The organism is Lentzea flava, assembly GCF_014648475.1.
GTDB lineage: Bacteria > Actinomycetota > Actinomycetes > Mycobacteriales > Pseudonocardiaceae > Lentzea > Lentzea flava.
Genome location: NZ_BMRE01000021.1, coordinates 55458 through 112260, shown reverse-complemented (window position 1 = coordinate 112260; position 56803 = coordinate 55458). Strand labels below are relative to the sequence as shown.

General features: G+C 69.3%; 54 protein-coding genes and 1 tRNA gene (2 of these 55 only partly in view). 24 read left to right on the top strand and 31 right to left on the bottom strand.

Features of this window, described 5'->3' with window-relative positions; genetic code table 11:
• On the top strand, positions 1-1050 hold the 3' portion of the coding sequence (locus IEZ09_RS23875; protein WP_229812881.1) for a helix-turn-helix domain-containing protein. 12 nt of this gene lie to the left of the window's left edge; only the last 1050 of its 1062 coding nucleotides appear in the window; its start codon lies off the left edge, out of view; the stop codon is at positions 1048-1050.
• Between the two features lie 264 nt (positions 1051-1314).
• Here the strand turns inward: IEZ09_RS23875 and IEZ09_RS23870 are convergent.
• Positions 1315-1388, bottom strand: a tRNA-Thr gene (locus IEZ09_RS23870).
• 108 nt (positions 1389-1496) lie between these two features.
• Between IEZ09_RS23870 and IEZ09_RS23865 the strand changes: the two genes are divergently transcribed.
• Positions 1497-2864 (top strand): hypothetical protein, encoded by a 1368-nt coding sequence (locus IEZ09_RS23865; RefSeq protein ID WP_189255964.1) that lies wholly within the window; start codon positions 1497-1499, stop codon positions 2862-2864.
• Here the strand turns inward: IEZ09_RS23865 and IEZ09_RS23860 are convergent.
• Both IEZ09_RS23860 and IEZ09_RS23855 read right to left on the bottom strand, forming a co-directional pair.
• Complete coding sequence (locus IEZ09_RS23860; protein WP_189255963.1) at positions 2818-4005, bottom strand: glycoside hydrolase family 88 protein; 1188 nt, start codon at positions 4003-4005, stop codon at positions 2818-2820. The genes IEZ09_RS23865 and IEZ09_RS23860 overlap by 47 nt on opposite strands.
• Positions 4002-5591, bottom strand: a complete 1590-nt coding sequence (locus tag IEZ09_RS23855) for an L-lactate permease (protein ID WP_229812880.1) — start codon at positions 5589-5591, stop codon at positions 4002-4004. The genes IEZ09_RS23860 and IEZ09_RS23855 overlap by 4 nt, the downstream gene beginning before the upstream one ends.
• A 138-nt stretch (positions 5592-5729) precedes the next feature.
• Here IEZ09_RS23855 and kduI point away from each other — a divergent pair, with 138 nt between their 5' ends.
• From kduI to IEZ09_RS23840, 3 genes are read left to right on the top strand one after another with little or no spacing between them, the layout of a single operon-like run.
• Positions 5730-6557, top strand: coding sequence for a 5-dehydro-4-deoxy-D-glucuronate isomerase (kduI, locus tag IEZ09_RS23850; protein ID WP_189255961.1), 828 nt, complete (start codon positions 5730-5732; stop codon positions 6555-6557).
• On the top strand, positions 6554-7279 hold the full coding sequence (locus IEZ09_RS23845) for an SDR family oxidoreductase (protein ID WP_189255960.1): 726 nt from the start codon (positions 6554-6556) through the stop codon (positions 7277-7279). The genes kduI and IEZ09_RS23845 overlap by 4 nt, the downstream gene beginning before the upstream one ends.
• Complete coding sequence (locus IEZ09_RS23840; protein ID WP_189255959.1) at positions 7276-8013, top strand: IclR family transcriptional regulator; 738 nt, start codon at positions 7276-7278, stop codon at positions 8011-8013. The genes IEZ09_RS23845 and IEZ09_RS23840 overlap by 4 nt, the downstream gene beginning before the upstream one ends.
• On the opposite strand, the gene IEZ09_RS23835 is transcribed toward IEZ09_RS23840, so the two are convergent.
• The 12 genes from IEZ09_RS23835 to IEZ09_RS23780 all read right to left on the bottom strand — a co-directional run bounded on the left by IEZ09_RS23835 (position 7990) and on the right by IEZ09_RS23780 (position 21209).
• Entirely contained in the window at positions 7990-8340 is a 351-nt protein-coding gene (locus IEZ09_RS23835; RefSeq protein WP_189255958.1) for a hypothetical protein, read from the bottom strand. The genes IEZ09_RS23840 and IEZ09_RS23835 overlap by 24 nt on opposite strands.
• A 5-nt stretch (positions 8341-8345) precedes the next feature.
• Complete coding sequence (locus tag IEZ09_RS23830) at positions 8346-9542, bottom strand: DNA polymerase III subunit delta' (RefSeq protein ID WP_189255957.1); 1197 nt, start codon at positions 9540-9542, stop codon at positions 8346-8348.
• Between the two features lie 24 nt (positions 9543-9566).
• Positions 9567-11600, bottom strand: coding sequence for a bifunctional MFS transporter/dTMP kinase (locus IEZ09_RS23825; protein WP_189255956.1), 2034 nt, complete (start codon positions 11598-11600; stop codon positions 9567-9569).
• Positions 11601-11669: 69 nt separating this feature from the next.
• The gene (locus IEZ09_RS23820; RefSeq protein WP_189255955.1) at positions 11670-12086 is read right to left on the bottom strand and encodes a hypothetical protein; all 417 of its coding nucleotides are present in this window, start codon (positions 12084-12086) and stop codon (positions 11670-11672) included.
• Positions 12087-12102: 16 nt separating this feature from the next.
• Positions 12103-14859, bottom strand: a complete 2757-nt coding sequence (topA, locus tag IEZ09_RS23815; RefSeq protein ID WP_189255954.1) for a type I DNA topoisomerase — start codon at positions 14857-14859, stop codon at positions 12103-12105.
• Positions 14860-14988: 129 nt separating this feature from the next.
• Positions 14989-15561 carry a hypothetical protein gene (locus IEZ09_RS23810; protein WP_189255953.1) on the bottom strand — a complete coding sequence of 191 codons (573 nt, stop codon included), beginning with the start codon at positions 15559-15561 and terminating at the stop codon, positions 14989-14991.
• Between the two features lie 65 nt (positions 15562-15626).
• Positions 15627-16166, bottom strand: a complete 540-nt coding sequence (locus IEZ09_RS23805) for a hypothetical protein (protein WP_189255952.1) — start codon at positions 16164-16166, stop codon at positions 15627-15629.
• A gap of 189 nt (positions 16167-16355) precedes the next feature.
• Positions 16356-16961: a hypothetical protein gene (locus IEZ09_RS23800; protein ID WP_189255951.1), complete on the bottom strand. Its 606-nt coding sequence runs from the start codon at positions 16959-16961 to the stop codon at positions 16356-16358.
• Positions 16962-17030: 69 nt separating this feature from the next.
• Positions 17031-17570, bottom strand: a complete 540-nt coding sequence (locus IEZ09_RS23795; RefSeq protein WP_189255950.1) for a hypothetical protein — start codon at positions 17568-17570, stop codon at positions 17031-17033.
• A 93-nt stretch (positions 17571-17663) separates the two neighbouring features.
• Positions 17664-18230, bottom strand: coding sequence for a hypothetical protein (locus IEZ09_RS23790; RefSeq protein ID WP_189255949.1), 567 nt, complete (start codon positions 18228-18230; stop codon positions 17664-17666).
• A gap of 29 nt (positions 18231-18259) precedes the next feature.
• Positions 18260-18832, bottom strand: coding sequence for a hypothetical protein (locus IEZ09_RS23785; RefSeq protein ID WP_189255948.1), 573 nt, complete (start codon positions 18830-18832; stop codon positions 18260-18262).
• Between the two features lie 64 nt (positions 18833-18896).
• Entirely contained in the window at positions 18897-21209 is a 2313-nt protein-coding gene (locus IEZ09_RS23780; RefSeq protein WP_189255947.1) for a sodium-translocating pyrophosphatase, read from the bottom strand.
• A 195-nt stretch (positions 21210-21404) separates the two neighbouring features.
• On the opposite strand from IEZ09_RS23780, the gene IEZ09_RS23775 reads away from it, so the two are divergent.
• Together IEZ09_RS23775 and IEZ09_RS23770 are read left to right on the top strand one after the other, a co-directional pair.
• On the top strand, positions 21405-23720 hold the full coding sequence (locus tag IEZ09_RS23775) for a DEAD/DEAH box helicase (RefSeq protein ID WP_370467747.1): 2316 nt from the start codon (positions 21405-21407) through the stop codon (positions 23718-23720).
• A 142-nt stretch (positions 23721-23862) separates the two neighbouring features.
• Entirely contained in the window at positions 23863-24630 is a 768-nt protein-coding gene (locus IEZ09_RS23770; RefSeq protein WP_189255946.1) for an aminoglycoside adenylyltransferase domain-containing protein, read from the top strand.
• A 445-nt stretch (positions 24631-25075) separates the two neighbouring features.
• On the opposite strand, the gene IEZ09_RS23765 is transcribed toward IEZ09_RS23770, so the two are convergent.
• The 8 genes from IEZ09_RS23765 to ssd all read right to left on the bottom strand — a co-directional run bounded on the left by IEZ09_RS23765 (position 25076) and on the right by ssd (position 31406).
• On the bottom strand, positions 25076-25696 hold the full coding sequence (locus tag IEZ09_RS23765; protein ID WP_189255945.1) for a bifunctional DNA primase/polymerase: 621 nt from the start codon (positions 25694-25696) through the stop codon (positions 25076-25078).
• A gap of 196 nt (positions 25697-25892) precedes the next feature.
• Complete coding sequence (locus IEZ09_RS23760) at positions 25893-26318, bottom strand: Rv3654c family TadE-like protein (protein WP_253730407.1); 426 nt, start codon at positions 26316-26318, stop codon at positions 25893-25895.
• Positions 26315-26614: a TadE family type IV pilus minor pilin gene (locus tag IEZ09_RS23755; protein ID WP_189255943.1), complete on the bottom strand. Its 300-nt coding sequence runs from the start codon at positions 26612-26614 to the stop codon at positions 26315-26317. Before IEZ09_RS23755 ends, IEZ09_RS23760 begins: the two co-directional genes overlap by 4 nt.
• Positions 26615-26624: 10 nt before the next feature.
• Positions 26625-26786: a DUF4244 domain-containing protein gene (locus IEZ09_RS23750; protein WP_189255942.1), complete on the bottom strand. Its 162-nt coding sequence runs from the start codon at positions 26784-26786 to the stop codon at positions 26625-26627.
• 15 nt (positions 26787-26801) lie between these two features.
• Positions 26802-27329, bottom strand: a complete 528-nt coding sequence (locus IEZ09_RS23745) for a type II secretion system F family protein (RefSeq protein WP_189255941.1) — start codon at positions 27327-27329, stop codon at positions 26802-26804.
• A complete protein-coding gene (locus tag IEZ09_RS23740; protein ID WP_189255940.1) occupies positions 27326-28093 on the bottom strand; it encodes a type II secretion system F family protein in 768 nt (255 codons plus the stop codon). Before IEZ09_RS23740 ends, IEZ09_RS23745 begins: the two co-directional genes overlap by 4 nt.
• Positions 28090-29205, bottom strand: coding sequence for a TadA family conjugal transfer-associated ATPase (locus IEZ09_RS23735; RefSeq protein WP_189255939.1), 1116 nt, complete (start codon positions 29203-29205; stop codon positions 28090-28092). The genes IEZ09_RS23740 and IEZ09_RS23735 overlap by 4 nt, the downstream gene beginning before the upstream one ends.
• Positions 29206-30371: 1166 nt before the next feature.
• The gene (ssd, locus tag IEZ09_RS23730; protein WP_189255938.1) at positions 30372-31406 is read right to left on the bottom strand and encodes a septum site-determining protein Ssd; all 1035 of its coding nucleotides are present in this window, start codon (positions 31404-31406) and stop codon (positions 30372-30374) included.
• A 447-nt stretch (positions 31407-31853) separates the two neighbouring features.
• Here ssd and IEZ09_RS23725 point away from each other — a divergent pair, with 447 nt between their 5' ends.
• The 4 genes from IEZ09_RS23725 to IEZ09_RS23710 all read left to right on the top strand — a co-directional run bounded on the left by IEZ09_RS23725 (position 31854) and on the right by IEZ09_RS23710 (position 37670).
• Positions 31854-32648, top strand: a complete 795-nt coding sequence (locus IEZ09_RS23725; protein ID WP_189255937.1) for an HAD-IB family hydrolase — start codon at positions 31854-31856, stop codon at positions 32646-32648.
• A 630-nt stretch (positions 32649-33278) separates the two neighbouring features.
• The gene (locus IEZ09_RS23720) at positions 33279-34937 is read left to right on the top strand and encodes a glycoside hydrolase family 3 protein (protein ID WP_189255998.1); all 1659 of its coding nucleotides are present in this window, start codon (positions 33279-33281) and stop codon (positions 34935-34937) included.
• On the top strand, positions 34934-36139 hold the full coding sequence (locus IEZ09_RS23715) for an exo-beta-N-acetylmuramidase NamZ family protein (protein ID WP_189255936.1): 1206 nt from the start codon (positions 34934-34936) through the stop codon (positions 36137-36139). The genes IEZ09_RS23720 and IEZ09_RS23715 overlap by 4 nt, the downstream gene beginning before the upstream one ends.
• 7 nt (positions 36140-36146) lie before the next feature.
• On the top strand, positions 36147-37670 hold the full coding sequence (locus tag IEZ09_RS23710; protein ID WP_189255935.1) for a serine hydrolase domain-containing protein: 1524 nt from the start codon (positions 36147-36149) through the stop codon (positions 37668-37670).
• Here the strand turns inward: IEZ09_RS23710 and pdxR are convergent.
• Positions 37653-38990, bottom strand: coding sequence for a MocR-like pyridoxine biosynthesis transcription factor PdxR (gene pdxR / locus IEZ09_RS23705; protein ID WP_229812877.1), 1338 nt, complete (start codon positions 38988-38990; stop codon positions 37653-37655). The genes IEZ09_RS23710 and pdxR overlap by 18 nt on opposite strands.
• Positions 38991-39040: 50 nt before the next feature.
• On the opposite strand from pdxR, the gene IEZ09_RS23700 reads away from it, so the two are divergent.
• The 3 genes from IEZ09_RS23700 (at position 39041) to IEZ09_RS23690 (ending at position 41422) form a co-directional block, all read left to right on the top strand.
• Positions 39041-39487 carry a carboxymuconolactone decarboxylase family protein gene (locus IEZ09_RS23700; RefSeq protein WP_189255934.1) on the top strand — a complete coding sequence of 149 codons (447 nt, stop codon included), beginning with the start codon at positions 39041-39043 and terminating at the stop codon, positions 39485-39487.
• Positions 39488-39593: 106 nt separating this feature from the next.
• Positions 39594-40514, top strand: coding sequence for a MurR/RpiR family transcriptional regulator (locus IEZ09_RS23695; RefSeq protein ID WP_189255933.1), 921 nt, complete (start codon positions 39594-39596; stop codon positions 40512-40514).
• Entirely contained in the window at positions 40511-41422 is a 912-nt protein-coding gene (locus IEZ09_RS23690; RefSeq protein WP_189255932.1) for an N-acetylmuramic acid 6-phosphate etherase, read from the top strand. Before IEZ09_RS23695 ends, IEZ09_RS23690 begins: the two co-directional genes overlap by 4 nt.
• Here IEZ09_RS23690 and IEZ09_RS23685 read toward each other — a convergent pair.
• The gene (locus IEZ09_RS23685; RefSeq protein ID WP_229812876.1) at positions 41411-41851 is read right to left on the bottom strand and encodes an Lrp/AsnC family transcriptional regulator; all 441 of its coding nucleotides are present in this window, start codon (positions 41849-41851) and stop codon (positions 41411-41413) included. The two genes, IEZ09_RS23690 and IEZ09_RS23685, sit on opposite strands and share 12 nt — an antisense overlap.
• A gap of 106 nt (positions 41852-41957) precedes the next feature.
• On the opposite strand from IEZ09_RS23685, the gene IEZ09_RS23680 reads away from it, so the two are divergent.
• On the top strand, positions 41958-42773 hold the full coding sequence (locus IEZ09_RS23680) for a tryptophan 2,3-dioxygenase (RefSeq protein WP_189255931.1): 816 nt from the start codon (positions 41958-41960) through the stop codon (positions 42771-42773).
• On the top strand, positions 42770-43870 hold the full coding sequence (gene kynU, locus IEZ09_RS23675; protein ID WP_229812875.1) for a kynureninase: 1101 nt from the start codon (positions 42770-42772) through the stop codon (positions 43868-43870). The genes IEZ09_RS23680 and kynU overlap by 4 nt, the downstream gene beginning before the upstream one ends.
• Here kynU and IEZ09_RS23670 read toward each other — a convergent pair.
• Positions 43860-44588, bottom strand: a complete 729-nt coding sequence (locus IEZ09_RS23670; protein ID WP_189255929.1) for an oxidoreductase — start codon at positions 44586-44588, stop codon at positions 43860-43862. The genes kynU and IEZ09_RS23670 overlap by 11 nt on opposite strands.
• Before the next feature lie 259 nt (positions 44589-44847).
• Here IEZ09_RS23670 and acs point away from each other — a divergent pair, with 259 nt between their 5' ends.
• The 4 genes from acs to IEZ09_RS23650 all read left to right on the top strand — a co-directional run bounded on the left by acs (position 44848) and on the right by IEZ09_RS23650 (position 49473).
• Positions 44848-46830, top strand: a complete 1983-nt coding sequence (acs, locus tag IEZ09_RS23665) for an acetate--CoA ligase (RefSeq protein WP_189255928.1) — start codon at positions 44848-44850, stop codon at positions 46828-46830.
• A gap of 125 nt (positions 46831-46955) precedes the next feature.
• On the top strand, positions 46956-48122 hold the full coding sequence (gene nhaA, locus IEZ09_RS23660; RefSeq protein WP_189255927.1) for a Na+/H+ antiporter NhaA: 1167 nt from the start codon (positions 46956-46958) through the stop codon (positions 48120-48122).
• Positions 48119-48559, top strand: a complete 441-nt coding sequence (locus tag IEZ09_RS23655; RefSeq protein ID WP_229812874.1) for a phage holin family protein — start codon at positions 48119-48121, stop codon at positions 48557-48559. Before nhaA ends, IEZ09_RS23655 begins: the two co-directional genes overlap by 4 nt.
• On the top strand, positions 48556-49473 hold the full coding sequence (locus IEZ09_RS23650; RefSeq protein ID WP_189255994.1) for an alpha/beta fold hydrolase: 918 nt from the start codon (positions 48556-48558) through the stop codon (positions 49471-49473). Before IEZ09_RS23655 ends, IEZ09_RS23650 begins: the two co-directional genes overlap by 4 nt.
• Here IEZ09_RS23650 and IEZ09_RS23645 read toward each other — a convergent pair.
• The gene (locus IEZ09_RS23645) at positions 49445-50929 is read right to left on the bottom strand and encodes an FAD-dependent oxidoreductase (RefSeq protein WP_189255926.1); all 1485 of its coding nucleotides are present in this window, start codon (positions 50927-50929) and stop codon (positions 49445-49447) included. The genes IEZ09_RS23650 and IEZ09_RS23645 overlap by 29 nt on opposite strands.
• 71 nt (positions 50930-51000) lie before the next feature.
• Here IEZ09_RS23645 and IEZ09_RS23640 point away from each other — a divergent pair, with 71 nt between their 5' ends.
• On the top strand, positions 51001-51714 hold the full coding sequence (locus IEZ09_RS23640) for a TetR/AcrR family transcriptional regulator (RefSeq protein WP_189255925.1): 714 nt from the start codon (positions 51001-51003) through the stop codon (positions 51712-51714).
• Here IEZ09_RS23640 and IEZ09_RS23635 read toward each other — a convergent pair.
• Genes IEZ09_RS23635 through nth form a run of 4 tightly spaced genes read right to left on the bottom strand, consistent with a single transcriptional unit; the run spans position 51677 to position 54803 of the window.
• Positions 51677-52864 (bottom strand): MarP family serine protease, encoded by a 1188-nt coding sequence (locus IEZ09_RS23635; RefSeq protein ID WP_189255924.1) that lies wholly within the window; start codon positions 52862-52864, stop codon positions 51677-51679. The genes IEZ09_RS23640 and IEZ09_RS23635 overlap by 38 nt on opposite strands.
• A 15-nt stretch (positions 52865-52879) precedes the next feature.
• Complete coding sequence (locus tag IEZ09_RS23630) at positions 52880-53539, bottom strand: NUDIX hydrolase (RefSeq protein ID WP_189255923.1); 660 nt, start codon at positions 53537-53539, stop codon at positions 52880-52882.
• A complete protein-coding gene (locus IEZ09_RS23625) occupies positions 53536-54099 on the bottom strand; it encodes a TlpA family protein disulfide reductase (RefSeq protein WP_189255922.1) in 564 nt (187 codons plus the stop codon). Before IEZ09_RS23625 ends, IEZ09_RS23630 begins: the two co-directional genes overlap by 4 nt.
• Positions 54096-54803, bottom strand: a complete 708-nt coding sequence (gene nth / locus IEZ09_RS23620; RefSeq protein WP_229812886.1) for an endonuclease III — start codon at positions 54801-54803, stop codon at positions 54096-54098. The genes IEZ09_RS23625 and nth overlap by 4 nt, the downstream gene beginning before the upstream one ends.
• A 136-nt stretch (positions 54804-54939) precedes the next feature.
• Between nth and IEZ09_RS23615 the strand changes: the two genes are divergently transcribed.
• The 3 genes from IEZ09_RS23615 to IEZ09_RS23605 form a co-directional block, all read left to right on the top strand.
• Positions 54940-55179, top strand: a complete 240-nt coding sequence (locus IEZ09_RS23615) for a hypothetical protein (protein WP_109630982.1) — start codon at positions 54940-54942, stop codon at positions 55177-55179.
• Between the two features lie 209 nt (positions 55180-55388).
• Entirely contained in the window at positions 55389-56063 is a 675-nt protein-coding gene (locus tag IEZ09_RS23610; protein ID WP_030469453.1) for a Crp/Fnr family transcriptional regulator, read from the top strand.
• Between the two features lie 348 nt (positions 56064-56411).
• Positions 56412-56803 carry the 5' portion of an MFS transporter gene (locus tag IEZ09_RS23605; protein ID WP_189255921.1) on the top strand. Its footprint extends 865 nt past the window's final position, so 392 of the gene's 1257 nt are visible here — the first part of the coding sequence; it begins with the start codon at positions 56412-56414; the stop codon falls past the right edge of the window.

Sequence of the window (56803 nt, the reverse complement as noted above, 5' to 3'; positions counted from 1 at the left end):
CTGAACAAGCTCAGTCAGGAACGGCTCGCCGCGCTACTCGGCTACGACAAGACCTACGTGTCGATGATCGAGACCGGTCGCCGGAACATCAGCGATGTCGCCACACGCCGGCACATCGCGCGGACGCTCGGACTGCCGATGCACGCACTCGGCGTGACCGACAACGACGACGCCGACTTCGCGGCGATGATCCAGTTCGGTGACTCGACCATCCGCCTTGCTGAGATCGCACGCCAGTCCGGCAGGGCCGTCGATGCGGTCAACGAGCTGTGGCCGCTGGTCGCTCGGCTTGAGGCACGAGCCGCCGAGGGACGGGCCGAACGGGACACGATGATCCTGCTCGGGCAGGGCCGTGCCGCACTCGGCGTCTCACTCGGCACGGTGCTGCCCGAGGAGCGGCTGACGGCTGCCGCCCGCTGGACGGGCAAGGCACTCATGATCGCTGAACGCCTTGGCGACCGGACGTTCCTCGCTCACGCGCTCCGGATGCACGGGAACGAGCTGCGTAAAGCTGACCACGTCGGCGCAGCTATCGCCCGGCTCAGCCGGGCTGTTGCCGTGTCCGAGGATCGTGAGGGGCAGGGAGCCGCGTTCGCGCTACTCGCTCGTGCCGCAGGAGAACACGGCGACCCGGACCTGTTTGACCTCGCGATCAACGGGTACCGCGAACGGCTCGACGACGGTGGCGGCCGAAGCATGCTGTTCAACCCGTTCACGCTCCGGGAGATCGAGCTACGCGGACTGGTCGCAACCGGCCGAGCCGCCCACGCGGTCCGGATCATGCAGACGAACATGCCGGATGCAGCGCCGGTCGCGCCGCAATGGCACATCATCGAGCGAGTCACTGCCGGGCAGGTTCTGCTTGCAGCCCGACAACGAGACGGCGCAGCGGACGCCTTGCGCACAGCACTCCTTGCGGCGGAGACGCACCGCCTGCCGCATCAGATACAGCGAACAATCCGCGCTGCCGACGATGGCGGACTCATCGAAATCAGCACGGGTGGGCACCTGGCACTACAACGCCTCAACGCCCTTCTGACACCGGGCTGATGAGCATCGACTGAGTCGATCTCAGCGGACGACGCCGGAGCAGACCGGCGAATTCCTCGACCTCGTGCACGAGCGTCCTCCCCGAGGTCGCTCACCGGGCCGCCGAAGCGGCGGCCAAGCTCGTCCCGCGCAAGTCCACCGGAACCGATGGGCACACTTCGGGCACACACGAGGCCCAGAGCAGCGCGGCTCTACAACTCGTCACGAACCTGGGAACAAAGAAAGACCCAGGTCAGGAAGCCTGACCTGGGTCTTATCTCACCGAGCCGCCTGTCGGAATCGAACCGACGACCTGCTCATTACGAGTGAGCCGCTCTGGCCGACTGAGCTAAGGCGGCGAGACGCGATAACTATAGCGGGTCCGAAGACCCGTCACTCACGGGGGTCGGCTTCGTTGTACGGACCGTGACCGATGTCACCACCTTCTCACCGCCGAGGAGTGGTTCATGCGCCGATCGTTGTCCGTGCCGCTGGCCGGGGTGCTGCTCGCGCTCGTCGCGGCGCCCGCGCTCGCGCAGCCTCCCACCACGCCGGTGCCGGGGCCGCGTGATCCGAACCAGCCGCCCGCATCGGCGCCCAACGGGCCGCAATCGCTTGCGCACGCTGTCGGGGATGCGGGGACGGGGTTGACCGTCGTGCGTCTTGGGCCTCAGGGGGTGCCCACGAACACGATCCTGCCCGGGCTCGGCGACCAGCTGCCGAAGCAGTCGGTCACCGAGTTCGGGCTGGGGCTCGCCAGTGCGCAGGTCAACACCGAGGCGTACCTGAGCACCGAGCGGGTGGTCACGCAGGCCAACCCGTTCGGGTTCGCGGTGGCGGGGCGGTCGCCGCAGGCGCCGGGGACGCTCGTGCAGACGGCGATTCCGGACAACCCCGAGCCGACGAGCGGCGGGCTGCCGATTCCCGAGACGCCGCTCGGGAAGCTGCGGGTGCTCAACGGCAGCGTGCACGCGCGGTGGGACGAGAAGCTCGGGCCGTGCATCAGCCCGCTGGCGACCGCTCGCACCTCCCTCGCCGGGCTCGAGGTGCTGAGCGCGTTGCCGGCCGAGGTGCCGTTGCCCGCCAAGAGCAGCCTGGTCAGCGTCCCGGACACGTTCGAGGCGAACTCGCAGGTGAGGCTGGTCGACCTGCCGGGGAGCAAGAACAAGGCCGTCGAGTCGACCTCGACGATGCGTGCGGTCAGCGTGGAGATCGCGGGCGGGGTCAAGATCGATGTCGTGAGCCCGCCGACGCTCACGGCCACGGCTACCGGGGACGAGAAGACGTCGAAGATCACCTACACGGCGCCGGTGCTGAAGGTCAGCCAGAACGGCAAGGAGCTCGGCACGCTCGATGCCGCGCACCCGGTGCTGGACGTGCCGCTGCTGCTCGACCTGGTCGTCATCAAGTTGCAGATCGCCGGGCTCAACGAGAAGAAGGCGAGCTTCACGGGCAACGGGTTCAGCGGCTTCCAGCTCGGTGCCACGGCTCGGATGCTCGACGTGCAGCTGCTGCCGACGGACAAGCTGAAGCTGCCGAACCTGCCGACGGCGCTCGCGCAGATCTCGCTCGGCGAGCAGATCGTGCGGGCAGCGGCGCCGCAGGGTGGCGTGGTCTGCGGGACCGCGCAGCCACCCCAGACCCCGCAACCGGGCGGCGGGGCGGCGCCTCCGGAGCAGAAGACGCCGCCGCTCGCCTACACCAACGCCGCGTACCAGTCGATCCCGCTGTTCTGGACCGGCACGGGACTGCTGCTCGCGGGCGTGGTCCTGGTCGCCGCGCTGCCGGTCAGAGGCCGATCGCGCGTGCGAGCTCCCGAGGTTTCAGAACCCTGAGCAACGCCTCCATGAGGTAGTAGTCGCCGTAGGGCAGGGACACCTCGATGCCGACCTCGATCCGCCGGTTGCGGGTGCCGCGCGCCAGGATCGCCTCGTGCCGTTCGGAACGGGTCGTCAGACACGTGCGGCACAACGCGTCCAGGATGCGCAGCGCTGCCAGCCGGTAGCCGATGCGTCCCGAGGCGGCGGCGAGGTCGATCAGGCCGCACGCCATGATGGCGCCCGCCGACGAGTCCTTGACGTCGTTGGGCGCCAACGGTGAGCGGTAGTCCCACACCGGAATGTGGTCCGGGGTGAGGGCGTCCAGCGCGAAGTCCGCGAGTTTTCGCGCGGCCTCCAGGAACTCACGACGCCGCGTGCGCCGGTACATCGTCGTGAAGCCGTAGATGCCCCACGCCTGACCGCGCGACCAGCACGACGTCGGGCTGTAGCCCTGGTTCGTGTTGGGGCCGATGTCCGCGCCGGTCTCCGGATCGAAGTCGAAGACGTGCGGCGTCGAACCGTCCGGCCTGATGAACTTCGCTCGGGTCGTCAAAGCGTGTGCCACGGCGACGTCCAGGTACCGCGGATCCCCTGTCTGCTCCGACGCGAACGTCAGCAGGTCGAGGTTCATCATCGTGTCCATGATCGCGCGGCCCGCGTTGTTCGGCGTGCCGAGCGCTCCCCACGCCCTGATGAAGCGGCCCTTGTCGTTGTACCGCTGGATCAACGACGACGCCGCCTGCACCGCGCCGTCACGCCAGGAGGCGTCACCGGTGAGCCGGTACGCGGTCACCCACGACGGGTAAAACAGGAAGCCCAGGTCGTGGATCGACGTGTCGGTGCGCCGCGGGGACAGCCTCAGCGCCGACTCCACGGCCCACTTCCTGAACTGCTCGTCGCCGCTGTCGAGGAACGCGAGCCAGTGCATGCCGGGCCAGAACCCGCCGACCCAGCCGCCGGAGTTGACGTAGACCCACTTCTCGAACTTCGTCTCCTCGGGGAACGAGGTGACGTTCGGGGCTACCTGCCTCAGCTTCCCGAGCGCGTAGTCCAACGACTCGCGGAACAACGACGAGGACGCTTCCGCCGGCGCGGCCGACAGAGCGACGGGACTCGCGGCGGCCGCGCCGAGCAGAGTTCGACGACTGAACGTCATGGCACCATCCATCCGAGCACCGGTGTGGCCTGCAGGTACGCGATCACGCACATCGCCAGCAGCAGCAACAGACTCCAGCCGAACACCTTGCGGAACAGGTCGCCCTCGCGTCCCACGAGACCAGCCGCCGCGGTGCCGATGGCGAGGTTCTGCGGCGAGATCATCTTCGCCATCACGCCACCCGAGCTGTTCGAGGCGCCGAACAGGAACGGCGACGTGCCGAGCTGCTGGGCCGCGGTGACCTGCAGGCCGCCGAACAACGCGTTGGAGCCCGCGTCCGTGCCGGTGATCGCGACGCCGAACCAGCCCACGACCGGCGACAGGAACGCGAAGAACGCGCCGGTCCCCGCGAGCCACAGGCCCAGCGTCGTGATCTGGCCCGAGTAGTTCATGACGTACGACAGCGAGAACACCGCGAGGATCGCCAGGATCGCCCAGCTGAACTGCCTGATCGTCTGGCCGTAGATCTCCAGTCCCTTGCGAGCGCCGATCCCCAGCACCACCAGCGTGATCAGGCCGGAGAGGAACAGCAGCGAGCCCGTCGCGGACGCCCAGTTGAACGCGTACTCGACCTTGATCGGCTTGCCGTTCGGCGCGACGAGGTGCATGCCGGGCCACGCGAACTTGTACGTCAGCGAGTCGAGGAACTTCTTCACCGGCAGGATCTGCGCGATCGAGAAGATCGCCACGATGATCGCGTACGGGGTGAACGCCACGATCACGTCGCGCCGGGAGTCCGTCGCCGCACCACCCGCGATGACCGGCGGGATCGACCGTTCCGGCTGCCACACCCGTGCCAGCACGATCACCGCGAGCACCGAGACGACGGCCGCGATGATGTCGCACAGCTTGTAGGACCAGAAGTTCGAGACCAGGTACTGCGTGATCGCGAACGAGCCGCCCGCCACGAGCGCCGCGGGCCACGCCTGCTTGAAGCCGCGCTTGCCGTCCACCACGAAGATCAGCACGAACGGCACGAGCATCGCCAGGAACGGCACCTGACGGCCGGTCATCGCGCCGAACGTGTCAGCGGGCAGCCCGGTGACCGTGTTGAGGACCGTGATCGGGTTGCCCATGCCGCCGAACGCCACCGGCGAGGTGTCGGCGATCAGCGACAACGCCACCGCCTTCATCGGGTCGACGCCCAAGGCGATCAACATGACCGAGCAGATCGCGACCGGACCGCCGCCGCCGGCCAGAGCTTCGAGCAGCGCGCCGAACGAGAACGCGATGACGATCGCCTGCACGCGCTGGTCGTCCGAGATCGAGCTGAACGACCTGCGCAGCACGGCGAAGTGTCCGCTGTGGACGGTGAGGTTGTAGATCCAGATGGCGTTGAACGTGATCCACAGGACCACGAGCACGCTGGTCGCCGCGCCGAACGCCGCCGAGTTGAGCGCCTGCCCGAGCGGCATCGAGTAGCCGAGGATCGCGACGCCGATCGCGAGCACGAGGGCGGTCAACCCCGCCCAGTGAGCCTTCCACTTGAAACCGCCGAGCAGCACGAGCACGGCAACGAGCGGTATCAACGCGAGCAGAGCCGACAGGAACAACGATCCTGTCGGATTCGGGTTCTGCTGGTACACCAAGGCCGCCTTTCCTAAGCCTGAACAGGTCTCCGGCGGCGTGGAGACGGGAGGCTTGTTCCAGTCCACGGAACGTAGTTCCATGTTGGTCGGCGCACATCGTGTCACTCCGCCGCCCCGATCGGAAGGCATCCCCAGATGCAAATCAGGCACTCGACCCATCCGGCGCAGTTGCCGGGATTCGACACGGACGGGCTGCGGCAGCACTACCTCGTGGACGACCTCTTCGTACCGGGCAAGATCCGCACGGTCTACACGCACGAGGACCGCATCGTGCTGGGCGGCGCGACCCCGTCACCAGGCCGTCCGCTTAAGCTCGACAGCGCTCCCCCGCTGCGATCGGCGCACTTCTGCGAACGCCGCGAGCTCGCCGTGCTCGCGATCCGCGGTTCCGGAACGGTGACCGTGGACGGAACCGAGCACAAACTCGGTACGCGCGACTGCCTCTACGTGGGCCAGGGCGCCGTCGACGTCGAGTTCCACGCCGCCGACGAGGACACCCGCTTCTACCTCTTCTCCACCCCGTCGCACGCCTCGTTCCCCACCGCCGTCGCGCGCTTCGACGAGGTCGACGTGCTGAAGATGGGCGCGCAGGAGACGGCCAACGTCCGCGAGATCCGCAAGTTCGTGCACGCGGACGGCATCCGCTCGTCGCAGCTCGTGCTGGGCGTGACGTCGCTGGCGCCGGGCAGCGTCTGGAACACCATGCCGCCGCACACCCACGACCGCCGCACCGAGTGCTACCTGTACTTCGACCTCCCGGAGGACCACCGGGTCATCCACCTCTGCGGCGAGCCCCAGAACACCCGCAACATCGTGGTGCGCAACGAAGAAGCCGTGATCTCCCCGTCCTGGTCTGTCCACAGTGGAGCAGGCACGCACTCGTACACCTTCGTCTGGGCCATGGGCGGCGAGAACCAGGCCTACGACGACATGGACCAGGTCGCCGTGACGGAGCTGCGGTGAGCTTCTCCCTCGAAGGCAAAACGGCGCTGGTGACCGGCGCCCGCACGGGCATCGGCCGAGCGATCGCACGCGGCCTGCACGAGGCTGGCGCACAGTTGATCCTCGTGGGCCGCGGCGACCTGTCCGACGTGGCCCCCGCCGTCGCCACGGTGTCGATCGACCTGTCGGATCCGGCGTCGGTCGAGCCCGCGCTGGCACCGGTGCTGCGCGATCACGAGGTCGACGTGCTGGTCAACAACGCCGGAACGATCCACCGCGGCCCGGCCGTCGACGTGTCGTTGTCGGACTGGCAGCGGGTGATGGCCGTGAACCTCGACTCGGCGTTCGAGATCTCGAAGCTGTGCGGCCGTCAGATGGTGGCGCGCGGCAGCGGCAAGGTCGTGAACATCGCGTCGCTGCTGTCCTTTCAGGGCGGGATTCTCGTCTCGGCCTACACCGCGTCCAAGCACGCGCTCGTCGGCATGACGAAGCTCCTCGCCAACGAGTGGGCCGCGTCGAACGTGCAGGTCAACGCCATCGCGCCGGGCTACATCGAAACCAACAACACGGCCCCGCTGCGCGCCGACCCCGACCGCGAACCCGCGATCAGGGGCCGCATCCCGGCCGGCCGCTGGGGCACCCCGGAAGATCTGGTGGGCCCGGCGGTGTTCCTTTCGTCCACGGCGTCCGATTATGTGACCGGACACGTGCTCGTGGTCGATGGAGGCTGGCTGGCGAGATGACCGATACCGCCGTCGAAAAAACGCTCGCCGTGCTGGAGGCCCTGGCCGACCACACGCGCATCACGGACATCGCGCGGGTGACCGGCCTGCCGAAGTCCACGGTCCACCGCCTGCTGCAGACGATGGTGGACAGGGGCTTCGCCACCCTCGGCTCGGACGGCTACCTGACCGGTCCGCGGGTGCTCGCCCTGGCGGGCAAGGTCCTCCGGCCGCTGGACGCGGTGGAGCGGGCCCGGCCGTTCCTGCGCTCGTTGCAGGAGTCGACGGGCTGCACGGTGCACCTGGCCGTGCTCTTCGGCGACGAACTGGTCTACGTGGACAAGATCGAGGCCAACAAGCCGTACCGCATGGCGTCCCGGCTGGGCATGTCGCTGCCCGCGCACGGGACGGCCATCGGCAAGGCCGTGCTGGCCTCGATGTCCGCCTCCGAGCTGGACGCGTACATCGAACGGGTGGGGCTGCCGGGCCGCACCCCGCGCACGATCACCTCGTCCTCCCGGCTGAAGTCGCAGCTGACGCGGGTGCGGCGGTCGCGGTTCGCGCTGGACGACGAGGAGAACGAGATCGGTGTGCGGTGTGTGGGCGCCGCGATCCGCGACCACACGGGCGTGGTGATCGGCGGGCTTTCGGCGTCCTCGCTGGCGATGGAGCACTCGCTGCCCGAGCTGATCGCGCTCGGGCCGCGGGTGCTGCGGGCGGCGGACGAGGTGTCAGCGGCTCTCGGCTGGGTCTGATCGGCGGCTCAGCGCGTCGAACCACGGCCACCCGTCGAGCTCCCAGTGGGCGTCGGGCTGCCAGCCGCGGTCGATCGCCTCGTCGAGCACGGCGCGGATCACCCGTGGCAGGTTGAAGTTCAGGACTCGTCCGTCGGGGTGCTGCACCGCGCCCGCGTGCGCGTAAACGCCGTCACCGGACCGGAACACCAGCACGAGCTGCCCCGGCGCACCGTCACGGGTCAGCCGGACGAACTCACGACAGACACCGTCGTCGTGAGCGTGCCGGACAGACCAGACGTACTGATCGGCACCGACGCGCAGCCACCTGACCCGGCGGCGGCCCACCGGACTCAGCCCCGGTGCAGCGTCGTCACCATCGCCTCGATCGCGATGCGCGGCTTCACGTTGACCTCGATCGCCTCGCGGCAGGCCAGCACCGCCTCCAGCCGCCGCAGGATCGACTCCTGCGACCACTGGGCGGCCGCCGTCTTCGAGTCCCCGGCACGGTCCGGGTGCATCAACGCGGCCTCGGACCCGGTCTTCGTCACCAGCGCGTCCCGGTAGAACCCGGCGAGGTCCACCAGCGCCATGTCCAGCGAGTCGCGCTGGGTCCGGGTGGCACGCGACTTCTGCCGCTTCTCCAGATCCTTCAACGCACCCTTGGCGCCACGGGTGGCGGCAGCGGTGCCCTTGCCGGTGCCACCCGCGCCCATCGCGGTCTCCAACGCGGCCCGCTCGGCCTCGTTGCGGGCCTCGTTGGCCGTGGTGGCGTCCTCCTCCGCGGCCTTGATCAGCTCGTCGGCGCAGGTGAACACGTCGGCGGGTTTCCGCAGCGCCAACGGGATCCGCAGCACCGCCTCGCGCCGGGACCGGGCCTCCTCGTCGACCGCCAGGCGACGCGCACGACCGACGTGCCCGCCGCAGACGGAAGCCGCCCACTGAGCCATCTCGGGCGCGACGCCGTCCACCGACTCCAACGCCGCGGCGATGGCAGCCGGCCGCGGCGAGCCCAGCGACACCAGGCGGCAGCGCGAACGGATGGTCACCGACACGTCGTCGGGGTGGTCGGAAGGCGCGCACAGCAGGAACACCGTCCGCTCCGGCGGCTCTTCGACGGCCTTCAGCAGGGCGTTGGCCGCGCCCTCCGTCAACCGGTCGGCGTCCTCGATGATCACGACCTGCCACCGTCCCGAGGTGGGCCGGCGAGCGGAGATCTGCACGAGGGCACGCATCTCGGCCACCGAGATCGACAGTCCCTCCGGAGTCACGACCCGCACGTCGGCGTGGGTGCCGTGCAACGCCGTCCGGCAGCCGGTGCACTGACCACAGCCCGGACGATCATCCGTCACCACGCACTGCAGGGCACCGGCGAAGGCACGCGCGGTGGACGAACGACCGGATCCGGGCGGTCCGGTGAACAGCCAGGCGTGCGTCATCACGCCGGGCGCCGGCGTCCCACCCGCCACGATCGTGGCCGCGGCCTCGGCAGCCGCGGACAAAGTCGCCACCGCGTCAGGCTGCCCGACCACCTCGTCCCACACGCTCATGGCTGCAAGTCTTCCAGCGAACGCTCAGACCGCGGCTTCGGGGACCGCCCGCTTGCGGGTGGCCAGCAGCGGCACGACAGCGGACCGGACGCGCTCGGCCACCACGTCCGCGTCGCCGTCGGCCTCGACCACGACGTAGCGGTCCGGGTCGGCGGCGGCCATCTCGCTCAGCAGCCGCTGCACGCGCCAGTGGTGTTCCAGGGCGATCGACTTGCCGTCGGTGACCGGCCGGTCCAGCAGGATCGTCAGGTCGGGGCGCAGGCGGCCGGTGGCCCAGTCGACCAGGCCTTCCAGCTCCTGGTGCTCCAGCGAGCTGGTGGCGGTGAAGTGCGCGAGCGGTGAGTCGACGTAGCGCTCCATCACCACGACGGAGCCCTCGTCCAGAGCAGGGCGCACCTGCCGTTCGACGACATCGGCCCGCACGGCGGCGGCGACCAGGGCCTGAGCGCGTACGCCGGCCAGCTCGGCCGAGGACAGCATCGTGCGCAGACGGCGTTCGTCGTGTTCGGGATCGGCGGCGAGCAGCACGTCGAGACCCTCGGCACGCAGGGCGGCGGCCAGGCGCCTGGCCTGCACCGAGGTGTCCTCGCGGGTGTCGCCCTCGACCGCGATCAGCAGGCCCTTGGTGTTGCGGCGGCCGCGAATGGCGGCGAAGAGCGACGACAGCACCGGCTCCTCGCGGCGGTCGTCCATCTGCCGGTACGCGACGAGGCCGAGGATGATCGCGATCACGGCGCCGCCGAGCATCACCGGACGGGTCGCGTCGACCTCCATCGGGTGGCCGAACACGCTGACCTGGCGCTTCTGCAGCAGGGCGACCAGCAGCGGCGCGCCTGCCGACGCGCCGAACAGGACGATCTTGAGCAGCGACTGGATCAACGCGACCGTGCGGCCGCGCATCTCGTCCTCGACCTGCGAGCCGACGATCGTCAGGCCGGTCAGGAACGCGACGCCGGCGCACGCGCCGACCAGGGCCACGGTCAGCAGCGCGATCCACAGGTGCGGCGCCAGGGCGACCACGACCAGCGTGATGCCGGCCGCCACGATCGTCACGCCGAACAGGCGGTTGTAGGCGAGGCGCTGGGCCAGCCGGGGCGCGGTCGCCATGCCGATCGCCAGGCCGACGAACACGGCCACGAAGAGCAGGCCGAACGTCGAGGCGCCACCGAGCAGCGACTGCGCGTAGAGCTTCGCCGTGGCGATCACGACACCGGCCGCGGCGAACGCGCCGATCATGCCTATCACCAGGCCGCGGACCAGCGGCGTCGCGGCGGCGAACCGCAGGCCGTCGCGGAACATCGCGACGAAGCCCGGCTTGTCGGCCTCCTTCTTGCGGGTCGACGAGACGCGGCCGGACAGCTCCGGCAACCGGGTCGCGACCAGGATCGCCGAGGTGAAGTACAGCAGGCCGTTGATCATCACGGCGATCGTCGCGATGCGGAACTCGAGGTTCCCGCCCTGCAGGTTCAGGTAGCCGGGGATGCCCGCGATCAGCGAGTACAGGCCGAAACCGCTGATCGTGGAGATGCCGTAGGTCATCACCAGGCCGAGCTGGTTCGCCGACTCCACCTGGTCGGGACGGCGCAGCAGGTTCGGGACCGCCGACTCCTTGGCCGGGATCCACAGCATCGCGCAGCAGCCGACCAGGAAGTTCGCGACGAAGAGCCAGATCGGCGACCCGACCAGTGCGATCGAGATGAACAGCGACCCGCGCAGGACGTCGCAGGCCACCATCACCTTGCGGCGGTCGAACCGGTCCGCGAGCACACCGCCGAGCGGCGCGAAGAGGATGCCGGGCAGCAGCTGTGTGAGCACGACCAGCGACAGCGCGAACGACTGCCACTGGTAGCTGTTCATCATCTCGGAGACCAGACCGGTCAACGCGAGCAGCGACAGCCAGTCACCGACGCTGCACAGGTAGGTGACCAGCCACAGCCTCCGGAACGGCCTGATGGCCAGCACCGAGCGCAGCCGGTGGACCGTGGACACGCTGGACTGGGCCTGCCCCGTCCGGCCTGCCTCGGTCACTCCTGTGTCCGCGTCCTGAATGTCAGTCACCCCAAATCGACCTGCTCCGTTCGGTCAGCGTAACCGGAGCGGGCGCGCGAGGTCGCCGGACTCTCAGCCTCAGCCGCTGAAGATCGCCCCGAGGATGTTGACGACCACGAGCACGAAGAAGCCGATCACGATCAGACAGCCGATGAACGCCGCCACGCCACCCGACTGCTTGGCGGGCTGTTGTTGTTGCACCACAGGCATTTGCGCGGGCATCTGCGGAACCGCCACGCCCTGCTCCTGGGGTGCGCGCTGACGGCGGCCGCGCGGCCGCCGGTGCTCCTGCTCCATCGCGGTCCAGATCGCCTGGCGCATCTCCTCGGTCGGCGTCGGCGGTGTCGGCACCGACACACGTGACGTGGAGTACCCGGAAGTCCACTGAGGAGCGATCCACGTGTCGGCCGTCACCAGTCCCGCGAGGGGATCGGGGAACAGCCGGGGAGGCGGCGGGGCCTGGGTCCCGTCCGGACCGAAGTCGGAATTCGGCACCGCCACCTCCTCTGGTTCAGCTCTTCGACTTGGCAGGAGCCTTCTTGGTCGCCGCGGGCTTCTTCGCGGCGGGCTTCTTGGCAGGAGCCTTCTTCTTGACCGGCCCCTTGGCGCGCTTCTCCGCCAGCAGCTCGGCCGCGCGCTCGTCGGTGATCGTCTCGACGCTGTCCGTCTTGCGCAACGACGCGTTCGACTCGCCGTCGGTGACGTACGGGCCGAACCGGCCGTCCTTGATCACCATCGGCTTGCCGGACACCGGGTCGTTGCCCAGCTCGCGCAACGGCGGCGCCGCGGCGGCGGAACGGCCGCGCTTCTTCGGCTCGGCGTAGATCTTCAGGGCCTCGTCCAGCGTCACCGTGAAGATCTGGTCCTCGCTGGCGAGCGACCGCGAGTCCGTGCCCTTCTTCAGGTACGGGCCGTAGCGGCCGTTCTGCGCGGTGATCTCGGCGCCCGTCTCCGGGTCCTTGCCGACCACGCGCGGCAGCGAGAGCAGCTTCAACGCGTCTTCCAGCGTCACGGTGTCCAGCGACATCGACTTGAACAGCGAGCCGGTGCGCGGCTTCGGCGCCTTCTTGCCGTTGTCCGACGACTCCGGCAGCACCTCGGTCACGTACGGGCCGAAGCGGCCTTCCTTGGCCACGATCTCGTTGCCGGAGACCGGGTCGGTGCCGAGCGAACGGCCCTCCTGCGGCGTCGAGAACAGCTTCTCGGCGATCTCCGCGGTCAGCTCGTCCGGCGGCAGGTCGTCCGGCAGGTTGGCGCGCTGCGCGGCACCGTCGACCTCGCGCTCCAGGTACGGCCCGAACCGCCCGACGCGCACCACGACCGTGCGGCCCTCGGCGTCGCTGAACAGCGGGATCGAGTTGACCTCGCGCGGGTCGATGTCCTCGACACCGGTGCCGACCAGCTTCTTCAGGCCACCGGAGCGGCCGATCGAGCCGTCGGGGCCGACCGAACCGCCGAAGTAGAACCCGGAGAGCCACGTCGTGCGCTGCTGGCGACCGGCGGCGATGCCGTCCAGCTCGTCCTCCAGCGCTGCGGTGAAGTCGTAGTCGACGAGCCGGCCGAAGTGGTTCTCCATCAGCCCGACCACGGCGAACGCCACCCACGACGGGACCAGCGCCGCGCCCTTCTTCCACACGTAGCCGCGGTCCTGGATGGTGCTGATGATCGACGAGTACGTGGAGGGACGGCCGATGCCGAGCTCCTCCATCGTCTTGATCAGCGACGGCTCGGTGTAGCGCGAGGGCGGCGAGGTGGTGTGGCCGTCAGCGGACAGCTCCGCGATCGTCAGGTCCTGGTCCTTGACGAGCTGCGGCAGGCGTGACTCCGCGTCGTCCGACTCGCCACCGGCCTCGGCGTCGATGCTCTCGACGTAGGCCTTGAGGAAGCCGGCGAACGTGATCGTGCGGCCGGACGCGGCGAACGTGACCTCCTGGCCGGTCGCGGCCTTGCCGACGATCCGGACGCTGGTCGTGTTGCCGCGCGCGTCGGCCATCTGGGACGCGATCGTGCGCTGCCAGATCATCTCGTAGAGCTTGAACTCGTCCGCGTCGAGCTCGGCGGCCACCTGACCGGGCGTGCGGAAGACCTCTCCCGCCGGCCTGATCGCCTCGTGCGCCTCCTGCGCGTTCTTGACCTTGCGGTTGTACTGGCGCGGCTGCGGCGAGACGTACTGCGCGCCGTAGAGGTCCGTCGCCTGCGTGCGGGCCGCGTTGATCGCCGTCTCCGACAGCGTGGTGCTGTCGGTACGCATGTAGGTGATGTAGCCGTTCTCGTACAGCTTCTGCGCCGTGCGCATCGTGCGGTCGGCGGAGAAGCGCAGCTTGCGGCCGGCCTCCTGCTGCAGCGTCGAGGTCATGAACGGCGCGTACGGCTTGCGCGAGTACGGCTTCTCCTCGACGGAGGCGACCTTGACCGGCGCGTTCTCCAGCCCGGCCGCGATGGCGCGTGCCTGTGCCTCGTCCAGCACGACGACGTCGGCCTTGCCGGTGAGCTTGCCGTCCGAGCCGAAGTCACGGCCCGTGGCGAGACGCGTGCCGTCGACGGCCACGAGACGTGCGCCGAACTGCCGCGGCGTGGCCTCGGCACCGGCGTCCATCTGCGCGGAGATGTCCCAGTAGCTCGCGCTCACGAACTTCATGCGCTCGCGTTCGCGCTCCACGACCAGACGCGTCGCCACGGACTGCACGCGGCCTGCCGAGAGCTTCGGCATGACCTTCTTCCACAGCACCGGGCTGACCTCGTAGCCGTAGAGGCGGTCGAGGATGCGGCGGGTCTCCTGGGCGTCGACCAGGTCCTGGTCGAGGTCACGGGGGTTGGCGGCGGCGGCCTGGATCGCGGACTCGGTGATCTCGTGGAACACCATCCGGCGAACCGGGACCTTGGGCTTGAGCGTCTCCAGCAGGTGCCACGCGATGGCCTCGCCCTCGCGGTCACCGTCTGTCGCGAGGTAGAGCTCGTCGACGTCCTTCAACGCTTCCTTGAGCTCGGTGACCAGCGACTTCTTGTCGGCGGAGACCACGTAGAGGGGCTCGAAGTCGTGGTCGACGTCCACGCCGAGCCTGGCCCACGCCTGGCCCTTGTACTTCGCGGGAACGTCGGCGGCACCGCGCGGCAGGTCCCGGATGTGTCCCCTGGAGGACTCCACGACGAAGTTGGAGCCGAGGTAGGAGGCGATCTTGCGCGCCTTCGTGGGCGACTCGACGATCACAAGTCGTCGGGTGCTGCCCGCTCCTCCGCTGCTCTTTCTCGTCCGTGTCGATCCAGCCACTCGCCGTCCCGCTCTCTTCCAAACCCGGTTCCCAGGCCCGCCAGTGTTGCCCAGCGTCGGCCGAAAAGCACACCATCCGCGACGCCTGTACGACGAGACAGAGTGACACAACCTTGCCGGACCGCCCGCTCAGGCCGCCGGCCAGGTGCTGCACGCCACCCCGTGCGGGGGGCTTCCGACCAGCTCAGCGAGCCGTGCCAGCCTTCGTCGGCCGGTTACCCGCAACGCCGGAGCTCCTACCAGGGTGCACGGAAGTCCGGATGCGAGCAGGGCATTTTGCAACGGTTCGTGTGTCTGGGGTGCGTTGGGGTCCAAACCGAGCAGGTACGCCGACTCCATCCAGCTGCCAGCGGCCAGCGCCCAGACCCGCAGCACTGCTCCGTTCAGCTCGAAGTCGGCCGGCACCTTCTTGACGGATCCGTCCAGCCAGCGGGCGGCCAGTCCGGTGAGATCGGTGCGGAACGGCGTGCGGACGAACCGCGTGCCCTCCTCGTTCACGCAGAGCTCGGTCGTGACGCCGCGCTCGGCGCACGCCTGCCTGAGGGGCTGGAGGCGCCACTCGTCCTTGAGCTCGACGTACACGCGAGCCGCCGTGCCGCGCGCGAAGCTGACGGCCTGGCCCGGCCCGCAGAGGAAGCCGGCGAGGTCCGCCTTGGCCGGCGTGCGCGCCTCGGCCGAGAAGAAGGACAGCTGCCCAACCACGGCCCACAGAGTAGAACAGGCGTTCGACTGTGACCAGTGGGACGCCTGTGAATGCGCCGGTCGAGTTACCGGACGGTCCTCAGCCCGGAGCAGGGCCCGGCCTTGTCCAGCGCCGCCGCGTACTTGGGCGACCTCTCCAGCGCGTCGAAGGTCGCCCGCAGGTCTTCCGGGCTGCTGACCTGCGAGGTCTCGGTCAGGACCTGCTCGGCGTTCTCCCAGAACCCTGCGTTCGGTTCGAGCTTCTCGACCGGGCCCCGCGCGGCGGCGTACGACCTGGCCGACTCGGCGAAGTACTTCGTCAGCCGATCGTGCACGTCCTTCAGCTCGTCGGAGGGCGGGCCGAGCTCCGTCAGCTTCTTCTCGGCGTCGGTGAACGCGGTCGTGTTGGCCGAGATGAGGTTCAGGTAGGCGGTCTTGATCCCGGCCGGGTCGGCGGGATCCTTGCCCTTCAGCTCCTGGCCCGCCTTCATGCCGGGCAGCAGGCCGCCGCAGAACGCGTCCACCCACTGGCCCTGCGCGTCGGTGAGCGGCTTGTCCTCGTCGGATCCGCAGGCGGTCAGCACGACGGCACCGGTCAGCACGGCAGCGAGCAGAGGCGTCCTCATTCCGGCTATTTTCCTCTGGCCGGCGCCTGCCAGTCCGAGCACACCTTGTTCGCGCGGAACGCCTCGGCGTACCTCGGCGTCCTTGACGGCGGCCCTGCCCTGCTCAGCCTTGCTGGACCGGAGCGGGCGGCGAGCTGCACGACGCGATCGCGGCCGCGCTCAGCACGGCCGCGATCAGGCGAAACGTCGTCACTGGCCGATCAGCTTGCCGAGCTTCTGCCGCATCTCGGTGCACTCCGGCGCCTTCGCGATGGCGTCCTTGTACTTCGGGTCGGAGTCGAGCTTCTTGATCTGCTCGGACAGCTTCGACGGGTCGGCCGACTCACCGCCGAGCTTCTCGACCTGACCCAGGAAGTCGGGCGCGTTCGCGTCGATCTTCTTGACCTGCTCGGCGACCGTCACGTACTCCTTGGCGCCGTCGCCGAACATCTTCACCATCTCGTCGTGCAGGGCCTTGGCCTCCGGGCCGGGCGCGCCGACCTCCTTGAGCTTCTTCTCGGCCTCGGCCAGCGACTTCGAGCCGGCGTCGAGGACCTTGAGCATGCCCTCCTTGAGCGCGGCCGGGTTGTCGGAGTTGGCCGCGGCGATGGTGACGAGCTCGACCGCACCGGTCAGCACCGGCGTGGTGCCGCTGCAGAACGCGCCGGCCCACTTGACCGGGTCACCTGCCGGCTGGGTCGTGGTGGTGGTCGTGGGTGCCGCGGTCTGCGTGGACGGCGCGGCACCACCGGAGCAGCCGGTGACGGCGAGCGCGGCACCCGCGCAGGCAGCGATGATCGACAAACGTGCGTTCACGGTGAATCCCCCAGAAAAGGTCGAACCAGACCGCTGCACGGTACACGTTCGGGCGAACCCGTCCGCATCTCATTTGCCCTGCATGTATCGCACTCCGGCGCACACGCGGTCCTGGTCGAGCGCCCTGCCGTACGCGGGCTCCCTGCCGAGGGCCTCGAACAGCTCCTCGACGTCGTCCTCGCTCGATCCGACCTGCTCCGCGAGCACGTCCCGGAAGGCGGCGCCGAACCCGGCGTCCGCCGCCAGGCCCTCGATGGGCCCCGCAGAGGCGGCGTAGCCGTCGGCGACAGCGCGCAGCGACCCGACCAGCCGCTCGTGGGTGTCCTTCGCCTCGGGGGTGAGGACCCCGAGATCCTCCGTCGCGTCGGCGATGTCGTGCAGGGAGTTCATCGCCGTGAACGTCAGCTTGAGCGCCGCGGCCTTGGCCGCCTTCGGATCGGACGTGTCCCGCAGCTTCGGGTCCTGCCTGGCGCTGACGAACAACCCGTACTCGGTGCAGTAGGTCCGAGCCCACTTCGCCGTGTCGGTGGGAACGCGCGTGGTCTGCGGGCTCGGCGCGGACCTGTTGTTGCCGCAGCCGCCGAGCAGGACGAGGAGTGCGCAGGCCAACGCCACACCGCACGAGCGTGCAACCACCGAAACCCCCAGCCGAGCCACGAATCGCCCGAACAGTACGCGTTCGGGCGACTCGCGGAGCAGGAATTACGAAGTGGGCGTGGCACTCGGCGCGATCTGCAGGTCCTTGCAGTTCGGCGCCTTCTGGGCGGCAGGGGCGAGACCCGTCTCGTCGAACTTCTTCTGCACGTCGGCGCCGGTCTTCTCGAGCGTGGCCGCCTTGCTGACCATCTCGGTGAACGCGGCGACGACCTGCGTGGCGTCGGTGGACGAGTCCAGCTTCGACTTGGTGTCGGTGAGCAGGGTCTTGACCTGGCCCATGCCCTCCTCCGCGGTCGAGACCAGCTCCTTGGACTTCGGGTGCGGGCCGTTCTCCAGCCCCTTGAGGTCCGAGATCGACTTGTCGACCGCGGCGATCTTGCTGCCGAGCCAGTCCGAGAGGCCCGTCTTGAGCTTCGACGGGTCGCTCATGTCGATGTTCGGCTCGTCCGACATGGCCTTCACGGTGCCGTCGACGGCACCGCAGACCTTGTCCATCCACGCCACGACGTCGGCCTCGTTCGGGGTGGCCGACGTCGACGTGGAGGAGCCTCCGCTGCTGCACGCGGTGAGCGCGAGCAGGCTCGTCAGAAGTGCGATGACTGTGCGACGCATGGGGCGGAAGCTACTCCGAACGGCCTCGCTCAGCTCGTCGGCGTGACGTTGAGGCGCTGCATGTCCTGGCACTTCTGCGCGCTCTGCGTCGCCTTCTGCAGCTCGGGAACACCCTTGAGGTCGCGCAGCGGGTCGGCGAGCTCCGAGAGCTTGGCGATGGCCTCGCCCGCGGCCTGGAGGCCTCCGGTGGCGTTGTTCGCGTCGGCCTGCTCGACCTTGGTCTTGGCGTCGGCGAAGACGGTGCCCAGGGAGGTGAAGGCCTCCGCCATCTTGTTGACGGCCTCCTCGCCGCCCGCGACGGGCGACGGGCCGACGTTCTTGAGACCGTTCGCCGACTTGGTGAACGCGTCGGCGAGCTGACCCATGTAGGCGGCCATCTCGGCCTTGAGCTTGGCGGAGTCGCCGGCGTCGAGCTTCGGGGCGGTCTTCTCGACCTTGGCGAACTCGGACGCGGCGCCGCACACCTTGTCCATGTAGGCGACGGCCTCGGGGCTGGCCGCGTCGCTGGTGGGCGTCGATGAAGTGCCGGAGTTGCCGCCGATGGTGCAGCCGGCGAGCGCGCAGGCGGTGACAGCGGCAGTGGCGATGAGGCGGAGCCTCATGTCGTAACTCCTCGGTCGGGGTACGTCGGGGGGATACCCGAACGTACCCCGACCGGGGCCGGAACTACGCGGCGCCGTTGCTCACGGTCTCCGCGGGCGCGTCGGCGATCGCGGTGCCGCGACGCTTCGACACGACGATCGCACCGACGATGATCAGCGCTGCGACCACGGCGATCGCGATGCGGATCGGGTCGGACGCGGAGTCACCGATGGAGAAGGTGACGATGGCGGGCGCGATCAGCACCGAGACCAGGTTCATGACCTTGATCAGCGGGTTGATGGCGGGGCCGGCGGTGTCCTTGAACGGGTCGCCGACGGTGTCGCCGATGACCGTCGCGGCGTGGGCGTCGGAGCCCTTGCCGCCGTGGTTGCCGTCCTCGACCAGCTTCTTGGCGTTGTCCCAGGCACCACCGGAGTTGGCCAGGAAGACCGCCATGAGCGTGCCGGTCGCGATCGCACCGGCCAGGTAACCGGCCAGCGGGCCGACGCCGAGGCCGAAGCCGACGGCGATCGGGGCGAGCACGGCCATCAGACCCGGCGTCGCGAGCTCGCGCAGCGAGTCCTTGGTGCAGATGTCGACGACCTTGCCGTACTCCGGCTTGACCGAGTAGTCCATGATCCCGGGGTTGTCGCGGAACTGACGGCGCACCTCGAACACGATGGCACCGGCGGCGCGCGTCACGGCGTTGACCGCGAGACCCGAGAACATGAAGACGACGGCCGCACCGATGGCGACACCGACGAGGACGTTCGGGCTGAACACCAGGTTGGTGAACGACACGGGCAGGTCGCCCGCGACGTTGCCGACCTTGACGATGGCCTGCTCGATCGCGTCGCGGTAGGAGCCGAACAGCGCCGTCGCGGCGAGCACGGCGGTCGCGATCGCGATGCCCTTGGTGATGGCCTTGGTGGTGTTGCCGACCGCGTCGAGCTCGGTGAGGATCTGCGCGCCCTCGCCGTGCACGTCACCGGACATCTCGGCGATGCCCTGCGCGTTGTCGGAAACCGGGCCGAAGGTGTCCATCGCGACGATGACGCCGACGGTCGTGAGCAGACCACAACCGGCCAGAGCGATCGCGAACAGCGCGACGACGACCGAACCGGAGAGCAGGAACGCGCCGTAGACGGCCGCACCGATGACCAGCGCGGTGTAGACGGCCGACTCGAAACCGACCGAGATACCGGACAGGATCACCGTGGCCGCGCCGGTCAGCGAGGTCTGGCCGACCTCCTTGACCGGCTTGTGCTCGGTGCCGGTGTAGTAGCCGGTCAGCCAGAGGATGACGCCGGCCAGCACGATGCCGATGATCACCGCGACGGACGCGATCAGCGCCGGGTTGCCGCTGGTGGCCTTGATCGAGTCGCTGATGCCGTTGAGGTCGGCGAAGGAGCTCGGCAGGAACGCGAACGCCGCGATCGTGCACAGCACCGCGGAGATGACCGCGGAGATGTAGAAGGAGCGGTTGATGGCCGTGAGGCCGCTCTCGCCCGTCTTCGCGCTCGTCGTGTACACACCGATGACCGCGGTCAGCACGCCGATCGCGGGCACGATCAGCGGGAACAGCAGGCCCTGCGCACCGAACGCGGCGGTGCCGAGGATCAGCGACGCGACCAGCGTCACGGCGTAGGACTCGAAGAGGTCCGCGGCCATGCCGGCGCAGTCACCGACGTTGTCGCCCACGTTGTCCGCGATGGTGGCGGCGTTGCGGGGGTCGTCCTCCGGGATGTTCTGCTCGACCTTGCCGACGAGGTCGGCGCCGACGTCGGCGGCCTTGGTGAAGATGCCGCCGCCGACACGCATGAACATCGCGAGCAGCGCGGCACCGAAACCGAAGCCCTCCAGGACCTTCGGGGCCTGACCGGCGTACACGAGCACGACCAGCGCGGCGCCGAAGAGGCCGAGGCCGACCGTGGTCATGCCGACCACGCCACCGGTGCGGAACGCGACGCGCATCGCCTTTTCGCGACCGCCTTCACCTTCGTTCGCGGCGGCGGCAACACGCACGTTGGCGCGCGTGGACAACCACATGCCCAGGTAGCCGATCGTCGCCGAGAACGCGGCACCGACGACGAAGAACAACGACCGCCCGATTCGTTCGGCGAGATCGTCGGCCGGTAGCGCGAACAGCAGCACGAACACGATCACGACGAAAATGCCGAGCGTGCGGAACTGCCGGTTGAGGTAGGCCGCTGCGCCCTCCTGAACCGCCTTGGCGATGTCCTGCATCTTCGGGGTGCCCTGGCCCGCGGCCAGCACCTCCCTGAGCAGCACGTACCCGACGGCGAGAGCAGCCAGGGCGACCACGGCGACCACGGCTACGACGCCGCGATCACCTCCGGAGAGCTCGAGGCTCTCCGCGAGGAATTGCCGGGACATCCGTCCTCCTGGTGAGTTGCCATGTGCAGCGCCAAGGCAGACCAGCCGCCCTCGCGCGACGTGACGCATCCCTCATTGGATGCGATGAGCGGGGAGTCTAGGGGTTGCTTGCAACGAGGCAACGAAGTGTCCCGATCCGTGCACACACCGTTATCTGCGCAGGAAGTCCACCACGCGGGCAGAAGTGTCGGTGTGGTGTGCAAAGCTCGCCTCGTGGTGGATCAGGGACGGCGGTTGCTGGACCGCGTGCTGGCGGGAGTACCCGCCGGGGAGTCACCTCTCACACACGCACGTGATCTGCCGTTGCGGCAGGCTGATCACGTCGAATGGCCCTCGTGGGCCGCTGCGGCGGTGGTCGCCGCCTTCACCGAGACCGGCGTGCGCGAGCCGTGGCGGCACCAGGTGGAGGCCGCCGAGCTGGCGTGGTCCGGGCAGCACGTGGTGCTCGCGACGGGCACGGCGTCTGGCAAGTCGCTTGCCTACCAATTGCCCGTGCTTTCCACTCTTTTGGCGGACACGAAGGCCACTGCGCTGTACCTTTCACCGACCAAAGCCCTTGGGGCGGACCAGCTCCGCGCGCTCGACGAGCTCGGCATCAAGGGCGTCCGCGCGGCGGCCTACGACGGCGACACCCCGATGGCGGAGCGCGACTGGGTCAAGGCGCACGCGAACTGGGTCTTCACCAACCCGGACATGCTGCACCGCGGAATCCTGCCGCAGCACCCGAAATGGCTGCGGTTCTTCCGCAGGCTGAAGTACGTTGTGATCGACGAGTGCCATTCCTACCGCGGTGTTTTCGGTTCGCACGTGGCGTTGTTGATGCGGCGGCTGCGGAGGGTCGCCAGGAAATACGGCGCGAATCCGATCTTCGTTCTGGCATCGGCCACTGTGGCTGATCCTTCTTCGTCGGCGGAAAGGCTGCTCGGAGTTCCGGTTTCCGCTGTCGTGGACGACTTCTCGCCGCGCGCCTCGCGGACCGTGGCGTTGTGGGAGCCTCCGCTCACCTCGCTGGAGGGTGAGAACGGCGCGCCCGTTCGGCGTTCGGCCGGTGCGGAGACGTCGCGGATCCTGGCCGACCTCGTGGTGGAGGGCGCACGGTCGCTCGCCTTCGTGCGCTCCCGGCGCGGTGCGGAGCTGACCGCTCTTGGCGCCCAGCGGATTCTGTCCGAAGTGGACAGTGAGCTGCCCTCCAGGGTGGCCGCGTACCGGGGCGGGTTCCTGCCGGAGGAGCGCCGCGCGCTGGAGAAGGCGCTGTCCACGGGCGATCTGCTGGGCGTGGCGACCACGAACGCGTTGGAGCTGGGCGTCGACATCGCCGGGCTGGACGCCGTGGTGGTGGCCGGTTTCCCCGGCACCCTGGCGTCGTTCTGGCAGCAGGCCGGCCGGGCCGGCCGGTCCGGCGACAGCGCTCTGGTCGTGTTCGTGGCGCGCGACGACCCGTTGGACACGTACCTGGTGCACAACCCGGCCGCGGTGCTCGACCGGCCGGTCGAGGCGACCGTGCTGGACCCGTTGAACCCCTACGTGCTGGGGCCACAGCTGGCGTGCGCCGCGGCCGAGATGCCGTTGACGCCGGCGTGTCTCGACGACTTCGGCGGACCGCTGGCCGAGGCGGTGCTCGCCGACCTGGTGGCGGAGAAGCTGCTGCGCAAGCGGCCTGCCGGGTGGTATTGGGCCTCGCACGACAGACCGCACGCCGGGGTCGACATCCGCGGCTCCGGCGGCGATCAGGTGGCCGTGGTGGAGGCCGACTCCGGCCGGATGCTCGGCACGGTCGACCCTGGATCCGCCTGCTGGCAGGTGCATCCGGGTGCCGTCTACCTGCACCAGGGCCGGGCGTACGTGGTCGACGAGCTCGACCTGGAGACAGGTCTCGCGATGGTGCACCGCGAAGACCCGGAGTGGACGACGCAGCCGCGCGATTGCGTCGACATCACGGTGGTGCGCGAGATCGAACGCGCCGACTTCGGCGGCGTGTCGGTGTGCCTGGGCGAGGTGGAGGTGACCACGCAGGTCGTCGGCTACCTGCGGCGACTGCCTTCCGGCGTGGTGCTCGACCAGATCCCGCTCGACCTGCCGGAGCAGACGCTGCAGACCCGCGCCGTCTGGTACACCGTCGACGAGTCGCTGCTCTTCGACGCGGGCGTGGAGGCCAAGCGGATCCCCGGCGCGCTGCACGCCGCCGAACACGCGGCGATCGGTCTGCTACCGCTCTTCGCGACGTGCGACAGGTGGGACATAGGCGGCGTGTCGACCGCCGTGCACCCGGACACCGGGATGCCCACGGTGTTCGTGCACGACGGCCACCCCGGCGGCGCGGGCTTCGCGGACCGCGGCCACTCGGCGTTGCGCGCGTGGCTGTCGGCGACGCGGTCGGCGATCAGTTCGTGCTCGTGCCCGATGGGCTGCCCGTCGTGCGTGCAGTCGCCCAAGTGCGGCAACGGCAACGAACCGCTGGACAAGGCCGGTGCCGTGCTGGTGCTTGACGTCGTGCTGGGCAAAATTTCCTGACCGGGTCACCGCTGCCTGGTTATGGTGGCCGCGTGAACGCGTGCTGCTGCAACGCCACCCGGACCCGTCGCGCCTAGGCGCGGCCGAGTCCGATGCTCCGCCGCGCCCGTCCCTTCCGGCCACGGGTTCATTGGAGTTTGCCTTGTTCACGCCCTTTGCTGATCTGAACGCACTGCTCGCCGACCTCGTCTCGGCGGTCCGCGAGATCCTCGGTCCCACCTACGTGGGGACGTACGTCCAGGGCTCGTTCGCCCTGGGTGCCGGCGACATCCACAGCGACTGCGACTTCATCGTCGCCTGCACGGAGCTGCCGTCCGGCGAGCGCGAGGCCGGGTTGCGCGCGTTGCACGACGAGATTCCCCTGCGGCCGGGCCACTGGTCGACCGAGATCGAGGGCTCGTACGCCGACGTCGAGTCACTGCGCTCGGTGGCGGGCCTCGGGGTTCCGTGGCTGTTCAACGACCACGGCACGCGGACTTTGGTGTGGGACACCCACTGCAACAGCCCGCACGCCCGGTGGATCCTGCGCAACCACGGCATCGTCCTGGACGGCCCGCCGATCACCTCGCTGGTCGACGAGGTTCCCGCTTCCGTTCTGCGATCGTCGATGCGTGCCGAGCTGCCAAACGTGTTGGAAGGCATCAGGGAGTGGGCGCCGATGGAGGTGGCCTGGACCCAGCGCTACATCGTCGCGGCCTACTGCCGGACGCTCTACACGATCCACACGGGAGAGGTCGCTTCGAAGCGCGGCGCGCTGGAGTGGGCGTTGAAAATGCTCGATCAGCGGTGGCACCCGCTGATCGAGCAGGTCATTGAGGACCGGGACCTAGGCTGGGACGCCGACGCGGCACCGCGTCCGGGAAGCATGGAGCAGACCTTCGCTTTCGTGGCCCACTGCGAGCTTCTCTAGCTTTCGTGGGCGCGCGCCGCGGGCTCACGGGTACCCGCGGCGCGCGCTCTCCACGTGCCGAACACTGTTTTCCCGCCTGCTACCGCTTCGCGACCGGATCCCGTGGAACATCGGCGGAATCTGGTTGTCCGTCTCGACAGGACACGCGGGAGGCGACGGTGTCGACTGTCTTCGAGACGAACTCCGGGGAGGAGCCGGCTTCGCCGATCGCAGCAGAGCAGTTGCCCTGCCACTAACGTCCTCGGTCCGGTCGTTACTTGCGGGAGGCTGTCCTTCGGGGTGCGTGTTCGGCTTTTCGCCCGTTCCTCGCCGGCCCCCGAAGTGCGGGGTACGGAGGCCGATCACGGATCGGGCTGGGGTGGAACGGCCGCGCAGGGCATCGCCTTCGGGGTTGTCGGGGAGAGTCCACGACGACACCCAGCGCGGCCGGGCTTGTGCAGTTGTGTCAGACGGTTTCGAGCTGGAGACCGGCCGGGGCGTGCAGCGCCTCGACCAGTGCGTCCTGCACGACGTGCGCGTCCGGCAGGTTCCAGCCGCAGATCGACGGCTTGACCCGCCAGTGCACGACGCCGTGCGCCATCGGGGTGGGCGGCAGCGGGATGTACTCGCCCTCGGCGTACTGGTGCACGTCCGGGTTGCCGGCCAGCTCGGCGGTGAGCTTCGAGCCGGACTTCACCAGGAACATCCAGCGGCCGGACGGGGTCGCGGCGATCGGCACGGGAACGCCGATCGACCGCAGTGCCGTGGCCGCGCGGCGGCCGAGGCCGGTGCCGACCTCGATCGCGTCCACCACGTGACCGGTGGCGACGAGAAGGCTGTAGGAGCGGCCTGCCCACCAGGTGGCGACCTGGTCGGCACGCGTACCGATGCGGTCGACCCAGTCGCGGTGCACGGGGATGGGCCCGTGCAGCTCGAGCCCGCTGCGGCCCGCCCACTGGGTGACGCCCTGCTCCGAACCGGCCGGATACGTGCCGGGCAGTACGGGCCAACCGCGGTACGCGAGGCTCACGGCCTCGGCACGCAGTTCGATGCGGAAGGCCCCGCGCCAGCTATCCGACCAATCCATCTTCCTTCGCCTTCTTCCTAGGCTCTGACTCGACATCGACGTGGTGTCGGTTTCTCGGGACACCGCGTCGGTGCCGCCACTACAACTAACGACACCGGCCCTGGGCTTGGTAACCCCCGTCGCGACAACTGGTAGCTACGAGACGGCGAACGCCATCGGCGAGAAAGAGCCACTGAACTCCGCGCGTTTGGTTCGATCACCGTTCAGCATGTCCGGGCACCCGTGTGAGTCCGCTCACCGCCCGGAGGCGACCGCTCGTCGCGCTCCAAACGCTTCGATCTTCGGCCGGACCTGCTCTCGACCGTGCGCTCACCGGGCCGAACGGCGTAACAGCCGACACCTCCACCACCACCTCCCAACCGCTCGTCGAGCAGCTCTCGAGCACGGCCCCGTTGCTCTGCGCCACCCGTTTTGCCTGCTCACAAGCTCTTTCGTCACCGTCGACGAGACTCGCCGCACCGGCGAGCGCCGCCAGATCGGCCGCACCTGTCACCCGGTGCCGCACGACGACCGCCGCACCGACCTGTGCACCGGTGATCGTGACGATGATCAGCAACAACATCGCCACCACACCGCTCACCGCAGCCGAACCGCGTTCGCCATCAGGCACTTCACCGTTCATCGCGGCTCCAGCACGGCGAACGCCTCCGCGCCGAGCGGCACGCCCAAGGGCCCGCGTTTGGTCACGACGACCCGCACGGCGTCGCCTTCCGCCCGGAACACGACGCTCGCTCCGGGCGCGATCTGCCCGACCGCCTCCTCGCCGCGCTGCCGTTCACCGCGCGCCGTGAGCCGCGCCGCCTCTCTCGCCGCGTCGGTGCACCGCATCTGCTCGATGACCGCCGTCAGCCCAGCAGCCGCCAACGCCATGACCACCAGCAGCGCAAATACGGCAATCGCCGCCTCCACCGTGACCATGCCCCGGTCATCAGACAGACGACAGCGCACGCTGTATCAGTCCTTGCAACAGGTTCTGCATCCAGTCGCTGGAGAGAACCGCGTACAGCACCCCGGCGAGCGCGGCCACCGCCAGCGTCCCGATCGCGTACTCGACCGTGCTCATGCCGCTGTCGTCCTTCAGCAGTTCCATCGGATTCACCTTTCATCACTTGAGGAATTGGTCCGCCAGCCCCAGCACCACCGGCACCACGCCGAGGCACAGGAAGGCGGGCAGAAAACACAGCGCCAGCGGTGCCGCCACCGCGACCGCGGCGCGTTGCGCCTCGGCCTCGGCCCGGTCCCTGGCCTCGGCCCTGGTCCGCTCGGCGAGCTCGGCGGCCTGCCTGGCGAGCGCCGCACCCGAACGCGCGGTCCTCCGCGCCGCCCTCGCCAGCGCGGCGGTCGCGGGCTGACCCAGCGCCGGCGCCCACGCCGTTTCCGGGTCCGCGCCGAGAGCAAGGAGTTCGGCCGTGCGACTCAGTTCCGCGACGCCGACAGCGCGAATCGCCGTGGGCACCGGCAACCCGGCCTTGAGACAGGCGGCCAGGAGGTCCAGCGCCGCCGCCCGTTCGAACGGACCGTCGGGCTTGGCGCTCCGTTTCGGCGGATCGTGCGCCTTGGGTCGCAGCCGCTCGACCGCCCTGCGCGGCGCCGGTGCGACGAGGATCGCCAGTGCCAGGAGGAAGAACGTCACGGCTTCCCCTCCGTGATCCGCTTCGTCCACCACAGACCGACCGCCAGGAACACCGCTCCCAGCACCAGCAGGAACTGGCCCGCCGCGGTGGCGACGAGGGTGTGCACCGGTCCGGCCCCGCTGAGTTCGCCCAGCAGCACCCCGAAGACCGGCAGCCCGGCGAGCACCGCCGCACTCGCCCGCGGCCCAGCCATCCGAGCGTGAACCTGCCGCGCGAACGCCGAGCGCTGATCCAGATCGCGCCTGGTGGCGTCCAGCACGTCGGCCAGCGCCACACCGTGCTTCGCCGACACGTGCCACGCCCTGGCCAGCTGATCCACGGCCGTCCTGAGGAGCGGCTGCCGGAGATCGCGGAGCGTCCGTTCCACATCACCGCCCAGCCGTGCGGTGGCCGCAGCCGCCCTCAGCACCTCGTCGGCAGGGCCCGGCGTGTCCTTCGCAGCGCTTTCGGCCGCGGTCGCCGCGTGCGCTCCTGCACGCAGCTCGTCGACGACGCCGCCCAGTCCGTTGCTGAGCGCTTCGGTAGCCGCCCTCAGCGCACGGTTCCGCCTGCCCTGCTTGACGATCCGGTAGACCACCACTCCGAGGACCGCCCCCGCGACCAGACCGCCGAAGCCTGCCACGAGGTAGGTGACGGCGACGGCGGCGACGACGTACAGCCACTGCGGCACAACGATTTCCCGTTTGCCCGCCGGCCTGAGCCGACGGAGCGGTTTGACCTGCGGCCACACCAGCAGGGCCGCCGCGAGTAGCAAAAGACTCACCACGGCAGCTCCTTCTCGTGCCAGCCGCCCGCCCGCGTCCAGATCGGACGGACCTGTAGCCCGCTTCCCGTGCGCGCAAACGCTCCGATCTCGTCGAGGTACCTCGCGCCGTCGGCCGCCCGCCGCATGTGCAGCACGAGCCGGACGGCCGCGGCCACCTGACTGTGCAGCGCCCGCGAGTCGAGCCCGGCCAACGCCCCCAACGCCTCCAGCCGCGCCGGAACCTCGGCCGGCGAGTTGGCGTGGAGTGTCCCGGCACCACCTTCGTGCCCGGTGTTCAACGAGGCGAGCAGCTCCCGAACCTCGGCACCCCGAACCTCCCCGACGACGATCCGGTCGGGCCGCATCCGCAACGCCTCCCGCACCAGCGCCCGCACGGTGATCTCGCCGGCCCCCTCGACGTTCGGCGCCCGCGCCACCAACCGCACGAACTGCGGGTGGTCGGGGTGCAACTCCCCCGCGTCCTCCACGCACACGATCCGCTCGTTCGCCGGCACACACCCGAGCAGCGCCGACAACAGGGACGTCTTGCCCGACCCGGTCCCACCGATCACCAGAAACGCCAGGCGCTTGCGAACGATCTCCCGAAGCGCCTCGGCGATCTCGGCGTCGAACGTGCCAAGCCCCTGCAACGCCGCGAGGTCGTGCGACGCCGGCCGCAGCACGCGCAGCGACAGACACGTCCGATCCGCGATGGGCGGCAACACCGCGTGCAGCCGAACCCCACTGCCCGGCAACCAGCCGTCGACACACGGCGAGGCATCGTCGAGCCGCCGCCCCGCCGCCACCGCCAGCCGCTGGGCAAGGCGACGGACGGCGTCCTCGTCCGGAAACGTGACGGCGGTGCGCCGCAAGCCTCCCGAGCCGTCGACCCATACCTGGTCCGGCGCGGTGACGAGGACGTCGGTGGTGCCGGGATCGGCGAGCAACGGGTCGAGCGGCCCCGTGCCGCTGAACTCCTGACGAAGGACTTGGAGTGCTTCCAAGACGTCGGAGTCGGCCAGCACCCCGCCCGCCTCGGAGCGAACGGCGTCGGCGACCACGGCGGCCGTCATCTCGATGTCCGCGCCCGCCAGGCGATGCCGGACCCGGTCGATCAGGGCAGCGGTCATGTGGCGACCTCTGGGCGTCGAGCGTGACGGCCGTAGGTGATCTCGCGGCCGGTCAGGCGGAGCCAGGTCTCGTGGCACCAGATGAGGAAGCGGTTCATTCCGGCGGCTCCCGGAAGACGAAGGGAGGTGGGATCGGGCGGCCGTAGACGACGAGGTTGCGCAGCATCCGCAACCAGATGCGGAGGCGGGTCACGGCTGGGGTTCCTTTCGTGGCAACGGAATCTCGGTCCGAGGGGAGGGCGTGAGCACGCCGGTATCGGGCGTGGTCTCGTGCCGCGGCGGAGGAGACTGGGCTCGGTGGCGGTCGGGACGGCGCATCGCCGCACTTCCTTTTCGCGGCAACGGAACCTCGGCCCCAGGGGAGAACGCGAGCAGGCCAGTCTCGTTCCGCAGCGGAGGAGACTTAGCCCGGCCGCGATCAGGACGGCGCATGACCGCATCTCCTTTTCGCGGCAACGGAACCTCGGCCCCAGGGGAGAACGCGAGCAGGCCAGTCTCGTTCCGCAGCGGAGGAGACTTAGCCCGGCCGCGATCAGGACGGCGCATGACCGCATCTCCTTTTCGCGGCAACGGAACCTCGGTCCGTGCGTGGGCGCCACCGTTCAACTGCGTGAGCTCGCCGGTGTCGGCGGGCCCGGTCGCAGCCCGCAGCGGCGACCCGGTTTGACTGGGATCGGCACGGCTCATGGCCGCAACTCCTTTCGCGGCAACGAAAACTCGGTCCGACGAGGGATGGCGCTGCGCGACGGCGGCTCCGGCTCGGCGGATCCGATGACATTCAGCGGTTGGGCAGAAGCGGAGCTCCTGCCCAACCGCGGCCCGAGCTGGCCGGGCCCGGCCAGCTCGCACACAGGGGAAGACCAGGTCTCACTGGGATCGGCACTGCTCATGGCCGCACCTCCGTTCGCCGCAACGAAAACGCTGGTCGCACACAGGTGGTGGCGGGTCCGATTTGGCCGGGATCGCGGCACGCAGCAGAGGCGGTGCTCCAGCCCGACGGCAGCCTGGGCCGGCTGGCCTCGGCGAGGCCAACGGCCTGGGGCAGAGGAGAAGACGCGGCTTGGGCGCGACCAGGAGGGCTCATCGGGGCCGCCCTTCTCGCGGCAGAGGGGCCTCGCTTTGGGTGGGCTGCGGCCGCTGGCGGGGGCGGGCGTGGTGGCGGCGGGTCACGGGTGCAGCTCCTTCAGCACCAGGCGGGCTGCGGCGGCCAGCGGGCCCTTGGGGTTGCGCGGGAAGTGGCCGCGTTCCAGGGCTTCGGGCAGGCCCGGTTCTGGGCGCATCTGGGTCAGCAGCGGGATGCCGATGACGTCGGCCATTTCGGCGGCTTTCAGGTTGCCGGGGGACGGGCCGCGGACCACCAGGCGGAGGTTGCGACCCTGGGTCAGCAGGTGGGAGGCGACTCGGCTTGCCGCGGCGGTTGCTCGCACCTCGGCCGGCACGACCAGGACCGTCAGGTCCGTGCGGTCCAGGGCTGCGGAGGCGGCGGATGTCGGGTGGCGTGGGAGGTCGCACACGACGGTGCAGCCGGAGCGGCGGCCCGCGTCCAGCACTGCGGCCACTGCCGCGGGTTCCGGGTCTGGGCCCGCTCGGTCGCACGCCAGGATGCTCAGGCTGCCCGAGGTGGGGAGGGCGGAGCGGAGGGCTGACATCGGGACTCGGCCGCCGCTGCAGTGCACGCCCGGCCAGCGGGCGCCCTCGGCGGACTCGGTGCCCAGGGCCAGGTCCAGGCCGCCGCCCAGCGGGTCGCAGTCGACGAGCATCGCCTCGCCACCTGCGGCCACGGCCTCGCGGCCGCAGGCGATGGCCAGGATCGAGGCGCCCGAGCCGCCGCGGCCGCCCACGAAGGACACCACGCGGCCTCGGTCGGACGGCGGGCCTTCGCCCACGTCCGTGAGAGCGCTGACCAGGGCGCGGCCCTCCACCGGCAGTTCCAGGACGCCGTCGGCGCCCAGGGCCACGGCCGGGGCCCAGGGCGGGTCGCCTCCGTGCACGACCAGGACGCCGGAGCGGCGCGGGAGGTTCGCGTCCAGGCAGGCGGACACCGCTGCCGGGTCGAGCAGGACCAGGGGCGCGCTGTGCCATTGCGAGCGCAGCGACGTCACGTCGGAGGCGCAGACGAGTTCGCAGTTGGCGGCAGCGGCCATGCGGAGGACCTCGTCCAGGAGGTCCGGGTCTGTGAGCAGGGCGGTGGGGTGGGTCATGGGGTCCACCGTGCTGAGTCGTGATGAACGACACAACGAGCGAAGATCCAGATGTGGACAAATCGCCGGGTGTGGACAAGTCGCGATCTTGGACCTCTTGGGACACGGGAAGTGTCGGACCCTTGTGCGACGCTGAGGGGTTGGGGGCCGGAACCCTCGGAAAGGGCGGCAGAGGTCCAGTCGCGGTCACCGGGAAACCGGACGTGGATATGGGACGACCCCCGCCAGGGGGGAGGGACGGGGGTCGTCAATGGTTCAGTCCCGGGGGTCGGACTGAACCCGTCCGTCGAACCGGACTCTCCTACTGTATCCCCATGCGCCAGTGCCGCGCGCAACTTCGGCAACAGCTGCGGGCCAAGTTTCGGTAACCGTGGGGCACAACGGTTTCGTACACGAACGAAATGCCGCCCGAACGGCCTACTGACGAGTACACCTAAGCTGAGGTACATGAGTCGGATCGCCGCCTTCTTCGACCTCGACAAGACCGTGATCGCGAAGTCGAGCACGCTGGCGTTCAGCCGTCCCTTCTTCCAGGAGGGGCTGATCAACCGCCGCGCGGTGCTGAAGAGCGCATATGCCCAGTTCGTGTTCATGCTCGCCGGTGCGGACGCGGACCAGATGGACCGCATGCGCGCACACATCACGGCACTGGCCGCGGGGTGGGACGTCGAGCAGATCCGCAGCATCGTCAACGAGACGTTGCACGACATCGTCGACCCGCTGGTTTACAAAGAGGCGACGCAGTTGATCGCCGATCACAAGGCGGAGGGTCACGACGTCGTCATCGTGAGTGCGTCCGGCGAAGAACTCGTCGCTCCCATTGCCCAGATGATCGGCGCCGATTACAGCGTCGGAACGAAGATGGTCGTGAACGACGGCCGCTACACCGGTGATGTCGAGTTCTACTGCGCGGCCGACAACAAGGCGGTCGCGATCAAGCAGCTCGCCGCAGAGCACGGTTACGACCTCTCCCGCAGCTACGCCTACTCGGACTCCGTCACGGACCTGCCGATGCTCGAGGTCGTCGGCCATCCGACCGTGGTGAACCCGGACAGGGGCCTGCGCCGCACCGCCGCGCAGAAGGACTGGCCGGTGCTGCAGTTCTCGGATCCGGTGAGCCTGCGTTCCCGCATCCCCACGCCATCGGGCAAGGCGGTCGCGGTCACGGCCATCAGCCTCGGCGCGGTGGCCGCCGCCGGCGCGGCCTGGTACGGCCTGCGGCGCAGGCGCAACCGCGACTGAAGTCAAGCCCTCCACGGCCAGGAGAGCCCTTCGTGAGGGGTACCGGCGAGTAGCGGCGACACCGCGCACACGTGGTGCCCGCGTGAGTGCACGCCACCGCCCTGTCAGCGGTACCGGAACATGTACAAAACCTCACAAACGCTGAAACCGCAGTACTTTCACTACTGAACGTGGCTTGAACGGTGCACCCTTCCGAGCCCTTGCTGTGACCGGCCACACGCACTTAAATGGTGGTGCGGACCTCGGGTCGGCCAGGGACCTGGCGAAGAGAAGCCAGACTCCACCCCGACAGGGCTCCGTGCGCGGACTTCGAGTACCCACGCGCAGCACGCCGCGGGAGGCTTGTCGTCTAGGGCCTGCGTACCGGGACGCCGGACGCCGAGGCCAGGGTTGTACGACACGAGTTGCACGCTTGGTAACTCGCAAGCCCGCGCTGTCGACGGGGCACCCTTTCGAGGGTGCCCCGTCTGCTTGTGCGCTGAAGAAAATGCCGCCGAACGGCAGAATGTGCGCCCGTTGACCCACCTCGCAGCCGTGAGTAACTTGCGAAATACGCCAGTTACCTGTGGGAACATCACCGGGAGGCACGGACAAGTGCGGAAGATTACCGCGTTGACGCTGGTCACAGCCATGGTCGCCCTCACGCCGGTGGCGAGAGCGGACGCCTCTGTGACGACGCTGCGCGGGATGTCGCTGGAAGAGAAGGTGGGCCAGCTCTTCGTCACGTACGTCAACGGCCAGGCCGCCGACGTCCCGCACCCCAAGAACCAGACCGACTTCGGAGTGGCCACCGCCGCGGAGATGGTGCGCAAGTACCGCCCAGGCGGGGTCATCTACTTCAACAACTCGACGCGCGACAACATCGACACCCCGAAGCAGATCGCGCAGCTCTCCAACGGCCTGCAGAAGGCCAGCAAGATCCCGTTGCTCATCTCGATCGACCAGGAGATGGGCCAGGTCACGCGCATCGGCCCGCCAGCCACGCAGCTGCCGGGCAACATGGCCCTCGGCGCCGGCCGCAGCACGCAGGACGCGGAACAGGCCGCCCGCATCACCGCGCAGGAACTCCGCGCGATGGGCATCAACCAGAACTTCGCGCCGGACGCGGACGTCAACTCCAACCCGGCGAACCCGATCATCGGCGTGCGCAGCTTCTCCAGCGACCCGAAGCTCGCGGCCGACATGACGAAGGCCCAGGTCACCGGCTACGAGGGGCGCCGCTGGTTCGACAACGACTCGGTCACCTCGACCGCCAAGCACTTCCCCGGCCACGGCGACACGTCCGAGGACAGCCACACCAGCCTGCCGGTCTCGAACCGCAGCCTCGACCAGTGGCGCCAGATAGACGCGCCGCCGTTCAAGGCCGCCATCGCCGCGAAGATCGACTCGATCATGACCGCGCACATCCAGGTCCCGCAGATCGACCCGTCCGGCGAGCCGGCCACGCTCTCCCACAAGGTCATCACCGGCCTGCTGAGGGAGGAGCTCGGCTACGACGGCGTCGTCGTGACCGACTCGCTGGAGATGGCCGGCGTCCGCAAACTGCACCCGAACGACGCGGAGATCCCGGTCCTCGCCCTCAAAGCAGGCGTCGACCAGCTGCTCATGCCGCCGAACCTCGGCCTCGCGATCGACAGCGTCGTCAAGGCCGTCCGCAGCGGCGAGATCTCCGAGCAGCGCATCGACCAGAGCGTCCTGCGCATCCTCAAGATGAAGCTCCTGCGCGGGGTCATGCTCAACGCCGAGGTCGACGTCAACAAGGTCGACCAGATCGTCGGTTCCAACACCCAGGCCGCCCAGCGCATCGCCGACCGCACCATCACCGCCGTCCGCAACGACGGCCAGGCGATCCCGCTCAACGCCCAGGCTCCTCTCGTCGTCGGCACCGGCGACGCCCCGGCCACTGCCCTCGCGACCAGGCTCAAGGCGACGAAGGTCGTCACCGCGACCAGCCCCACCCCCGCGCAGGTCCAGCAGGCGCTGGCAGCGGCGGCGAACGCAGACAAGATCGTCGTGCTGACCAACGGCCTGAGCACCAGGCCGGCGCAGCTCGACCTGCTCAACCAGCTGATCGCCACGGGCAAGCCGGTCATCGCGGTCGCCACGGGCGTGCCCTACGACGTCGCGTACAGCAACGCCAAGACGTGGCTCGCCACCTACTCGACGACGACCGTCTCCATGGAGGCACTGGCCAAGGTGCTGCTCGGCGAGACCAAGCCGCAGGGCAAGCTCCCGGTCGGCGTGCCAGGCCCGACGCCCTACCCGTTCGGACACGGAGTGACCTGGTGAGAAGGCGGCAGTTCCTCGCAGCAAGCGCACTGTCCGTCCCGCTCGCCACCGCAGGAACCGCCACCGCGGCCCCGAGGCTCGCCACCGGAGCACAACAGCTCGCCCAGGACGGCTGGCGCAGGCTCAAGGGCCGCAAGGTCGGCGTGCTCACGAACCCGACCGGCGTCCTCACCGACCAGACCCACATCGTCGACTCGATGGTCGCCCACGGCGCCACACCGGCAGCGGTGTTCGGCCCGGAACACGGTTTCCGCGGCACGGCACAGGCCGGTGGCTCCGAGGGCGACTATCAGGACCCACGCACCGGCATCCCGGTGTACGACGCGTACGGCGCCAACGCCACCAAGCTCCAGGCGATGTTCACCAAGGCGGGCATCGACACCGTCGTCTTCGACATCGCCGACGTGGGCGCGCGGTTCTACACCTACATCTGGTCGATGTACACGGCGATGCAGGCCGCCGCGAACCTGGACTTCCTCGTCCTCGACCGCCCGAACCCCGTCGGCGGCAAGGCGAACGGTCCGCAACTCGACCCCGCCTACGCCACCGGCGTGGGTCTCAAGCCGATCGTCCAGCAGCACGGCATGACCGTCGGCGAACTGGCCCGCTTCTTCCAGGGCGAGTTCGACGTCAAAACCAACCTCGAAGTGGCCAACGTGAAGGGCTGGCGCAGAGACCAGCTCGACACCGGCCTGCCGTGGGTGCCACCGAGCCCGAACATGCCGACGCAGGACACCGCGCTGGTCTACCCCGGCACGTGCCTGTTCGAGGGCACCGTGCTGTCGGAGGGCCGCGGCACCACCCGCCCGTTCGAAACCGTCGGCGCTCCCGGCATCGACTGGCGCTGGGCCGAAACGCTGAACGCGGCGAACCTCAGGGGAGTCCGGTTCCGCGAGACGTACTTCGCGCCGACGTTCAACAAGTTCCAGGGCAAGGCCTGCGGCGGTGTCACCCTGCACGTCACCGATCCGCGCGAGTTCGACGCGATCAAGACGGCCGTCGCCATGCTGATCACCGCGAAGTCGTTGTACCCCACCGTGTTCGCGTGGCGTCCCGACAACTGGATCGACAAGCTCAGCGGCTCCGACCGGCTGCGCAGGATGATCGACGCCCAGGCACCCCTGGACGAGGTCGTCGGCGCGTGGCAGCAGGAGCTGCAGCAGTTCCGCCGCACCCGCCTGCCCTACCTGCGCTACCGGTGAGGACGCCATGCTCATCCCCGCACTGGCCGTCGCCGTCGTGACGGCCGCGGTCCCCGGCCACTTCGACCAGCCCCAGGACGGTTTCGCGCACCCCTGGACGACCCTGCGCGAGTCCAACCCGTACTGGGCGAACCTCGACCCGGAGCCGATCAACGCGGCCCTGCGCCAGCTCCGCGACTTCACCAAGCCCCAGGCCAACGGCAAACCGCTCTTCGCCGGTGCCGTCACCATGTACGTGCACGACGGCAAGATCGTCACGCACGACCGCCTCGGATACGCCGTCCTCTACTCCGACCAGCAAACCCAGCTGCCGGAAGAAGAACGCGTCCCGATGCAGAAGGACACGATCTTCGACTTCGCCTCGATCTCCAAGCTCTTCACGTCGATCGCCGTGATCCAGCAGGTAGAGAACAACAAGATCGACATCGACGAGAAGGTCGCCAGCTACCTGCCCGAGTTCGGCGTGAACGGCAAGGAGAACATCACCGTCAAGCAGCTCCTCACCCACACGAGCGGCCTCGAACCGTTCATCCCGTTGTGGAAGCTGTACCCGGACGTCCCGTCGCGCATCAAAGCCGTGATGGACGTGAAGCCGAAGTCGACGCCCGGCACCACCTACGTGTACTCCGACCTCAACCTGATCACGCTCGGCGAGCTCGTCCACAGGGTGAGCGGGAAGCGCCTCGACGAGGCCGTGCGCGACGGCATCACCAAGCCGCTCGGCATGAAGGACACCGGCTACAACCCGAAGGCCAAGAGCCGCACCGCGGCAACGGAGTTCCAGTCCGCACCACCACGCGGCATGGTCCGCGGCGAGGTGCACGACGAGAACGCGTGGTCCCTCGGAGGAGTCGCCGGCCACGCGGGCGTGTTCGGCACGGCCAGGGACCTCGCCGTCCTCGGCCAGACGATCCTCAACGGCGGCACCTACCAGGGCCGCCGGATCCTCTCCGAGCGCTCCGTCGAGCTGATGCTCACGAACTTCAACCAGCAGTTCCCTGACAACGCCCACGGGCTCGGCTTCGAGCTGGACCAGCGCTGGTACATGGGCGCGTTGAGCAGCAAGGGCACCGCGGGTCACACCGGCTACACCGGCACGTCGTTCGTCATCGACAGGGCCTCGCGGTCGATCGCGATCCTGCTGTCCAACCGCGTGCACCCGTCCCGCGACTGGGGCAGCGTGAACCCCGCCCGCCGGGTCGTCGCCGACGGTCTGGCCAACGCGCTCGCGGTCAAGTCGCACGGAAAGCAGTGGCGCGCAACGACCTCCGGCGGCACTCTCACCGCCGAACGCCCGGTCGAGGTCTTCGTCGACGTCGACAAGGGCGACAAGCTGACCATCCAGCACTGGGACGGCACGCAGTGGCAGGACGTCCGCACGATCACCACCACTGAACGCCGATGGGTCGCCACCGAACCGAAGAAGTCCCGGTTCATCTACACCAAGGCAGGTCAGTACAACGGCCGTGGCGTCTACGTGCACGCACGCGGCGACGTCACGGCCGAGGGCTGGTCACCGGCACGCCGCTAGCACCTCGGTGAACGCGGGGAGCGCTCGTGGAAACGCGGGCGCCCCGAAGCTCACCACGATCCCCGTGCGGTCGTCGTCGCTGAGTTCGTGCCGGAACGCCGAGAGCGGGCTGATCTCGATCCCACGTTCGCGCGCCGCCCGCACGATGGCGGTTTCGTGTGGGGTGTCGAGCACGGCGTGCATTCCTGCCGCGATGCCGGAGATCTCCGCGTACGGCGAGACAGCTTCCACGAGCCGGTCGCGCCGTCGTTGGTACTTCAACCGCATCCGCCGCACGTGGCTGTCATACGCACCGCACGCGAGGAAGTCCGCCAACGTCAGCTGGTCGAGCATGCTGATGTACTGCTCGCGATCGGTCTTCAACGCGAGGATCGGGTCGACGAACCGGTCCGGCAGCACCATCCACGCGATCCGCAACGCCGGGGACAACGCCTTGCTCGACGTGCCCAGATACGCCACGTGCTCCGGGTCCAGGCCCTGCACCGCTCCGACGGGCTGCCGGTCGTAGCGGAACTCACCGTCGTAGTCGTCTTCCAGCACAAGGCCGCCCACGCGCCGTGCCCACTCCACCGCCGACGCGCGCCGCCGTGGGTGCAGAGGACCGCCCAACGGGAACTGGTGCGCCGGTGTCAGCACGCAGGCACGTCGGTCATCGGGCAACTGTTCGGTGTTCGCGCCGTGGTCGTCCACGGGCAACGGCACGGTGGACTTCCACAACGACCGGTGGAAGCCCAGCCCGTACTCCTCGACGACGATCGGCGGCTTCAGGAGCCGGTTGAACATCCGGATGGCGTCCGCGAAGCCGGAACACACCACGATCCGCTCGGGATCGGCCCGCACGCCACGCGCCCGCGCCAGGTACTCGGCCAGCGCCGTCCGCAGCTCGATCCGTCCCTGCGGATCGCCCGGTCCGAACGCCTCCGACGGCGCCGCCATCAACGCCCGTCGCGTCGAGCGGACCCACTCCGTCCGCGGGAACTCGGTGATGTCCGGCGTCGACACCGTGAGGTCGAATCGCACGTCCGAGCCGGGCAGCTGGCGCTTCACCGGCGGCGGAGGCGCCACCCGTTGCGCGACAACGGTTCCAGAGCCCTGTCGCGCGGTCAGCCAGCCCTCGGCGACCAGTTCCGCGTACGCCTCGGCGACGGTGTTCCGCGCGATCCCGAGATCGGCGGCCAACGACCGCGAGGCTGGCAACCGGGTACCGGGAGGCAGACGCGCCGAACGGACCGCTTCCCGCAGCGACGCCGTCAACCGGTGCCGCAGCCCACCCGGACCGGACAGGTCGAGGTGGAAGTCAAGATTGGCCCACGATTCCACGATCGAATTGCACCACGTCCAGGGCCAATCAGCGCCATAGGTTTGTTGCCATGACGAACCGCATCGACCTCGCCAAGAAGGCCCCGAAGGTCTACCGCGCCATGATCGCCCTCGACGCCGCCGCCAGCGAGGGCATCGACCCGCAGCTGGCCGAGCTGGTCAAGATCCGCGCCTCCCAGCTGAACCACTGCGCCTACTGCCTCAACATGCACACGGTCGACGCACGAAAGGGTGGCGAGACCGAGGCGCGCATCTACCTGCTCAACGCGTGGCAGGAGGCGGGCGACCTGTACACCGAGAAGGAGCAGGCCGCACTGCTGCTGACCGAGGCCATCACGGTTCTGAGCAGCCACGAGTACGTCAGCGACGAGGTCTACGAGCGGGCCGCGAAGCACTTCGACTCCGAGGAGCTGGCCCAGCTCATCTCGCTGATCTTCACCATCAACTCGTGGAACCGGATCGCCGTGTCCACGCGAAAGGCGCCCGACGTTCGGTGACATGCCACGCCGGATTCGCCCTCATCGGGTGACTTTCGGACACACTTGGGGTGAGTTGACCGTACACTCCGTTGACCCTCGCAGTGGCGGTTAGTAAGTTTCCCACGTGTCCACTGAGAGCAGTGCCGAGTCCAGTCCGCTGGTGAAGATCCGGTCGTTGCTGCCGGGTCTCGCGCGCGCCGAGCAGCGCGTCGCGAAGGTGGTGCTGGAGAACCCGGCGTCGGTCGCGCACCGCAGCATCACCGAGGTCGCCGAGCAGGCGGGCACGAGTGAGACGACGGTGACGCGGTTCTGCAAGGCCATCGGCGTCGGCGGGTACCCGGAGCTGCGCATCGCGCTCGCCGCCGACACCGCCCGCACCGCCGCCCGTGCCAACCCGGACATGGGCGGCGACATCGGGCCGGGCGACGACCTGCGCCAGGTCGTCGGCAAGGTCGCGTTCGCCGACGCCCGCGCCGTCGAGGAGACCGCCGAGCAGCTCGACATCGAGTCACTCGATCGTGTGGTTCAGGCCGTGGCGGGCGCCCGCCGCGTCGACGTCTACGGCTTCGGCGCCTCCGCGTTCGTCGCGTTCGACCTGCAGCAGAAGCTGCACCGCATCGGCCGCACCTGCTTCGCGTGGAACGACACGCACATCGCGCTGACCTCCGCCGCCGTGCTGACCGGCGAGGACGTCGCCGTCGGCATCTCGCACACCGGCTCGACGGTGGAGACCGTCGAAGCCCTGCGCGTGGCCAAGGAGGCGGGCGCCACGACCGTCGCGCTGACGAACTTCCCGCGCTCTCCGATCACCGAGGTCGCCGACCTGGTGCTGACCACGGCCGCGCGCGAGACCACGTTCCGCTCCGGCGCCATGGCGAGCCGCATCGCCCAGCTCACCGTGATCGACTGTCTGTTCATCGGCGTCGCCCAGCACCACGTGGACACGGCGAAGACGGCGCTGGAGGCGACCTACGAAGCGGTGTCCGGCCACCGGCTCGGTGCGAGACCAGACGGCCGCCGGCGGCCTCGGGAGACGACTAAATGATCTCCCCCCGGAACGGTGTGGTGGTGCGCGTGGAATCTCCGACCGAGCAGCGGAACCCTCGCACGACGGACATCGACCGGGTCCCCACGATCGACGTGCTGCGGATGATCAACGACGAGGACCGCACGGTCCCGTCCGCCGTCGCCGAGGCACTGCCGGAGCTGGCCCGCGCGGTCGACCTCGGCGTCACCGCGATCATGTCGGGCGGCCGCGTCCACTACGTCGGCGCGGGCACTTCGGGACGTCTGGCGACGCTGGACGCCGCCGAGCTCGTCCCGACGTTCAACGCCCCCGCCGACTGGTTCGTCGCCCACCACGCCGGCGGCTCCGAGGCCCTCGTCCGCGCGGTCGAGGAGGTCGAGGACCACTCCGGCGCCGCGCAGATCCGCCGCTCGGCCACCGCGAAAGACGTGGTCGTCGGCATCACGGCGTCAGGGCGCACGCCGTTCGTGATCGGCGCGCTGGAAGAGGCGCAAGCGCTTGGCGCCCAGACGGTGCTGGTGTCGAACAACGCGTCGGTGCCGTTCACACCGGACGTCCTGGTCGCGCTGAACACGGGCCCGGAAGCCATCGCCGGCTCGACCAGGATGAAGGCGGGCTCGGCGCAGAAGCTGGTGCTGACGTCGTTCTCGACCGCGGTGATGATCAAACTCGGCCGCACCTACTCGAACCTGATGGTCAGCATGCGGGCGACCAACGCCAAGCTGCGCGGCCGGACGATCCAGATCCTGCAAGAAGCCACCGGCCTGCCCGCGGGCGACTGCGAACAGGCGCTGGCGGACGCGTCCGGCGATCTCAAGGTGGCGCTGGTGCATCTGCTGTCGGGCGTGCCGACCGAACGCGCGGCCGCCGCACTGGCGGACACGAAGGGGCACGTCCGCAACGCGCTGGACCGGCTAGCCGGGTAGGACGGGACGCCACGGGATGGGCGTCGACAGCACCATCGCGCTGGACGTCTCGCCGTGGCTCGCCAGACGGACCAGGAGGCGTTCCAGCTCCTGGATGGACGTGGTGACGACCTTCACCACCGAGCAGATCTCCCCCGTCAGCCGCACGACCTCGACGACCTCCGGCACGTCGTCGAGCAGTTCGGGATGCACGGTGATGCACCTCGGGCCGTAGCACTTCATGCGCACCAACGCGACGACCGGGCGGCCGACGACGGTGGGGTCGACCACGGCGCGGTAGCCGGTGATCGCGCCCATGTTCTCCAGGCGGCGGACCCGTTGGGCGACCGTCGGCGGTGAGACGTGCACGCGGCGTGCGAGCTCGTTGTACGACAGGCGCGCGTCCTCTTGGAGGGCCTCCAACAGGGCCTTGTCCACCTCGTCCAACATGAACGCAAAGCTACCCCGCGTTCCGTTTTGCGTTTGAAAGAAGTTCGGGCCGAACGCCTTTCGTCATCCATTCAGGTGAGCGGCCGTTCCGGCGAGGATTGGAGGCATGAGCTGCCCCGTGTCCCCCAAGCTGGATTTCGGCGGCACCACGCCGTACGAGGACTACGTGCACGCGTCGGTGCTGCACACCCTTCAACAGCAGTGGTCCAAAGATCCGCGTGAGATGTCGTTCCTGGTCATCACGCAGGTGATGGAGCTGTACTTCGGCCTGCTCTGCTTCGAGTGGCGGCAGGCCCAGACCGAACTCCGCGCCGACGACCTCCGCGCGGCCGTCCGCACGCTGCGCAGGTCCGATCTGCACCTGCAGGCGCTCTCCGCGGCGTGGCGGCCGATCGCGCGCATGACGCCGACCGAGTTCAACTCGTTCCGCGACGCGCTCGGCGAGGGCTCCGGCTTCCAGTCGGGCATGTACCGCGAGATGGAGTTCCTGCTCGGCGAGAAGTCCGCGTCGATGCTCGTGCCGCACCGGGCGGTGCCGGCGATGCACGCGCAGCTGGAGAAGTCGCTGAGCGAGCCGTCGCTCTACGACGACGTGCTGGCCGCGTTGAAGCGCCGCGGTTTCGACATTCCGCAGAGCGTCCTCGACCGCGACCTGACGAAGGCCTATGAGCCGTCGCCCGAGGTCGAGCAGGTGTGGGCGCAGATCTACCGCGGCGACGACCGCGACCTGCTGGAGCTGGGCGAGGCGCTGACCGACATCGCGGAGGAGTTCGCGCGCTGGCGCTACGACCACCTGCTCGCGACCCGGCGGTCGATGGGCGCGAAGGTTGGCACCGGTGGGTCGGCTGGTGTTGCCTGGCTGGAGAAGCGCACCCAACGGTCGGTGTTCCCCGAGCTGTGGACCGCCAGGAGCTACGTGTGAAGCGTGAGCTGTTCGACATCCCCGAAGGCGTCATCTACCTCGACGGCAACTCGCTCGGCGCACCGCCGAAGCACGTCGCCGAGCGGATGCAGGAGGTCGTCAAGCACCAGTGGGGCACGCGGCTGATCCGCTCGTGGTCCGAGGGCTGGTGGGAGGCGCCGCAACGGATCGGCGACCGGATCGGCAGGCTGATCGGAGCCGCACCCGGACAGGTCGTCGTCGGCGACTCGACGTCGGTCAACGTCTTCAAGGCGTTGATGGGAGCGGTGAAGGGCACCGACCGCACCGAGATCGTGTGCGACGAGTCGACGTTCCCGACCGACGGCTACATCGCGCAGTCCGCGGCCTCGTTGGCGGGGCTGAAGATCCGGGCGGCGCATCCGTCCTCTTTGGACCTCACCGACGAAACGGCCGTGGTGCTGCTCAACCACGTCGACTACCGGACCGGCGCGCTCAACGACATGAGGGCGCTCACCGAGCAGGCACACGAGATCGGCGCGCAGGTGGTCTGGGACCTCTGCCACAGCGCGGGCGTGCTGCCGATCGAGCTGGACGCGCTGAACGTCGACTTCGCGATCGGGTGCACCTACAAGTTCCTCAACGGCGGCCCCGGCTCGCCCGCGTACATCTACGTGCCGCACGAGAAGCAGGCGGGTTTCGACAACCCGCTCTCCGGCTGGAACGGCCACCGCGAGCCGTTCGCCATGCAGCCGAGTTACGAACCGGACCCCGGCATCGTCCGGGCGCGGGTCGGCACACCGGACATCCTGTCGATGCTGGCGCTCGACGCCGCGCTGGACGTGTGGGACGACGTGGACCTCGCCGAGCTGCGGCAGCGCGGTCTCGCGCTGACCGCGTTGTTCCGCGAGCACGTCCGGAAACTGACCTCGTTGGAGATCATCACCCCCGAGGCTCGCGGCAACCAGATCTCGGTGCGCTGCCCGGACGCCAAGGCCGTGATGGACGAACTGATCGCCCGCGGGGTCATCGGCGACCACCGGCCGCCGGACATCCTCAGGTTCGGGTTCGCGCCGCTCTACGTGACCGACGAGGACGCGATCACCGCCGCCGAGGTCCTGGCAGAGATCACCCGGTGAGTGCGGCGTCCGCGATGCTGCGAGCCTCGCGAGCGCCCGCCTCCAAGGCAGAGCACACGAACAGGATCCACTGAGCGAGGCCCTCCAGCGTCCCAGAGGCGAACGCCACGGACGCGGCCTCGTACTCAGCCGACCGGCGCAGGCACGCCACCTCCGGCACGCCGAGGCCCTTGGGGTCGAGGCCGGTGGAGATCGACGTCAGCCGGGCGGCCGCCCGCGCCACCACACCGTTGGCGACCTCGAACGGTGCCAGGCCGAGCAGTTCGCCGTGCACGACCGCGACGAGCACCGGCGCGGGCACGGACGTACCACCGGTGACGAGCGACGCGAGCAGGTCGAGCCGCTGCGACACGTCCTCGGACACCCGCGGCCGGCCGACGTCGGACGCCAGGTCGGCGGCGGCCAGGACGTGCAGGCGGGCGAGGGCCTGCAACGGCGCGCGCTGCCACGTGCCGACGAGACCGCCCAGCGCCTCGGCGACCCGCAACGACCCGGCCAGCACCGGATCGGAGACCTCACCGGACGTCGGGATCTCGGTCGGTCCGCCCTCCAGAGCCGCCGACGCACGGGCGGCGCGCACGGACGCCTCGGCCGCGGTCGTGGCCCAGCCGCGCAAGTTCACCCGATGGCGGTGCACCTGGAAGACGGCGTCCTTGGCCGCGTTGGCGGCGTCGGCCACACCGGGCAACGAAAGCAGCGGAGCAAGCGGATCGGTCACGGTCGCGCAGAGTACCTGACCAGGTGAAACGCGTGATCCAGCTCACTGCCCAGACCGTTGAGCGCGCAACTTCGCCCGTTCAACGCGCCGCACGTGCTTCAACCAGACAAAACGGGTTACACAGTGACAGCCGTGTAACCAACCTCCCAAGATTGGTCTGAACCTTTTGAGGGAGGAGCCTGTTGGAAGTGAACTGGCTCGCACTACGGTCAGTACCCGCATCCCCAACGGGTCTGGATTTTCCAGGAGGTCTCGCACCATGACGCAGTCGCCAGGCCAGGGCCAAGCCCTGGACAACCTGCTGACGGAGAGCAGGACGTTCCCGCCCTCCGACGAGTTCGCGGCACAGGCGAACGCGAAGCCCGAGCTGTACGAGGAGGCGAAGGCCGACCGCGAGGCGTTCTGGGCGAAGCAGGCGGAGCGGCTGCACTGGGACACCAAGTGGACGCAGGTGCTGGACTGGTCGGACGCGCCGTTCGCCAAGTGGTTCGTGGGCGGCAAGCTCAACGTCGCCTACAACTGCGTCGACCGGCACGTCGAGTCCGGCCACGGTGAGCAGGTCGCGATCCACTGGGAGGGCGAGCCCGGCGACTCCCGCGCCATCACCTACGCCGAGCTGCAGCGCGAGGTCTCCAAGGCCGCGAACGCGTTGGCGTCGCTGGGAATCGGCGCCGAGGACCGCGTCGCGATCTACATGCCGATGATCCCCGAGGCGATCTTCGCCATGCTCGCGTGCGCCCGTCTCGGCGCGATGCACAGCGTCGTGTTCGGCGGCTTCTCCGCGGAGGCGCTGCGCACCCGCATCGAGGACTCCGAGTGCAAGCTCGTCATCACGACCGACGGCCAGTACCGCCGCGGCAACCCGGCCCCGCTCAAGCCCGCCGTGGACGAGGCCGTCGCCGGCGCGCCGTCCGTGGAGAAGGTGCTCGTCGTCAAGCGCACGAACACCGAGGTCGCGTGGACCGACAAGGAGGTGTGGTGGCACGAGCTGGTCGACTCGCAGTCCGACCAGCACACGCCGGAGGCGTTCGACTCGGAGCACCCGCTCTTCATCCTCTACACCTCGGGCACCACGGGTAAGCCGAAGGGCATCCTGCACACGTCCGGCGGCTACCTCACGCAGGCGTCGTACACGCACTACAACGTGTTCGACCTCAAGCCGGACACCGACGTCTACTGGTGCACCGCGGACATCGGCTGGGTCACCGGCCACAGCTACATCGTCTACGGCCCGCTGTCGAACCGCGTGACGCAGGTCGTCTACGAAGGCACGCCGAACACCCCGCACGAGGGCCGCCACTGGGAGATCGTGCAGAAGTACGGCGTCTCGATCTACTACACGGCGCCGACGCTGATCCGCACGTTCATGAAGTGGGGCGCGGACATCCCGGCGAAGTACGACCTGTCCTCGCTGCGCGTGCTGGGCTCGGTCGGCGAGCCGATCAACCCCGAGGCGTGGATCTGGTACCGCGAGAACGTCGGCGGTGGCAAGGCCCCGATCGTCGACACGTGGTGGCAGACCGAGACCGGCGCGATCATGATCTCGCCGCTGCCCGGTGTCGTGTCGACCAAGCCCGGCTCCGCGCAGCGCCCGCTGCCCGGCATCGGCGCGAAGGTCGTCAACGACGAGGGCGTCGAGGTTCCGCACGGTGGCGGTGGCTACCTGGTGCTCGACGAGCCGTGGCCGTCGATGCTGCGCGGCATCTGGGGCGACGAGGAGCGCTACAAGGAGACGTACTGGTCGCGGTTCGCCGAGCAGGGCTTCTACTTCGCCGGTGACGGCGCGAAGTACGACGACGACGGCGACATCTGGCTGCTCGGCCGCGTCGACGACGTGATGAACGTGTCCGGCCACCGCATCTCCACGACCGAGGTCGAGTCCGCGCTGGTCTCGCACCCGACCGTGGCGGAGGCGGCTGTCGTCGGTGCGTCCGACGCGACCACGGGCCAGGGCATCGTGGCGTTCGTGATCCTGCGCGGTGGCGCGGGCGACGAGGCCGGCGGCGCCGAGGCGATCAAGGCGCTGCGCGACCACGTGGCCAAGGAGATCGGCCCGATCGCGAAGCCGCGGCAGATCATGGTCGTGCCAGAGCTGCCGAAGACGCGCTCGGGCAAGATCATGCGCCGCCTGCTGCGCGACGTCGCGGAGAACCGCGCGGTCGGCGACGTGACGACGCTGGCCGACTCGTCGGTGATGGACCTGATCTCCGCCGGTCTGCAGTCGGGCAAGTCCGAGGACTGATCAGCGCAAACGTGACGGGCGTCCTCCGTGGAGGGCGCCCGTTCGCGTTAAGATCGCATCAGGGTGAGCCGGGAAGTCTGGTCGGCGCGAGGATTCGTGTACCCGCTGACCGCCCTGGGAGCCCTGTGTCGCGCAAGAAGGCAGTTGTCGCCGAGTTCGCCCGCTACCTGCGCACGGAAACCGTGGGTGGCACCGTGCTGCTCGGGGCGACGGCCATAGCGCTCATCTGGGCCAACTCGCCGTTGTCCCCTTCCTACTTCGGCCTGCGGGATCTCCACGCCGGACCGTTGTCCGTGGGTGAGTGGGCCACGGACGGACTGCTCGCCCTCTTCTTCTTCGTAGCCGGGCTCGAGCTCAAGCGCGAGCTCGTCGTCGGTGAGCTGTCGGAGTTCAAGGCGGCGATCCTGCCGGTGGTCGCGGCGATCGGCGGGATGATCGCGCCCGCGTTGATCGCGCTGACGGTCGGCTGGGGACAGCCGGGCATCGAGAAGGCCTGGGCGATTCCGGTGGCGACGGACATCGCGTTCGCGCTGGGCGTGCTGGCCCTGACGGCGTCCGGGCTGCCGTCGAGCCTGCGGGTCTTCCTGCTCTCGCTGGCCGTGGTGGACGACCTGGGCGCGATCGTCGTGATCGCGGTCCTGTTCACGACGAAGTTCAACCTGCTCGCGGCGGGCGCGGTCGTGCTGCTGCTGGCGCTGTACTGGTTCCTGCAGCACAAGAGGATCACCTCGCCGTTGCTCTACGTGCCGATCGCGTTGGCCGTGTGGTGGTTCATGCACGAGTCGGGCATCCACGCCACGATCGCGGGTGTCGCGCTGGCGTTGCTCACGCGGGTGAAGCGCGACCCGTACGAGCAGGAGGCGCCGGCGGTCCGGCTCGAACACCTGCTGCAGCCGTGGTCGGCCGGTGTGGCCGTGCCGGTGTTCGCGCTGTTCGCGGCGGGTGTGCCGGTGGGCGCGGAGGCGTTCGGGAAGCTCTTCGCCGACAAGATCGCCATCGGCGTGATCGTCGGGCTCGTGGTCGGCAAGGTGATCGGGATCGTCGGCGCCTCGGCACTCGCGGTGTGGTTCAAGGCGGCGGTGTGGCCGTCCGGCGCGGGGCCGAGGGACATCATCGCGGTGGCGGTGCTGGGCGGGGTCGGGTTCACGGTCAGCCTGCTGATCGCGGAGCTCGCACTCGATCACGCCGAGACCGCCAAGGCGGCTGTGCTGCTCGCCTCGATGATCTCCTCACTGCTCGCCGCGGTGTTGCTCATTCGCCGCAGCCGGGCGCATGGCACCATGTCCGGGTGACCACCAGGGAGCACATCGCGTCGATTCCGCTGACCGCAGACGACCCGACGGCCGAGGCCTCGATCGGCGGTCTCGTCCGTGACGCGACCACGCACATGTCGACTCTGGTCAGAGCAGAGTTCGAGCTCGCGAAGGGCGAGGTCACCGCTGAGGTCAAGAAGGGCCTCAAGAGCGGCGTCTACTTCATCGTCGCGCTGACGGTGCTCTGCTTCAGCCTGTTCTTCTTCTTCATGTTCCTCGGCTACGGGTTCTCCGAATGGTTCGGCTGGCCCACCTGGGGTGGTTTCCTCCTGGACTTCGGGGTCATGTTCCTGACCGCCGCGCTCTTCGCCGTTCTCGGCGTCCGCAAGGTGAGGAAGATCCGGGCGCCGCAGAAGTCGATCGCGGCCGCGAAGGACACGGTCGCGGCCCTCACGCGCAGGGGCGACGACAACTGAGCCGCAAACCCGACCCGTCGGTGGTGCGGGTCGCGGGTCCGTGGACGCACCGCGACGTCTCGGCCAACGGCATCCGCCTGCACGTCGCCGAACTCGGCGAGGGCCCTCTCGTGCTGCTCCTGCACGGGTTCCCCGAGTTCTGGTGGTCGTGGCGGCACCAGCTGACCGCGCTCGCCGAGGCCGGGTACCGCGCGGTGGCCGTCGACCTGCGCGGCTACGGCGACTCGGACAAACCACCCCGCGGCTACGACGGCTTCACGCTCGCGGGTGACATCGCGGGCCTGATCAAGGCGCTCGGCGCCCAGCGCGCACACCTGGTGGGTCACGCGTGGGGCGGCGCGACGGCGTGGACGGTCGGCGCCATCCACCCTCGCCTGGTGTCGTCGATCTCGGTGCTCGCCGCACCGCATCCGCTGGCGCTGCGCAGGGCGTTCCGCAGGCATCCCCGCGTGAACTCCCACGTGCTGCGCTTCCAGCTGCCGATCTACCCCGAACGCTGGCTGACCGGCGAGAACGCGCTGCAGGTGGCCAAGCTGCTGTCGGCCTGGTCGGGCCCGAAGTGGCGGTCGGCACCGGAGTTCGACGAGGTCATCCGCCGCTGCCGGCAGGCGATGATGGTGCCGGGCGTGGCCCACAGCGCGATGGAGTACTACCGCTGGGCGGTGCGCTCGCAGCTGCGCAGCGACGGCCGCCGGTTCGCCGAGGCCGTCGACAAGCCGATGCGGGTGCCGGTGCTGCAGATCCACGGCGCGCTGGACCCGATCACGCTGGAGTCCTCCGCCCGCGAGTCGCGGCGGTGGCTCGGCGCGGGGTCGGAGTTCCGCTGCCTGCCGGAGGCAGGGCACTTCCCGAACCAGGAAGCGCCCCACACCACCAGCAGGTTGATCACCGAGTTCCTGCGGAAGCTGTCCTGAACGCGGCCTCCAGGGCCGTGGCCGGGTCGTCCGGCAGATCGACCGAGCGCCAGGCGATGTAGCCGTCCGGCCGCACCAGCGAAGCGCCCTTTTCGGACAGTCCGAACGCGTCCAGCTGGTCGATCCGCTCGTACCGGACACCCGCTCGGTGTGCTGCCTCCTCCCACTGCGGGTGGTCCGCGACGAGCACCCAGCCGCGTTGGAACAGATCCAATGTGGACTTTCCCGGCTCGATCCACACGTGCGGTGCTCGCGTGCCGGGCTGGCCGTTCCACTGCTCGGGGCGCTGGGCAGGAGGCAGCTCAGGGCCTGCGCCGAGCACCGCGCCGGAGCGGTAGAGGACGCCGTAGTGCATCGCGTTGTTGTCGTACAGCGTCGCGTCCTCGGGCTCGCGATCGCGGTTGTGGCCGTCGTTGCGCGCGAAGATCTGCTGGTGGCACAGCGACGCGACGGGGCGGCGTTCCGCGTCGTAGGTGTCCAACAAGGACGGTCGGGACTCGCCGTTCAGCACTGCCGCGAGCTTCCACGCGAGGTTGTGCGCGTCCTCGATGCCGACGTTCGCCCCGAACCCGCCGCGGCTCGGCGGCAACGTGTGCGCGGCGTCGCCCGCCAGGAAGATCCGGCCCTTCGAGAACTGGTCGGCGACGCCGGCCGTGATCGTCCAGCGGCCCGTCGTGATGATCTCGACGTCGAGGTCGTCACGGCCGATCGCCCGGAAGATCAGCTGCCGCAGCTCGGCCTCGGTGTACTCGCGGTCTTCGAGCATCAGCACCCAGCGGCCGTCGCCGTACGTGGTCAGGAACCCGACGCCGTCGACGACGAACTGACCGATCCCGTCCTTCAGGTACTCCTCCAGCGGCGCGCGGAACAGCACGCTGCGCGAGGTGTGCATGTGGCCGCGCCCGGTACGGGTGATGCCGAGCGCCTCCCGGATCGGGCTGCGGTGGCCGTCCGCCGCGATCAAGTAGTCCGCCCGGATCTCGTACGGCTCGCCGTCGCCTTGGACGATCGCCGTGACGCCGTCGTCGTCCTGGGTGAACTCCAGCATCCGGGTGCTCATCCGGATGTCCGCGCCGAGCTCGCGGGCCTTGTCCCGCAGCACGGGCTCCATCCTGTCCTGGGCCAGTGCCACACCCTTGCTGGGCGAGTACTCGATCTCCGAGATCTCCTCCGGCGGCGTCCAGAACGTCTCCTCGAACCGCTTCCCGACCAGGCTCTCGACCCGCACCCGCCGGACGCCGAAGCCCTTCGCCACCCTGCTCGGCGGCAGCCCGTCCTCCAGCCCCACCGCCCGCAGCAACTCGCCCGTCCTGGCCGTGAAGCCGACCGCCCGTGGATGCGGTGAGCTGCCCGGATGCTTTTCCACCAACGTCACGGGCACCCCGCGCCACGCCAGGAACAACGCGGCCGACGTCCCCGCCAGCCCCCCGCCAACGACCAACACCGAAGTCTTCACGACATCCCCTCTCGATACGGCGTATCGCTCAATACACTGTATCGCCACCAGACGCTGTATTGTCCAGCGCGATGACGAACGAACTGGTGTGGGACCGCCCGGAGCCGCCGAGCAGGCCGTCGCCGACCCCGTTGAGCAGGGCTTTGATCGTGCGCACCGCGATCGAGCTCGCCGACGCGGGCGGCCTCGACGAGGTGTCGTTGCGCAAGGTCGCGGCCGCGCTGAACGCGGGCCCGATGCGCCTCTACGGCTACATCGAGACCAAGGACGAGCTGCTCGACCTGATGGTCGACGAGGTCTACGGCGAGATCACGCCACCGGATCCGGCCGCGGACTGGCGGACCGGGTTGCGGCACATCGCCCACGAGATCCGGAACGCGACGAAGCGGCACGAGTGGTTGATCGACCTGATCGGCGGCAGGCCGAACCGGGGCCCGAACTCACTCGCGTTCATGGAGAGCACGCTCGCCACGGTCGGGTTCGAGAGCATCGACGAGGTGATGAGCGCGGTCGGCGCGGTGATGGCGTACGTCTACGGCGCCGTCCGCAACGAAATCACCGAGATCCGCGCGGAACGGTCGACCGGTCTGACCGAGGAACAGTGGCAGCGCGCGTCCGGCCCGTACATCGAGCGGATGCTCGCCACGGGCCGGTATCCGACGCTGGCCAGGTTCATCTACGACGGCAGTCACCCCGACCCCGCGCAGGTGTTCGACCGCGGCCTCGACTACGTGCTCGAAGGCATCGCTACGAGGCACAGCCCTGGGTCGAAGCGCGGCGGGTGAGCGACGGCGCCTTCTGCACCATCGACTGCACCTGCTGGGCCGTCAGCACGAAACCGGTCTCCGGGTCGTCGACGGCGGCGCCGAACACCACGCCCATCACGCGGCCGTTCGTGTCGACCAGCGGACCGCCCGAGTTGCCGGAGCGGACCTCGGCGCGAACCGTGTAGACGTCGCGGGTCACCGTCTGGGCGTCGTAGATGTCCGGGCCGCGCAGCAGCGGGATCCGCTCCCGCACACGGGCGGGAGAGGGCTTGTACGGGCCGTCCAGCGGATAGCCGAGCACGATGCCGTCCTCGCCGGGCTGCACCTCGTCGGAGCGGAACTGCAGCGGCGTCGCCTCGAGGTCCGGCACCGCGAGCACGGCGATGTCGGTCTTCGGGTCGTAGAGCACGACCGTCGCGTCGAACTGGCCGCGGCCGACCTCGACCGTCACCTCGTTCGTGCCGGCGACGACGTGCGCGTTGGTCATGACGCGTTCCGGCGCGATCACGAACCCGGTGCCCTCCAGGGCACGCGAGCACGACGGCGCGCGGCCGCGGACCTTCAGCACGGACGACTTCAGCTTGTTCGCCACCGGGGAGCTCGCGAGCTGGCCGTCCGGCGGCTCGACGTCCTTGAGCGGCGTGCGGTTGAACGGGTCCATCGCCTGCGGGAAGCCCGAGACGTCGAAGAGCTTCTGCAGGTCGCCGGACAGCACGCGGGCGGCCTGCGGCATGGCCTTGTCGACCTTGCCGAGGATCACCGACTGCTTGAGCGAGGACGTCAGGTCGGGCAGGCCCACGACCGAGGTCAGCGGGAGCGCGATCATCCACGCCACGACGAACACGACCAGGCCCTGCACGATCGCACCCAGGGCGTTGTCCGCGCCGCGCAACGGCGACGCGTTGACCCGCGCCTTGATCGTCCGGCCGATGTAGACGCCGATCGTCTCGCCGAGCGCGACGAGCAGCACGACGATGCCGACGGCGAACACGACCTTCGTGACGACGTTCTCGAACTGGGAGACGAGCAGCGGTGCGATCTGCGTGCCGAGGATCAGGCCGACGAGCACACCGACGAACGCGGGCAGCGCGACGACCATGCCCTGCCTGGCCCCGGAGACCGCGGCGATCGCGGCAAGGCCCAGCACGAGCAGGTCAACCCAGTTCAACCCAGAACCTCCGCCTCACTGTGTAGCGCGCAACGCTAGTTCAAGGTCACGCACATCGGTCGCATCCCACGGCTGTTCCCAGCCGCCGAGTGCGATCAGGCCGTTGATCAACCCCGCGGTGAAACCCCACACCAACATGCCCGGCGCGGAGAAGGCCGCTCCGACGTAGCCCGCAGGGTGACGCACTCGGAACCTGTTCGCAGGATCGGCGAGATGCGCGACCGGCACCCGCGCGACCGCGGCGGTCTCCGCCGGGTCGACAGGTGCGACGGGGCTCGGCTGTTCCCAGTAGGCGAGCACGGGCGTGACCACGAACCCGGACACCGGCACGTAGAGCTCCGGCAGCAGGGCGAGCGGTCTCACTCCTGACGCAAGTACACCGGTCTCCTCGTAAGCCTCGCGTAATGCCGTGGCGACGGGCCCGTCGTCGGTCGGGTCCGCTGCCCCGCCGGGGAACGCGACCTGGCCGGGGTGCGAGCCCAGCGTGTCCGCGCGACGCAGCAGCAACACGTCCGGACCGTGGCTCTCGTCCTCGCCGAACAGCATCAGCACCGCGGCCTTGCGCACACCGTCGGACGGAGCGCGCGGGACCCGCATGAACGTCCGTGCGTCGATCTCCTCGGTGGCCTTGGCCAGACGCTGCATCCAGTCGGGTGGCTGGGCTGCCTCCGTCATCGCACCGCCTTCTCCACCTGCTCGGGCGCCTTGAAGACCGGCGGGTCCGTGATCAGCCGGACCGAGCCGTCGGCGCCGACGAAGTACGTCGCCGGCAACGGAATCGGAGCCTTGACGCGCTTGCGCAGCTCGTCGGCACCGTCGTAGACCGAGGGCAGCCGCACGCCGAGCCGGGCGAGCAGCTCGAGGCCGTCGGCTTCCCTGCTGTCCACAAGAACTGGGACGACCGGGACGGCACCTGGTTGCTTCGCGTACGAGTCGAGCACGGGCAGCTCCTCCTGGCACGGCTGGCACCAGGTCGCCCAGAAGTTGATCAGGAGTGGCCCCTTCAGCGCGAGGGCCGTCCGGGTGCCGTCGCCGAGGCACGTCACGTCGACGCCGCCCTCGCCCGCCGGCGGGCACGCCCGCAGCTGGGCCTGCGCGCGCAACGCGGCCACGTCCTGCGTCGGACGGGTCGGCGTGGGGGGCGGTTCCGGTGCGCGGTCACGCGGCCACAGCGCCACGACGCCCGCCACGCCCAGGACGAGCACGAGGACCAGCCAGCGCGTGCGGTTGTTCACCCCACCAGCTTCTCACCGGCACGAACCCGCTCGGCGAGTTCGAGCAGGTGCGGCTTCTCGTCGCCCTTCACGAGCTTCGCCGCCTTGACCGGATCTTCTGGCCCGAGGCCGTACGACGGGCAGTCCTTCATCAGCAGGCAGGCCCCACACGCAGGCGTTTTGGCGTGGCAGACGCGGCGGCCGTGGAAGATGATCCAGTGCGAGGCCATCGTCCAGTCGCGCTTCTCGATGAGCGCGCCGACGGCGTGCTCGACCTTGACGGCGTCCTCCTCCGCGGTCCAGCCCCAGCGGCGGACGAGGCGGCCGAAGTGGGTGTCGACTGTGATGCCGGGCACATCGAAGGCGTTGCCGAGAACCACGTTGGCGGTCTTGCGTCCTACACCGGGGAGCTTGACCAGCTCCTCCAGCGTGCCCGGAACCACACCGTCGTGCTTCTCCACAAGAGCGGCACCGAGACCCATCAGAGACGTCGCCTTGTTCCGGTAGAAACCGGTCGGGCGGATCATCTCTTCGAGTTCGATCCGGTCGGCGCCGGCGTAGTCGGCGGCCGTCGGGTACTTCGCGAAGAGCGCGGGAGTGACCTCGTTGACCTTCTTGTCGGTGCACTGCGCGGACAGCACCACCGCCACGAGCAGCTCGAGCGGCGTGGTGAAGTCCAGCTCGCAGTGCGCGTCGGGGTATCCCTCGGCAAGCACGCGCACCATCCGGCGGGCCCTGCGGGTCAGGCCGAGCTTGGTTTCCGGTTTCTTGGTTGCGGGCACTGATTCAGCGTAGTCAACACGCCGGAACCACCCCCTAGACGCGTACTCGAATCCCACATGCGCCACACTGCGGAGCATCATGACTGCCTGGTTTGTGATCGTCGTCCCGATCGTGATCATGTTCTTCGCGCTCTTCATGGAGCGCGTGGAAGCGAAGCTCCGGCACGTCGCCGTGCAGGAGAACGAGGTCGAGGAGTTCCTGGAGTCCGCCCGCCCCGACGAGGTGAAGGCGCTCTACGGACACGGCATCGGTCGCGCTCTGGAGCTGTTCCGCCTCCGTCGCCGCGGTCGCGGCAGCGTGCGCAAGCGCGTTCGCTGACGACCCCCCGCTGATCGCCAACACCCGAATGGCGTAAACTGGTTCGTTGGGCTCTGGATCGAGTCAGTCGGGTTGTTCCTAGTAAGACGGCGAGCCGAGCGGCGATCCACAACACAGCCCTTAGACTGCAACGCAGTGATCGGCGGCACGGCGCTGACTCCACCAAAGAAGGTGGTAGGCGTGCCGTCGCGTCGATTAGGAGGGATGAGGTGGACGAGACCCTGGCGCGAGCGGGCATCTTCCAGGGAGTTGACCCGGCAGCCGCAGAGGCGCTGGCGCAGACCCTGGAAACGGTGGAGTTCCCGCGTGGCCACGTGATCTTCGCGGAGGGTGAGCCGGGCGATCGCCTGTACATCATCCAGTCCGGCAAGGTGAAGATCGGCCGCAAGTCGCCGGACGGCCGCGAGAACCTGTTGGGGATCTTCGGACCCTCCGACATGTTCGGTGAACTGTCCATTTTCGATCCCGGCCCCCGCACGTCGACCGCGACGACGGTGACCGAGGTGCGCGCGGTGTCGATGGACCGCCCCGCGCTCCGTCAGTGGATCACCAACCGGCCGGAGATCGCCGAGCAGCTGCTGAGGGCACTCGCCCGCAGGCTGCGCAGGACGAACTCCATGCTGGCCGACCTGATCTTCACGGACGTGCCCGGCCGCGTCGCCAAGGCGTTGCTGCAGCTCGCACAGCGCTTCGGCTCGCAGGAGGCCGGTCTGCTCCGCGTCACGCACGACCTGACGCAGGAGGAGATCGCCCAGTTCGTCGGCGCGTCCCGCGAGACCGTGAACAAGGCGCTCGCCGACTTCGCGCACCGCGGCTGGCTGCGGCTGGAAGGCAAGAGCGTGCTGATCCTGGACCCCGAGCGCCTCGCTCGCCGGGCCCGCTAGATCAGGAAGTTCTTCCGAAGGCTTCGAAACGCAAAGGACCGGGCGCCACCCCCGACGTGGCGCACCGGTCCTTTGTGTTGCACGGCCCATCCCCCGACGAACCGTGCCTTCCATCCCTCTGGCGCGTAGGCCCCGACCCTCAAGCCAGAGGTTGGTCTCGGTGGATGAGTCAACTTTCGCACGTCTCCACCCCGACCGCTCAAGCCCTTTCACCCTCAAGGACCCCCTGAGTGGCCGATTCGTTGCATGTTTCACCCGGTCATCCCATTCCCGTGACCCAATCGCAACCATGGTGACCCTGCGCACCCGATCTGGTACATCCGTACCAGCTTTGGCATACTGGTACGCATGTCCCACTCTGCCCGCCTCTCCGACTACCGCGCCGCCCTGACGACCCCCGGCATGCGCGGCCCCGTGGTCGCGTCCCTGCTCGCCCGCCTCCCGATCGCCATGGTCGGGCTCTCGCTGCTGCTCTACGTGGAGCGCGCGACGGGTTCGTTCGCGGTCGCCGGCATGGTCTCGGCGGCGGCGCTGGTGGGCGTGGCGATGGGCTCGGTCGTCCAGGGCCGGCTGATGGACCGCTTCGGCCCCACCCGGCCACTTGCCTTCGTGACCGGCCTCTTCGCCCTCTTCGTGACGTTCTCCGTGCTCGCCGTCGAGGCGGGCGCGCCGGTGTACGTGCTGGTCCCACTGGCCCTCGGCGTCGGCGCGACCGAGCCGATGGTGGGCTCGGCGTCGCG

Excerpts from the sequence above, each read along its gene's own strand:
- IEZ09_RS23865 (WP_189255964.1), top strand. The coding sequence starts at position 1,497 with ATGCGCCGATCGTTGTCCGTGCCGCTGGCCGGGGTGCTGCTCGCGCTC.
- IEZ09_RS23860 (WP_189255963.1), bottom strand. The coding sequence starts at position 4,005 with ATGACGTTCAGTCGTCGAACTCTGCTCGGCGCGGCCGCCGCGAGTCCC.
- kduI (WP_189255961.1), top strand. The coding sequence starts at position 5,730 with ATGCAAATCAGGCACTCGACCCATCCGGCGCAGTTGCCGGGATTCGAC.
- IEZ09_RS23840 (WP_189255959.1), top strand. The coding sequence starts at position 7,276 with ATGACCGATACCGCCGTCGAAAAAACGCTCGCCGTGCTGGAGGCCCTG.
- IEZ09_RS23830 (WP_189255957.1), bottom strand. The coding sequence starts at position 9,542 with ATGAGCGTGTGGGACGAGGTGGTCGGGCAGCCTGACGCGGTGGCGACT.
- IEZ09_RS23805 (WP_189255952.1), bottom strand. The coding sequence starts at position 16,166 with ATGAGGACGCCTCTGCTCGCTGCCGTGCTGACCGGTGCCGTCGTGCTG.
- IEZ09_RS23790 (WP_189255949.1), bottom strand. The coding sequence starts at position 18,230 with ATGCGTCGCACAGTCATCGCACTTCTGACGAGCCTGCTCGCGCTCACC.
- IEZ09_RS23785 (WP_189255948.1), bottom strand. The coding sequence starts at position 18,832 with ATGAGGCTCCGCCTCATCGCCACTGCCGCTGTCACCGCCTGCGCGCTC.
- IEZ09_RS23780 (WP_189255947.1), bottom strand. The coding sequence starts at position 21,209 with ATGTCCCGGCAATTCCTCGCGGAGAGCCTCGAGCTCTCCGGAGGTGAT.
- IEZ09_RS23765 (WP_189255945.1), bottom strand. The coding sequence starts at position 25,696 with ATGGATTGGTCGGATAGCTGGCGCGGGGCCTTCCGCATCGAACTGCGT.
- IEZ09_RS23760 (WP_253730407.1), bottom strand. The coding sequence starts at position 26,318 with ATGAACGGTGAAGTGCCTGATGGCGAACGCGGTTCGGCTGCGGTGAGC.
- IEZ09_RS23755 (WP_189255943.1), bottom strand. The coding sequence starts at position 26,614 with ATGGTCACGGTGGAGGCGGCGATTGCCGTATTTGCGCTGCTGGTGGTC.
- IEZ09_RS23750 (WP_189255942.1), bottom strand. The coding sequence starts at position 26,786 with ATGGAACTGCTGAAGGACGACAGCGGCATGAGCACGGTCGAGTACGCG.
- IEZ09_RS23735 (WP_189255939.1), bottom strand. The coding sequence starts at position 29,205 with ATGACCGCTGCCCTGATCGACCGGGTCCGGCATCGCCTGGCGGGCGCG.
- ssd (WP_189255938.1), bottom strand. The coding sequence starts at position 31,406 with ATGACCCACCCCACCGCCCTGCTCACAGACCCGGACCTCCTGGACGAG.
- IEZ09_RS23725 (WP_189255937.1), top strand. The coding sequence starts at position 31,854 with ATGAGTCGGATCGCCGCCTTCTTCGACCTCGACAAGACCGTGATCGCG.
- IEZ09_RS23720 (WP_189255998.1), top strand. The coding sequence starts at position 33,279 with ATGGTCGCCCTCACGCCGGTGGCGAGAGCGGACGCCTCTGTGACGACG.
- IEZ09_RS23710 (WP_189255935.1), top strand. The coding sequence starts at position 36,147 with ATGCTCATCCCCGCACTGGCCGTCGCCGTCGTGACGGCCGCGGTCCCC.
- IEZ09_RS23700 (WP_189255934.1), top strand. The coding sequence starts at position 39,041 with ATGACGAACCGCATCGACCTCGCCAAGAAGGCCCCGAAGGTCTACCGC.
- IEZ09_RS23690 (WP_189255932.1), top strand. The coding sequence starts at position 40,511 with ATGATCTCCCCCCGGAACGGTGTGGTGGTGCGCGTGGAATCTCCGACC.
- IEZ09_RS23685 (WP_229812876.1), bottom strand. The coding sequence starts at position 41,851 with ATGTTGGACGAGGTGGACAAGGCCCTGTTGGAGGCCCTCCAAGAGGAC.
- IEZ09_RS23680 (WP_189255931.1), top strand. The coding sequence starts at position 41,958 with ATGAGCTGCCCCGTGTCCCCCAAGCTGGATTTCGGCGGCACCACGCCG.
- acs (WP_189255928.1), top strand. The coding sequence starts at position 44,848 with ATGACGCAGTCGCCAGGCCAGGGCCAAGCCCTGGACAACCTGCTGACG.
- IEZ09_RS23640 (WP_189255925.1), top strand. The coding sequence starts at position 51,001 with ATGACGAACGAACTGGTGTGGGACCGCCCGGAGCCGCCGAGCAGGCCG.
- IEZ09_RS23630 (WP_189255923.1), bottom strand. The coding sequence starts at position 53,539 with ATGACGGAGGCAGCCCAGCCACCCGACTGGATGCAGCGTCTGGCCAAG.
- nth (WP_229812886.1), bottom strand. The coding sequence starts at position 54,803 with ATGGTGCGCGTGCTTGCCGAGGGATACCCCGACGCGCACTGCGAGCTG.
- IEZ09_RS23615 (WP_109630982.1), top strand. The coding sequence starts at position 54,940 with ATGACTGCCTGGTTTGTGATCGTCGTCCCGATCGTGATCATGTTCTTC.